This window comes from Lysinibacillus sp. RU7 (genome assembly GCF_057837305.1).
Genome location: NZ_JBYQFK010000028.1, coordinates 1 through 57671 on the forward strand (window position 1 = coordinate 1; position 57671 = coordinate 57671).

Genomic DNA, 57671 nt, shown 5'->3' on the forward strand with positions numbered 1-57671 from the left:
GCCGCGCCTGTTTTAGCTCCTGTGTAGGCTGTGGCAAAGCGCGGAGGCTATGATACATACCTTTCACTATTTAACTGGTATTTTTAGGATGTATTTTTGCTCATTACGAGTTTAAAAACTAGTTATTGTTCGCTTCGCTTTTGTCCTAAGCGATTAAAGCCTTGTTTATCATAACCATCGCGGTCAAACCCAAATACATCGAATCCATGTTGATTAAATCCATTTCGGTCATACCCTTGTGGATTCAATCCGTCTTTGTTAAAGCCATGGCGATCATATCCTTGCGCATTGAATCCGTCTTTATTAAAGCCTGATTGATCAAAGCCGTTTCGATCATACCCTTGTATATTAAATCCATCTCTATTGAATCCGTCTTTATTAAACCCTTCCCGATTAAAGCCATGCTTATCAAAGCCGTTTCGATCATACCCTTGTGCGTCCATTCCGTTTTTGTTAAAGCCATCGCGATCGAATCCTTCTGCATTAAAGCCAAATGCGTTATAGCCATCGCGATCGAACCCCTTTTTATTAAATCCTTTTCGATTAAAGCCGTCACGGTCGAATCCTTGTTTATTGAACCCTTCTATATCGAATCCATCTCGGTTAAATCCATCTTTATGAAACCCGCCGCGGTTAAAGCCGTCACGGTCCAGCCCCTCCCGATTAAAGCCATCCAGTGCAAAGCCTTTTTTGTCAAAAAGAGTGCCGTTTTTATGGAAGCCCTCCCGATTAAACCCGTACTTATTCCACCCGTCACGGTCAAACCCATCTTGGTCGAACCCCTCTTTATTAAAGCCGTCTTTATAAAATCCTTCCCGATTCCAGCCGTCTTTATTAAACCCGAGTGCATCATAGCCAAAGCAATCATAGCCTCCGATATATTTTTTCCCTGTTTGATGAATGCCTTTCGCGTCAAACCCATTCTCATCATAGTAACGTCTATTTCTCGTTTTGCCGTTTTTATTAAAGCCGCGAATATCAAATCCTTGCTCATCATACTTTGTGCCATTTTTATGTATACCATAAACATTGAATCCTTTTTCATCATAGCGACTTTCGACAGGTATTTCTTTGCTTGCAAATAATCTTTTGAAGAAGCCAGCCATCTAAAATCCATCCTTTAATTATTGTTATAGTTATTGTGAAGTTATAACAAATAAATGTCAATTCTAAATGAAAAATGACATATTAAAATATAGTAGAGATTATGTTCTTTTCCTTATTTAGCAATATGAAAATGATTATTTTACATGCATTAGGATGCAATGGATAATATAGGTTATTTAGACTATGTGATGCGTTTTGCTAACTTAGTTTTCTGAATTGTTTAACTTATTACAAGAACTAAGCGTTTTTGACTGTTTTTTCTTTACTTTTGTATAGCCGTTTTGTATAGTAGTAACATAAATGGTCAGACCACTTTTGGTGGAATTGCGAGGTGAGTAGTAATGGAACAAAAGCCAGCGAAGAAAATGTTTTTACAAATCGTTAAACAGCTACGAGAGCTTATCGTGGATCAGCGAATTCAACCGGGTGATAAATTACCGTCTGAACGTGTGTTATGTGAAAAACTAAATGTATCCAGATCGTCAGTTCGTGAGGCACTCCGTAGCTTAGAACTGCTCGGACTGATTGAAACAAAACATGGTGGCGGAACGTTTTTAGCTGATGTTGGTGGTCATCAACTTATTGAAATTTTATCATCCTTTATTTTACAAGGAGAAAAGTCACAGCTAGATGTTCATGCTACACGTGAAATGCACGAACGCGAAGCAATCCGTGTCATATGTCAAGATGTACAACTGAGAAATTTACCGATTTGGGATAGTTTATTTATACAATTAGAACTTCAGCAGGAGCTAAAACGAGATGCTATTTTAAGAGAATGTATAGTTGCTGCTGGAAATCGTCTTAGCTTAAAAATATGGATGCAACTCACAGCATATAGTATGACATCATTGAAAGAGCTAGTAACAGAAAAAGAGAAGCGAGTGTTACAAGTGCTCATCAAATCTATGCAAATGGGTTATGTAGAAGAAGCAATTGAAGCGTATAACGACTGGATGAAACAGCTTTAAGGGAGGAATATATATATGTCAATTCGCGATTTATTTTCAAAATCAAAAAAGCGTGGTGTCACGATACAAGCTGGAAATGAAAAGACTTTTCCAGAAGGGCTCATGATGAAGTGTCCGGCATGTCGAAAAATTCATCTATCAAAAGAGATCGAGCAAAACTTAAAAGTATGTCCAAGCTGTCAGCATCATTTAAAAATGACAGCACAAGAACGAATTGCTAGCTTTCTAGATGAAGGCACTTTTGAAAGTTTTGATGATCATTTACAAACAACGAATCCGTTGAACTTCCCAGCGTATGTTGATAAAGTACAAGTCGATATGAAAAAAACGGGTTTGAACGAAGCCGTATTAACAGGCGAAGGAAAGCTAAAAGGAGAAAATGTAATTGTCGCTGTTATGGACTCACATTTCCGTATGGGATCGATGGGTTCTGTAGTAGGTGAGAAAATTACGCGTGCCATTGAGCGTGCAACAGAGCTCCGTGTACCGTTTATTATTTTCACAGCGAGTGGAGGCGCCCGCATGCAGGAAGGTGTCTTGTCATTAATGCAAATGGCTAAAACAAGTGTGGCACTAAAGCGACACAGTGAAGCAGGACTCCTGTATATTTCGATTTTGACACACCCAACAACAGGTGGTGTATCAGCAAGTTTTGCATCAATCGGTGACTATAATATTGCAGAGCCACAAGCGTTAATCGGTTTTGCGGGTCGTCGTGTCATTGAACAAACTGTACGAGAAAAATTACCAGAGGATTTTCAAACAGCAGAGTTTTTACTTGAACACGGCCAACTAGATGCAATTTTTAAACGAAGTGACATGCGTGATAAAATCGCCACACTTGTCAAGTTACATGTAAAAGGAGGGGCTGCACATGTCTAAAACAATGACGTTTGAAGAACCTGTTATAAAGTTGCGAGAGAAGATTGAAGAGCTCAAGCAAATTGCTGAAATTGCAGATGTTGATATGAACGGAGAAATTGAAAAGCTAGAAGCGCGTTTAATGCAACTAGAACAAAGTTTATATAGTAATATGGAACCGTGGGATCGTGTGCAAGTAGCTAGACATCCTGAACGTCCAACAACACTTGATTATATTGAAAAGATGTTTACCGATTTTATCGAATTACACGGGGACCGCGTTTACGGAGATGATGCAGCGATTGTTGGTGGAGTGGCTTTGTTTAACGGCCAGCCAGTAACGGTAATAGGGCATCAGCGAGGGAAGTCAACAAAAGAAAATATTCGTCGTAATTTTGGTATGCCACATCCTGAAGGTTATCGAAAAGCGCTACGCCTTATGTATCAGGCAGAGAAATTTGGGCGTCCAATTATTTGTTTTATTGATACAAAAGGTGCGTATCCAGGAAAGGCGGCAGAAGAGCGAGGACAGAGCGAAGCGATTGCCCGGAACTTGTTTGAGATGGCAGGTTTACGCGTACCAATTATTAGTATTGTCATTGGTGAAGGCGGTAGTGGTGGTGCACTAGCACTAGGTGTTGCGAATAAGATTCTTATGTTAGAGAATTCGACATATTCTGTTATTTCTCCAGAAGGTGCCGCATCGATTTTATGGAAGGATGCCACATTAGCAAAACAAGCGGCAGAAGCGATGAAAATAACAGCGCTTGATCTGAAAGAAATGGGGATTATCGATGCCATTATTCCAGAAATAGCAGGTGGTGCCCATAAAAATATCGAGAAGCAAGTGCTTACGATGCAAGAAAGTTTAACAAGCGTGTTGGCAGAGCTAAATGCATTATCAGCTGAACAACTTGTTGATGCACGTTACGAAAAGTTTAAATGTATTGGGCAGTTCGATGAATAAATAACCGAAAATAGTTGAAGAATGTATATATATTTCGCATTTGAAGCTTACAAGTAGCTCGCTCTATTTTGGAGCGAGCTCTACGTCTTTCTCATTTTGTAAAAGTATTGTACTTTGTTAGTAGTAGTACTTACATAGATTGTGTATTCGTGTTAATGTTTTATTAGCCAATCATTCTAAATGGAGGAATACAGTACATGAAGAAAATTGCTGTTTTGACAAGTGGCGGCGATGCACCGGGAATGAATGCTGCTATTCGTGCTGTTGTGCGTAAGGCGCGATATCATGGGGTAGACGTAGTAGGCGTATACTATGGTTACGAAGGTTTGTATAAGGGGGACTTTGAATTACTAGACTTAGGCTCAGTTGGTGGCATTATTCAGCGAGGGGGAACAAAATTATTCTCAGCACGGTTCCCGCAATTTAAAGAAGATGAATATCAACAAAAAGCCATTGAGAATATGCGTGCGCAAGGTATTGAAGGGTTAGTAGTTATTGGTGGAGATGGTTCGTACCGCGGTGCGATGCAATTAACGGAAAAAGGATTCCCTTGTGTGGGCATACCTGGAACAATCGATAATGATGTACCCGGAACGGAATATACGATTGGATTTGATACGGCATTAAATACAGTGGTGGAATCAATCGATAAAATTCGTGATACAGCAACAAGTCATGAAAATACGTTTGTCATAGAAGTAATGGGACGTGATGCGGGAGATCTCGCATTATGGGCTGGACTTGCAGCAGGTGCAGAGTCTATTTTAATTCCGGAAGAGGAATATGATTTAGATGAAATTATCTCGCGCTTAGAGCGAGGTGCTGCACGTGGCAAGCGCCATAGTATTATCATCGTAGCAGAAGGCGTAATGCCAGGGCATGAATTAGCCAGCATGTTAGAAGAGAAAACAGGTGTAAAAATTCGTGCTTCTGTACTTGGACATATGCAACGTGGCGGCTCACCGACAGCTAGAGACCGTGTACTTGCAGGTCGTATGGGCGCAAAAGCGGTAGAAGTATTATTAGAGGGCCGCGGAGGACGAGCAGTTGGTATTAAAAATCATATAATCGTCGATTATGATTTAAGAGAAGCGTATGAAAATCATCATAAGGCAGACGTAAGTTTATATACACTTTCAAAAGAATTGTCTATTTAAGACGAAAATGGAGAGAAAAATATGAGAAAAACAAAGATAGTTTGTACGATAGGACCAGCAAGTGAATCACCAGAAATGCTACAGCAACTCATTAAAGCAGGTATGAATGTTGCGCGTTTAAACTTTTCACATGGAACACATGAAGAACACGCAATTCGTATTGCAGCGATTCGTGATGCGGCAGAAAAAGTAGGGAAACCAGTCGGGATTTTATTGGATACAAAAGGTCCTGAAATTCGTACACATACGATGGAAAATGGCGAATTACATTTAGCGACTGGGCAAGTAATTGATATTTCCATGACAGAAGTGGTTGGAAATGAAAACGTCTTTTCGGTAACGTACGATCAATTAATCGATGATGTGGATCAAAATGACATTATTCTTTTAGATGATGGCTTAATCGAACTGCGTGTATTAGCAAAAGATAAAGAGCGTGGCTTAATTCATACGATTGTTGAAAATGCGGGCATCTTAAAAAATAAAAAAGGCGTAAATGTACCAGGCGTCTCGATTAAATTGCCAGGTATTACAGAAAAAGATGCACAAGACATTTTATTTGGTATTGAGCAAGGTGTAGACTTTATTGCGGCATCATTTGTTCGTACAGCAAAGGATGTACTTGAAATCCGTGAACTACTTGAACAAAATGAAGGCTCCCATATTCAAATCATTCCTAAAATTGAAAACCAAGAGGGCGTTGATCATATCGATGCGATCATTGAGATTTCAGATGGTTTAATGGTTGCGCGTGGTGACCTAGGTGTTGAAATTCCTGCTGAAGAAGTACCACTTGTACAAAAATCATTAATACAAAAATGCAATCAAGTAGGGAAACCTGTTATTACAGCGACACAAATGCTCGATTCCATGCAGCGTAACCCACGTCCGACACGTGCTGAAGCTTCTGACGTAGCGAATGCCATTATTGATGGTACGGATGCGATTATGCTGTCAGGTGAAACAGCAGCGGGTCTTTACCCATTAGAATCTGTTCAAACGATGAATAAAATTGCAGAGCGTACAGAGCAATCTTTAGATTACCGTGGAATTGTTTCGCAACGCAGTCGTGAAAAAGGCGCGAATATGACAGAATCAATTTCGCAAGCGGTAGCACATACATCGATTAACTTAAATGTAAAAGCGATATTAGCTCCAACGGAAAGTGGCAATACTGCAAAAATGATTGCGAAGTATCGTGCAGGTGTTCCGATTGTGGCGGTTACTGGCTCTGTTAATACAGCTCAAATGTTGACACTTGTTTGGGGCGTTCAGCCAATTGTTTGTCAACGTGTACAAACAACAGATGAAATTTTAGAGCTTGCAGTAGATGAAGCGTTAAAGCATAGCTTTGTTGACCATGGTGATGTAGTTGTCATTACAGCAGGTGTACCAGTTGGCGAAGCGGGCACAACAAACTTAATGAAAGTGCATATTATCGGTGATTTATTAGCACGTGGACAAGGTGTTGGGAAAGCTTCTGTTGTAGGAAAGGCAGTCGTTGCCAAAAATGCAGGGGAAGCATTAGCTTATGATACAGAAGGATGTATTATTGTGACGGTAGGATCTGATCGTGAAATGATGCCAGCGATTGAAAACTGCGCAGGCATTATCGCAGAAGAGGGTGGCTTAACTTCCCACGCGGCGGTTGTTGGATTAAGCTTAGGTATTCCCGTAATCGTTGGTGTAAAAGAAGCGACAACATTAATTCGCCACGGTCAAGAAATTACGATGGATGCAGAAACAGGCGTAATTTATAAAGGACATGCAAGCGTTCTTTAAAATTTGAATTGATGTTAACGGGGGATGTCCAAAAGTGAAAACTTGCTGGACATCCCCTTCTTTATAAATATTTACTAAGAAATAGCCTCGTCCTAAGACCCATCTCAAAATGTCTTTTTGAAACTTTTTCGCGTGTTATTCGTATATAGTAGAGGGTGAATTTTATGAGAAACTTTTTATTCGCATTGATCGCTTTCATGTTTGCAGAAATTGCAACATTTATCGTAGTAGGGAAATGGCTTGGGGTATTTCCGACATTAATGTTAATTGTGTTAACAGGTGCCCTTGGTGTGTATATGTTAAAAAAACAAGGAACAAAATCATTCCAAAGTATTCAAACTGCGATTGCACAAGGACAAGCGCCGGGTGTTGCGTTAGTAGAAGCATTTATGATGTTTGTTGGTGCGGTATTATTAGTACTACCAGGTTTTTTATCCGATATTATGGGGCTAATGATGTTCACGTCCTTCACACGCGGTCTCTTTAAACCTATTATTTTCTTGTGGTTGCGTAGAAGCATGAGAAATAGCCGAACGATTATCGTCCAAAGATAGATTTTTCTCTCAGTTTGACGGCGATCAGTAAGAAGAAAGGGCTTAATAAAATACCATAAAAACCGAATAGCAATACAGAGGCAGCGCTGATGAAAAACGAGTGGACGGTCCGCACATGAAATGTGGATGCCCATAAAAATGATTCAGTTAGCTGCCTTGTTGTTTGTATAAAGATATATAAAATAACAACGGCGATACATAAAATCACTTCTTCCACTATATAAAAATAAATCGCTAATGGTACGAGTACAAAGCCAATACCAAAAAACGGCAAGCAGTCCGCTAATGCGATGAAAAATGCTTTCGGCAACGGATATGAAAAGCCGAGTAGCCAAAAACCGAGTGCTAGCAGTAAGAAAGTTAAGGCAATTAACCGAACTTCAACATATAAAAACGTTGTGAAAATGCTCATGGCACTTTTAAAATAGCTTTTCCAAGTTTCGCGCACAGAGGCAGGCGTGTACACAAAAAACCAGTAGCGATCACGCTTACTTTCAAATAAAGCAAAGTAAAAGGCCATAATAAAAATAATCATTTCAAATAAATAACTGAAAATTTCCCTCGTTGCATTAATACTGATCGTAGCAATTTGGTCAATTGCAGATAATCCTGATTCTAAAAGAGCTTTTAAAATTGGGTGGGAAAAAATATCACTCGAAACCATATCTTGAAGTTGAGGGAATATGAGCATAAAACTATCGATCATGAATCGAATTAGCCAATAAAGCCCGTAAAAAAATGAAATCGTTGTGACTAATACGACAATAACGTAAGGAATTTTAAGCTTTTTATAAAAAAATAAAAGGAATGGGTAAAAAAGTGTAGCGCAAAATATGCCAAGTGTAATAGGAGATAGGAAAATTAATAGTGCTAAGTATAGTAATAATAATAAAAATTTCTTAGTGCTTTCGTATGAAAAAGCAAAAAAGTTATTCATCAAAAAATAGCTCACCTCTGTTTTATGTGATGTATATCTCGTTATAAACATTTTTTTCTCTTTGGGGAGGTTTTTTTATCCGTAATGCAAGAAATTCTTGAATTATTCTGTTTTCATTCACAAAGCCGTCAAAATTTATTATAATGTTCCATGTAAGCGATTTACTTATAGGTTCATTGAGCAGAACTTAAGTGTCTTTTCAACTAAAAAGAAAGCACTTACAAAAAAATTATAATCATGAAGGAGCGAATTATTATGTCAACAACTAAAGGCTTAGAAGGCATTGTTGCTGCAGAGTCAAAAATCAGTTCAATTATCGATGACACACTTACATATGTAGGTTATAACATCGATGATTTAACGAACAATGCATCGTTTGAAGAAATTATCTACTTATTATGGCATACTCGTTTACCAAAAGCAGACGAGCTTGCTGAGTTAAAACAACAATTAGCAGATAACATGGACATTCCAGCTGCTATTTACGACTTATTCAAATCTATGCCACTTGACACAGTTCATCCAATGGCTGCATTACGTACAGCAGTTTCTATGCTTGGTACATTCGACGCAGAAGCTGATGTTATGGACCCAGAAGCAAACTACCGCAAAGCAATTCGCTTACAAGCAAAAATTGCTGCAGTAGTAACTGCATTCTCTCGTATCCGTAAAGGATTAGAGCCAATTGCTCCAAAACCAGAACTTGGCTATGCAGCTAACTTCTTATATATGCTTTCTGGTGAAGAGCCAGAAGGAATTGCAATCGAAGCGTTCGATAAAGCGTTAATTTTACACGCTGACCACGAGTTAAACGCTTCAACATTCACAGCTCGCGTATGTGTAGCGACATTATCTGATGTATACTCTGGTGTAACTGCTGCAATCGGCGCATTAAAAGGTCCATTACATGGCGGTGCGAACGAGCAAGTTATGAAGATGTTATCAGAAATCGGTTCAATCGATAATGTTGAGTCTTACGTTCAAGGTAAACTTGACAATAAAGAGAAAATCATGGGCTTCGGTCACCGCGTATACCGCAAAGGCGACCCACGTGCACCACACTTACGTGAAATGTCTCAGAAGTTAACTGCTTTAACTGGTAAACCAGAACTTTACGAAATGTCAGTGAAAATCCACGACATGATCGTAGAACAAAAAGGTCTTCCAGCAAACGTAGACTTCTTCTCAGCATCAGTTTATGATTCTTTAGGTATTGAACATGACTTATTCACACCAATCTTTGCAGTATCTCGTACATCAGGTTGGGTAGCACACATCCTTGAGCAATATGCTAATAACCGCTTAATTCGTCCACGTGCAGAATATGTTGGACCAGGAATGCAAAAATACGTTCCAATCAACGAGCGCTAATTTAGAAAATATGCTAAACTTATCTAGGACTGTGTGATTTACACAGTCCTAGATTTACGAATATAGGAGGCAAAATATTCATGACGAACAAAATTGTAGTAGAAAATGGCGTGTTAAACGTGCCAAACAACCCAGTTATTCCTTTCATCGAGGGTGACGGCATTGGTCCAGATATCTGGGCAGCAGCTTCTCGCGTAATCGACGCAGCTGTAGAAAAAGCTTACAATGGCGAAAAGAAAATCGAGTGGTTAGAAGTACTTGCTGGTGAAAAAGCATTTAACCAAACGGGTGAATGGTTACCACAAGAAACTTTAGATAAAATCGACGAATACTTAATTGCTATTAAAGGTCCTTTAACAACTCCAATCGGTGGCGGTATCCGTTCCCTAAACGTAGCATTACGTCAAGAATTAGACTTATACGTATGTTTACGTCCAGTACGTCACTTTGATGGTGTTCCTTCTCCAGTTAAACGTCCAGAAGACGTTGACATGGTAATTTTCCGTGAAAACACAGAAGATATCTATGCAGGTATCGAGTACAAAGCTGGTTCAGACGAGCAAAAGAAATTATTAAACTTCTTACAAACTGAACTAGGCGTTAACAAAATCCGCTTCCCAGAAACTTCTGGTTTAGGTATCAAACCTGTTTCTCAAGAAGGTACGGAGCGTTTAGTTCGCGCTGCAATCGAGTATGCAATCAAGCACAACAAACCAAGTGTTACTTTAGTACACAAAGGTAACATCATGAAGTTCACTGAAGGTGGCTTCAAACAATGGGGTTACGATCTAGCTGAGAAAGAATTCGCGGATAAAGTATTCACTTGGAACCAATACGATGCAATCAAAGCTGAGCAAGGTGAAGCTGCTGCTAACGAAGCACAAGCTAAAGCGACTGCTGAAGGCAAAATCATCGTAAAAGATTCTATTGCTGATATCTTCTTACAACAAATTTTAACTCGTCCAACTGAGTTCGATGTAGTAGCTACAATGAACTTAAACGGTGACTACATTTCTGATGCATTAGCTGCACAAGTTGGTGGTATCGGGATCGCTCCAGGTGCGAACATTAACTACGTAACTGGACACGCAATCTTCGAAGCTACTCACGGTACAGCACCAAAATATGCTGGCTTAGATAAAGTAAATCCATCTTCAGTGTTACTTTCAGGTGTATTAATGCTTGAACACCTTGGATGGCAAGAAGCTGCTGACCTAGTTACTAAATCTGTAGAGAAAACAATCTCTTCTAAAGTTGTAACTTACGACTTCGCTCGTTTAATGGAAGGCGCTACAGAAGTAAAATGTTCAGAGTTTGCTAACGAATTAATTAAAAATCTTTAATTTGTAGCTTTCGCGTGTCAGTATATGTGAAAAAGTACACAAATTGTTTTGTGTATAATAATTTTCCATATAAAATAAATGATTTTTCATACAATTAATTGACGATACTTATATAAAGTATGACAATGAAGTTGTTAAAAGTAGGGAAGAGACTTGTCTCCTCCCTATTCTTGTATAAAAAATACCTAAATTCAAAGGGGCGTATTCAAATGTCTTTGAAACGTAAAAAAATCTCTGTAATCGGCGGCGGCTTCACGGGTGCTACAGCGGCTTTCTTAGCAGCACAAAAAGAACTTGGTGATGTAGTATTAGTTGACATTCCAGCAGCGGAAAATCCAACTAAAGGTAAAGCATTAGATATGTGGGAAGCTGCTCCAATTCAAGGTTTTGATTCTTATGTAAAAGGTACTTCTGATTATGCAGACACGGCAGATTCGGACTTAGTGATTATTACTGCTGGTGTTGCTCGTAAACCAGGTATGAGTCGCGATGATTTAGTGCAAATCAACCAAAAAGTAATGATTTCTGTATCTGAACAAATCGCTAAACATTCCCCAAATGCGGTCATTTTAGTACTAACGAACCCAGTTGATGCAATGACTTACACGGTTTACAAAACTACGGGATTCCCGAAAAATCGTGTCATTGGTCAATCGGGTGTCCTAGACACAGCCCGCTTCCGCGCGTTTATAGCGGAAGAGTTAAATATTTCTGTAAAAGACATCACTGGTTTTGTATTAGGTGGTCACGGGGATACAATGGTACCACTTACTCGCTACTCATTTGCTGGTGGAATCCCACTAGAAACGTTAATTCCAGCTGACCGTTTAGAAGAAATTGTAGACCGTACGCGTAACGGTGGGGCTGAAATTGTAAACCTTTTAGGGAATGGTTCTGCATACTACGCTCCAGCTGCAGGCTTAGTCGAAATGGCTGAAGCAATTTTAAAAGATCAAAAACGCGTTTTACCATCTATTGCTTACTTAGAAGGCGAATATGGCTATAACGACTTATACTTAGGTGTACCAACATTACTTGGTGCTAATGGTATTGAAAAAATCTTTGAGCTTGAGTTAACAGAGAAAGAAAAAGCAGCATTAGACGTATCTGCAGAAGCAGTTCGTAATGTAATGAGAATTTTAGGTTAATTTTATATGGAGGCTGTCCTGTAAGCTTATGGCTTATGTGGGCAGTCTTTTTTTGCGAAAATTTAATTCGATATATAAGGTTCAATACGAAAATATGTTCTTGGTTAGAAAAGGTAGGAATCTAAAAGCACATGGAGTGAAGGGCGGCGACTCCAGCGGGAAAAGCGAGAAAGTCGAGACCCCGCAGGAAATTTATTTGCGACGAAAGCGCAGCGACAGGAGCAGTGAAGCATGAGCGACGAGGAGGCTTGATCTCGCCCGTGGAAAGCGAGTGCCGGAGCGGAAAGTAACGGTTACCCGAATGGTAATATACATTTCAGGATTTGCTCATTATGAGTTCAATGTATAAGGTTGTATCATTCTTCTTCTGATTTAGGAGAATGATTGTGCTTTTTCCTAAAAATTGATACTATAAAATTATTGAAAGTGTAAAGGGGTTGTGTAATATTTGTTACAAAAAAAGAGTAAACCTGGAAAAAGGATTAGTGAGATCCATGTCGGTGAAAAATTACATTTAACAGAAACAATGGAAGACAAAGATTTACTTTTGTATTTAGGTTTAACAAACGATAGTAATCCATTATATATTCAACACGATTATGCGTCCAGTACGCCGTTTAAAGCACCAATCGTACCGACAATTATGTTAAATGGCATCATTACATCAGCAATTTCAAAGTATATGCCTGGACCAGGTTCGCATATTCGTGAACAAATGATTACATTTTTAAACCCAGTTTATCATTACGAAACAATTGATTTTACACTGCAAGTGGATCATATCGACTATGATAGGCATTTAGTCGATGTCAGTATAAGAGCGTTTAATGAAAAGAAAGCCCCTATTATTGAAGGGGTTGTTAAGGTGAATCCTCCATATTAAAAGATTTGGAATTGGGGGTTTCAGATCACTTTTGGAGGAACAGTTATGTCAAAAACAATCTTAGTCGTAGAAGATGAAGTATCAATTGCAACGTTATTAAAGTACAACTTAGAACAAGCGGGGTTTAATGTCCTCCTTTCGCACGATGGAAAAGATGGTTTGCAAATAGCGCTTAAAGAGTCGCCGGATATTATGATCCTTGATTTAATGCTACCGACTTTAGATGGGATGGAAGTATGTAAAGAACTTCGAAGCCAGAAGAAAAATATTCCGATTATTATGCTAACGGCGCGTGACGATGAATTTGATAAAGTATTAGGGCTAGAGCTTGGCGCAGATGATTATATGACAAAGCCATTTAGTCCACGTGAAGTAATAGCGCGTGTAAAAGCGGTCCTTCGTCGTTTTACACCTACACCTGTTGTAGAGGAGATAGAAAGATCGGAAGTATCTTATGAATACGGTGATTTAAAAGTTTTCCCGGACCGTTTTGAGGCGTTTTTAGGAGAGCAATCGCTTGAATTTACACCAAAGGAATTTGAGTTACTTGTTTACTTGCTGGAAAATAAAAATCGTGTATTAACACGTGATCAGTTACTAAGTGCTGTGTGGAATTATGACTTTGTAGGTGATACCCGAATTGTCGATGTACACATTAGTCATCTTCGTGAGAAAATTGAAGAAAATAGCCGTAAACCTGTGTTTATTAAAACGATTCGTGGTCTAGGATATAAATTTGAGGAGCCAAAAAAATGAAAAAATCGATGAGCAATAGCTTGTTTTTTTCATTTGTTTGTTTAGTAGGAATTATTTTAGCTGTCCTAGGCTTTGTAATAGGTCAGCTTTTTCCTTTTTACGCAAATTCGTATATCCAAGAAGATACGATACAATCGCAACAGCAAATGCTTCAAGTGATTGAAGAGTCTGGTATTGTATTAAATGATTCAGCAGAACAAGCTTTACTAGCAACGCATGAACTACAATTAGAAGAAGATTTCATCAATGAAATGAAAACGAGACTGGCGCTTGTTTTATTATTTTTATTAGTTATTTCCTTTTTGTTAATTAGTATCGTGACCAAAAAAATGATTCAAAAATTTGTAGAGCCGATTGAAAATGTTACGCGAACGGCACAAGAACTGGCTGTCGGTAATTACCGTGCACGTGCATTTGCCAATGGCCCACCAACAGTCATTGAACTGCGAAATTCAATCAATATTTTAGCGCGTAATTTACAAGATATGACGAAAACACGGGAAATCGAAGAAGAACGTTTAAAAACATTAATTGAAAATATGGGCAGTGAATTGTTAATGATTGATCGGGGTGGCCACGTATCAATCGTCAACAAAGTGTTTTTACAGCGATTTGACTATAAATATGAAGAAGTACAAGAGAAGAGCTTTTTATCGCTGCAGTTGCCAAAGGAACTAGAGTTGTTTATAGATCATGTGTTTTTAACAGAGAAACCTTATCGAAAGCAGCTGGAGATGGAAGTGCAACAAGAAATTACGTATAAACTAGCATACGGTGCTCCTGTTGTGGGAGAACACGGACGTTGGCTAGGGGTTGTAGTTGTTATGCATGATGTATCTGAACTGGTACGTCTCGAGCAAATTCGTAAAGACTTTGTCGCGAATGTATCACATGAATTGCGTACACCGATTACATCTATTAAAGGCTTTTCGGAAACGCTACTTGACGGAGCGTATAAAGACGAACGGATGGCATTATCCTTTTTAGAAATTATCCATCAAGAAAGTAATCGATTACAAATGCTTATTCAGGATTTATTGGAGCTTTCTAAAATCGAACAACATGGCTTTTCAGTCGATATCGTGCCGACAAGTTTACAAGAAGTACTCGTACGTGCAGCCGATTTAACAAGCCAACGTTTAGACGAAAAAAATATGCAATTTAACGTTGATTTTAAAGAAGAGGTCATTATTCAAGGTGATGCGAATCGTCTTATACAAATTTTTACAAATCTTATTTACAATGCCATCATGTATTCACCAGAAGAGACGACAATCTCTATACGTATCTTTAAAAAAGATACATGGGGTGTCGTTGAAATTGAAGACGAGGGCATGGGGATTCAGAAGAGCGAAATTCCACGTGTATTTGAGCGCTTTTATCGAGTCGATCGAGCACGTAGTAGAAATTCAGGTGGTACGGGTCTAGGGCTAGCGATCGTTAAGCATTTAGTGGAGGCACACCAGGGGAAAATTCAAGTGGAAAGTGAAGTAGGAAAAGGCACGACAATGCGTATATTACTCCCACTTCATACGTCTTAACATGAAATTTACAATTCTGACATAGTAAATTAAACTTAATGGGGTAAAGTAAGCAATAGAAACCCCCAAGTTTCAAATTACTAGAAAAAGGGAAGTCCTGAAAACTGTTAGATTTTCCTTTTTCAATAAGCTAATAAAGTAGGTTCACCACCATTTTAGCGCCCTAATTTTTCGAAAAGTCTATCGTTTTAGGTTGAATATCTAAAGCGGTAGATTTTTTTGTGAATAAAAAACTCTAAATGAGTAAAAATACACCCTAAAAATACCAGTTAAATAGTAAAAGGCATGTATCATAGCCTCCGCGCTTTGCCACAGCCTACACAGGAGCTAAAACAGGCGCGGCCTGTTTGGATCTCCTGTTCCTGCTCCTGACGTTGCACTTTCGTCGCAAAGAAAATCTTGGCTCCTGTGGCTATGGCGCGCTACGGCAAAGGTGAATACTTCTCGAGATGTTAGAAAAATATTTTTCTTCTCTAAAAGAAATCACTCTCTTTCTATTTTCAAGTATAATTTCCCAGCTTCTACCGTAATGAATGAGAATCTTCCATTATTTTTAGGCAACCGTTTTTTTATGAAACAATAGTTGCTTGTAGCGCAGGCGCGAGAGTGTAGCTGACGGCATACGCCTTTCGCTACAGAGCAATGTTTTTCTGCACCGGAAGTGAAACGGCAGGTGCAAAGCTTCCTTCCTACGGGAAAAGCGAGACAATCAAGACCCCGCAGGCGCGAAGGATGAGCGACGAGGAGGCTTGATCTCGCCCGTGGAAAGCGAGTGCCGGAGCGGAAAGCAACGGTTACTTAAATGGTAATATGTGTTTTTAAATTTGCTCGTTATGAGTATATAAGAAAAGAAATCAGCTCGTGTTATTAACGCAAGCGGATCACTTTTCCAATTTTTTCGAAACTTTCTCTAGGTACAGACCGTATATGTACTATACATAAAAGAGGGGGTTTCAACATGAGTGTAAAAAGAGCGTTGATGTGGATCGGGCTTGGGTTGTTCGGTATTGTGGCCTTACTAGCTGTCACGACATCGTGGTATACAGTGGATGAATCAGAACAAGCTGTCGTGATTACATTTGGTGAGGCAAAGGACTTTATTACAACACCTGGTCTTCATTTTAAAATGCCTTGGCCTATCCAAAAAGTAGAGACAGTATCACGTGAAACATATAGCTTAACATTTGGTTATCAACAAAAGGGAGATGGTTCTTCCGATACCGTATCCAATGATGCCAAGATGATTACAGGTGATGAAAAGATTGTGTTAACGGATTTAGTTGTACAATGGCGTATTGTTGATCCGAAAAAATATTTATTCAATTCAACTGATCCAGAAGAAATTTTACATAGTGCGACGTCAAGTGCTATTCGTTCTGTAATTGGAAGCTCGAAAATTGATGAAGCATTAACAGATGGAAAAGCAGAAATTGAAGCAAATACACGTGATTTACTTGTAGCATTACTTGAAAAATATGATATTGGAATTAGTGTACTAGGTGTTAAGCTACAGGATGTTGAATTGCCGAATAAAGAAGTGCGTGCAGCATTTACAGCTGTAACGGATGCGCGTGAAACAAAAAATACAAAAATAAATGAAGCAAAAAAATATGCAAATCAAAAGATTAGTGAAGCAGAAGGGGAAAAAGATGCCATTATTTCTCGTGCAGAAGGAGAGAAGTTTGCCCGTATTGAGCAGGCAAATGGAGATGTAGCTGTATTTAATAAGCTATATGAGCAGTATGCAGGGAATAAAGCCATTACACGAGAGCGTTTAATGATTGAAACGCTAGAAGAAGTGTTACCGAATGCGCAAATTTATATTATGAATGATGACGGGGAGACACTCAAATATTTACCGATTCAACCTGCCCAAACGCAACAACCGAAAACAGAAGAAGGGAGCGGTAACTGATGACTAACAACAAAGACTTAGACGAGTTCGTACGTAACCTTTTCGGTGGAGATAAAAAGAAACGAAAGGATATTACGCCGAATGAGGGTTCTTCAGATGCTCCTATCAATGAGGAAGTTGCAAATAAGCCAAAAAAGCAAACGGTGCTCCCTAAAAATAAAAAGCCGATTGATATGAGACAGTGGACAAAAGGCGTTGTTGTAATAGGTGTGGTTTTAGCAGCACTAGTCATTGCAATCGCTAATGTATACATTGTAAAGGAAAATGAATATCGAATTGTTCGTCAATTTGGTGAAGTGGTGAAGTTTGAAAGTGACCCGGGCATTTATATGAAAATCCCGTTTATCCAAAGTATTGAAACGTTACCGAAAAACTTACAAACGTATGACATGACAGAAGAAGAAATCAATACGTTCGATAAAAAACGCATTATTATTGATAATTATGCTGTTTGGCGTGTAACAGATCCGAAAGCGCTGATTTCAAACGCACGTAGTTTAACGAATGCTGAGGCGCGTATGGAAGAGTTTATTTACTCTGTGTTGCGTACAGAGTTAGGAAAGTTAAAATATGAAGAAATTATTAATGATGAAAACTCTTCGCGTGGCTCTATTAACGATAATGTGACAGAGCAAGTGAATAAACTATTAAAGGCCGATAATTACGGAATAGAAGTAGTAGACGTACGCATTCGCCGTACAGATTTACCGACTGAAAACGAGCAATCTGTTTATACACAGATGATTTCGGAGCGTGAATCGATTGCGCAGCAGTATTTATCTGAAGGGGATGCTGAGAAAAACCGCATTATGGCACAAACTGATAAACAGGTACAAGAAATGCTTGCAACAGCCAAAAAAGAAGCAGCGCTCATTGCAGCTGAAGGTGAATCACAGGCTGCGAAAATTTATAATGAATCATTCTCGAAAGATCCAGAATTCTATTCACTATATAGGACGTTAGAATCTTATAAGAAAACAATTAATGAGGATACCGTTATTATTCTTCCATCTGACTCACCTTATGCTAAAATTTTATCAGGTTACATCGATTAAAGTAGAGAAAAGCCGTAAAAGATACCATTCTTTTACGGTTTTTTCGTTTTTTGTAATATTCTAAAAAGTATCTTTTTACCTGTAATTAGGTATAATGTTATTGGGCTAAAAGGCTTTATACTGTTGAAATTAATTATAGGTATTTTTGTCTGTTTAGGAGGATGATTTAGTTGATATTATTAGATACAACGTATGTATCTCCATTACTTATTGAGGTGCTATCAGCGCATGAAGAAACGATTTATGATGTGAAGCATCAACGATTTTTAAAGGCACCTTGCATTTTTCAATCAATTGAACAAAATGAGTCCATTATTGTAAATGCTGAAGTAGGGCTCAATCTACTGAACGAACTTTTACCAGAGCATCGATTAACTAGACTGGCTAATTTATTTAAAAATAAAATAGCTTTTCGAAAGTTGCTAGCATCGAAGTATCCGGACTTCTTTTACCAATCTTGTTCTTTCGAGCAATTAAAAATAATGAATGTGGATGAGCTACCATTTCCTATCGTATTAAAACCGATATTTGGATATGGCAGTGAAGGTGTTTATAAATTTAACGATGGCCAAGCAATGACATTATTTATGGATACGTACGAACAAGTGAATGAACGAGAAAAGGAACAGTTTATCATTGAGCAATATATTGATGGAAGAGAATTTGCTATTGATTTTTATTATGATGAAGACGGAGAGCCTGTCATTTTAAACATTTTTGCTCGAAAATTTAAAGACAGTAATGATGTAGGGGATCGAATTTACTATACAAGTAAGGCGGTCATTAAATCCACAATCCATATGTTTAAGCGCTATCTGAAAAATTTCGGCGAGAACTTTCAATTAAAAAGCGTACCTTTACATATTGAGCTTCGCTTAACCCCTTCACGTGAAATTATTCCAATTGAAATCAATCCGTTACGGTTTGCTGGAGAGGGAACAACAGAGTTAGGTTATTATGCTTACGGAATCAATCCATATGAGTATTATTTCTCAAAGCGCAAGCCAAATTGGGAAGAAATTATTTCTCAAATGGATGATGCTATTTATAGCTTTACATGTGCAGAAATTGATCAACACGTTGACCCATCACATATAGAGCACATTGATCATGCAGAATTAAAAAAACAGTTTAATGAGGTATTGGATTATCGTGTTTTACCGTTAGAAGGTCGAACAACTTTTGCGGTCGTCTTTTTTAAAAGTCCAACTGAAGCAGAGCATACATACATTTTAAATTTAGACTTTATGCAATTTATAACGTATAAGCAGTATCAATTACAGTAGGATGAAAGGAAATGGAAAAGTGAAGAAGTTTAAAACGATTCGAATGAAAATATTGTTAGGTATCATTATTCCTGTTGTACTAGTGAGTAGTATTTTTGGGGTGTTTTTAAACTACATTACACATTCACTGATTGACGAACATGTAGTACCTAAGTATGAAGATAGCTTAAAATTAAAACTTGAAAAATATAATTCTTTAATAGATGGAGAGTTAGTTCAACAGGCAAAACAAGATCCAACCGCGTATGAAGAACTAAAAAAGATTTCGAATGATTTTCAAAATGAATTTGGTCTAGAAAATGTTTATATTATGAGTAAAGTAGATGGTGAGGAAGTTATTTTAGTATTATCGAATGCAGATGAATACTTAACACCATTAGCGTTTACGAAAGACCAAGCGGATGCTTTACAGACAACCGATGTAATTGTGAGCGAAATTTATGAAGATGATTACGGTAATCACATTTCTACATTTTTTCAAGTGCCGAATACAGATTCTGTGCTAGGACTAGATTCTGATGCGGATTTTATTATTGATTTAGAAAAGAAAATTGCGACTTTTATTCTAGGTATATTAGCAATTGCGATGGCAATAGGAATTGGGATTGCCCTTTATGTTTCACGTAGTATCAATGTACCGCTTGGCAAATTATTAATGTATACAGAAAAAATAGCACAAGGCGATTTAACAGAAGAACTTACGTTAAATAGTGAAGATGAGCTTGGGCGATTAAGTAATAGTTTCCGAAATATGCAACTACAGTTAAAGGAAACATTGACGCATGTTGCAACGACGTCTGAGCATGTTCAACAAGGCGCAACTAACTTATCAGAAAGCCTTGAGCAACTGACGATGACATCTGGTCAAGTATCAGATAAAATTACTGAAATTGCCACATCTACAGAGCTTATTTCTGCTGGTGCCGACCAAAATCATGTGGCAATCGTCAATATTTCTGAACAAATTCATGCGATTTCGACTGCGTCAAATCATGTGTCGGAAAGTGCACATGAAGCAACAAATGCAGCCTCTATTGGGAATGACGTCATCCAACAATCCGTAAAAGGAATTAAAACGATTGATGAGTCAGCTCGTGCTTCACTTGATATTACTGAGAAAATGAATAATAAATCAATCGAAGTAAGCGAAATTACAAAAATTATTTCTAATATTGCCGATCAAATTAACTTACTGGCATTAAATGCGGCTATTGAAGCAGCTCGTGCGGGCGAATATGGAAAAGGCTTTGCCGTTGTTGCAGATGAAATTCGTTCACTTGCAGAACAATCTTCCAAGTCAGCAAGTAATATTTCGACACTGATTACGGACATGCGAAACGACTCCACAGAATCGGTTAGAGCGATTTCAGATGTAGTACAAAAAATTGAGGGCGAAAGTAAATCGATTTATTCGGCTGGTGAAACGTTTACGCAAATTGTGACAGTGATTAACAACATGAGTGACGAGATTCAATCCATTACTGCAACTGTTGAAGAGATTGCGGCAAGCTCAAGTGAAGTAATGAATACGACAAATACGACGGTATCGTTACTTCAAAATTCTTCCGAACATGCACAAGGCATTGTGGCATCAGTAGAAGAGCAAACAGCTTCAACAGAAGAAATGTATAGTATCGCAACCCAATTAAATGACATGGTCAATGCACTAAACGAACAAATGACGAAATTTAAACTATAGAACAGCTTGTTTACGTATATACTTTCATAGTTACCCAATTATCTAACAGAGTATAGGAAATTTTCCTATACTCTTAACTATTCCCTCTTATAAATAATCAAAAATCTATTAAAAAATAACAAGAATCTTGTTATACTAGATAGGAAGTTAGAATGGGGGAATAGACGTTGAACAGAATTATTCAAAATGTGTTGTTGTCCTTTGCTATGGCTGCTTCAGTTAGTGCTTGGTATAGTCAAGCAGACTTTAGCATCATGAATATAAAATTATTAACTGTGCCGGTGTTTTTCCTAATTGTTTATGCATTATGTTTAGTTGTTGCAGAAGATGTACGCAATGCGTTTAAAAAAGTACTATGGTTTAATAAGCGAGAAGATAAGCGACCAATTTGGCAGGTCGGTATCGGGATGATTTTCTTCTTTGCACAAATTGGATTTGTCGAAACATTTGCGCGTAGTCTTATGCAATTTAATTTAGCTGGTATGCCATTATATATTATTTTCTCATTTATGAATGCGTTTTTATTGACGGTAATCTATGAAGAAGTTTTTTATGTAGAAGAGAAGGTTGCTAAAGAATATAAGTTCAAAAAGTTAAAGTAAGATGCGAGCGAATAGCTTAGCATCTTTTTTTGTTTTTAAAATACGTACATATGTTTTACAATAGAGAAGACTTGAATTGACGGAGGATGATACGATGACAAAGGAGAAAGTGCTACTTTTAGATGGAAATAGTTTAGCATACAGGGCATTTTTCGCGTTGCCCCTTTTAACGAACGACCAAGGTATTCATACGAATGCAACATATGGCTTTACGATGATGCTACAAAAGATTGTAGAGGAGGAACAGCCGACAAAAATGCTTGTGGCATTTGATGCAGGAAAAACGACATTCCGACATGAATCTTATGGCGAGTATAAAGGAGGTCGTCAAAAAACACCACCTGAACTGTCAGAGCAGTTTCCGTATATTCGAAAATTAATCGATGCATACAATATTAAACGCTATGAATTGCCGATGTACGAAGCAGATGACATTATCGGAACACTTGCTAAACAAGCGACAGGCGAAGAGATGGAAGTCGTAATCGTATCCGGAGATAAAGATTTAACGCAATTAGCAAATGATCATGTGACGGTTTATGTGACACGTAAAGGGATTACGGATATTGAAAAATATACACCTGCCCATATCGAAGAAAAGTACGGTTTAGCGCCACATCAAATTATCGATATGAAAGGACTAATGGGCGATGCTTCAGATAACATTCCAGGTGTTCCTGGGGTTGGTGAAAAAACAGCGATTAAATTATTAAAAGAGTATGGCTCCGTTGAATCACTTTATGTGGCAATGGATACGATGAAAGCGTCAAAAATGAAAGAAAAGCTTGTTGCGAATGAAGCGCAAGCACACCTGTCTAAAAAGTTGGCGACGATTTATACAGAAGCACCCGTTGAGATAGGCTTAGCTGAACTAGATTATCCTGGACCAAATGAGGAAGAATTGCTAACTGTTTGGAAAGAGCTTGGTTTTAAATCGTTAATTGAAAAAAGCGATTTCCAAGGGGAACAAGTGGAACAAGCGGAAATTACAGTTGAAATCGTGAACGATGTAACAGCAACTATGTTAGCTAATCGAATGGCGATACATGTGGAGCTTGAAAATGAGCATTATCATGGTTGTAAAGTGTTTGGCATGAGCTTAACAGATGGGCAGCATACATTATATGTGCCAATTTACGACACGATTACAAATGAAGCATTAATAGCTTGGTTGAAAGATGAAACGAAAGAAAAATATATAGCTGATAGTAAAGCGACACAGGCCATTTTACAGCGAATGGGTATTGAATTGCGCGGTGTCACATTTGATTTACTATTAGCGAGTTATATTGTCAATCCAGCGATTTCAGGTGACGATGTACAAGCATTGGCAAAAGAGTTTGGCTATACAAACGTCCAGTCAAATGAAACGGTATATGGAAAGGGCGCTAAATGGACACGTCCAGAAGAACAAGTTCTTGCAGAGCATGTAGCACGAAAAGCGTTAGCGATATGGCATTTGCAACCAGCACTGGAGAAAAGGTTAAAAGAAAATGAGCAGTTTGCGCTCTATAAAAACTTAGAATTACCACTTGCCTCTATTCTTGGTAAAATGGAATCACGCGGGATTACTGTACGTGTTGATACACTTCAGCAAATGGGAGAAGACTTAGCGGAAAAACTAGATGAAATTGAAGCAAAAATTTACGAGCTAGCAGGTGAAACCTTTAATATTAATTCACCGAAACAATTAGGGGTCATTTTATTTGATAAGCTAGGTTTACCGGTCATTAAGAAAACGAAGACAGGGTACTCTACAGCCGCAGATGTATTGGAAAAATTAAAAGCTGAGCACGATGTCGTAAAATACATTTTAGATTATCGTCAGCTAGCGAAATTACAATCCACATATATTGAAGGGCTTATGAAAGTTGTCGGTAATGATGCGAAAGTACACACACGCTTCCAACAAGCGTTAACAGCAACCGGTCGTTTGAGTTCAACGGATCCGAATTTACAAAACATCCCGATTCGACTGGAAGAGGGACGTAAAATTCGTCAAGCATTTGTACCATCTAAGCCAGGATGGGTGCTTTTTGCAGCGGACTATTCGCAAATCGAGTTGCGTGTATTAGCGCATATGTGCGAAGATCCGACCCTAGTAGAAGCGTTCCGTGAAGGGATGGATATTCATACGCGTACAGCGATGGATGTATTTGGTGTGAAAAAGCCTGAAGAGGTGACATCGAATATGCGTCGTGCGGCAAAAGCTGTAAACTTCGGAATTATTTACGGTATTAGTGATTACGGTTTATCACAAAATTTAGATATTACACGTAAGGAAGCGGCGACATTTATTGACAACTACTTAGCGAGTTTCCCAGGTGTAAAAGGCTATATGGACTCGATCGTGTCAGAAGCGAAGAAAAACGGTTATGTTACAACGATATTAAATCGTCGACGTTACTTACCAGAAATCAATAGTTCAAACTTTAATTTACGTAGTTTTGCAGAGCGCACAGCAATGAATACACCGATTCAAGGAAGTGCGGCAGATATTATTAAAAAGGCGATGATTGATATGGATGCTCGTCTTCAAGCGGAAGGTTTGCAAGCAAAGCTGTTACTCCAAGTACATGACGAATTAATTTTTGAAGTACCACAAGAGGAAATTGAAATGTTAGAGCGTATCGTACCAGAAGTAATGGAAAATGCCATTGAGCTAAAGGTGCCGTTAAAGGTTGATTTTTCTTACGGTCCAACATGGTATGACGCGAAGTAAGGAGGAATTATGCCAGAATTACCAGAAGTAGAAGGCGTTGTCCGTGATTTGAAGCCCCTAATTGAAGGAAAAACGATTAAGCGCGTTATGTTTTCTGAAGTTGTATATAACGCAGCCGCGCAAGGGAAACAATGTATTGTGAAAAATGCCCATCCTACCGATTTTGAACTTGTCGTTTCCGAGTTGAAGATTGAGCGGGTCATGCGTCGTTCAAAGTATATTTTCCTTTATGTATCAAAGGGCGGAGAGTCGTTTTTGCTCATTAGTCATTTAGGAATGTCAGGCGCTTGGTTTGTCGTCAATCATTTAGATGAAATCGCTGAACCGAAGTTTCGGAAACATGTACATGCAGTGTTTACATTAAATACAGGTGAACTGCTTGTATATGCAGATATTCGCCGTTTTGGTGAGTTGCGTTTTGTGAAGGAAATTGCAGATCATCCCCCGCTGACGTTAATGGCACCAGAACCGTTTGACCAAGATGCGTGTGATTATTTTTTAGCCAAATGTGAAAAGCCGAAATATGCCAATAAGCCAATAAAAGAGGTCATTATGGACGGACAAGTGATTTCAGGTTGTGGTAATATTTATGCGACGGAAAGCTTATTTGCTGTAAAAATTCTGCCAACACGTAAAACGAGTCAAATTAGTAAGGAACACAAAGTGGAGTTGTTTGAAGCCATTTGTGCCGTACTCCGCGAAAGTATTGAAAATGGTGGGTCAACGATTTCAGATTATCGCAGTGTGAATGGTGGGGCAGGAAACATGCAAGACCGTTTAAAAATGTACAGTAAAAAAGTGTGCTTAGTATGTCACAATGAGACAGAGGCCGTTGTGATTGCAGGGCGCACATCAACGTATTGTCCAAGCTGTCAAAAGTAGGGGTGTCAGTAGATGATTATTGGGTTAACAGGAAGTATTGCAAGTGGAAAAAGTACAGTCGCTAACATGCTAGCAGGTTATCAATTACCAATTATTGATGCAGATTTAGTAGCACGACAAGTTGTTGAGCCAGGCACAGAAACGCTTGCTCAAATTGCACAAGCATTTGGTTCAGACGTAATTCAAGAAGATGGGACGATGGATCGCGAAAAGGTTGGAGCCATTATTTTTCATGAGCCAGCGAAGCGAAAAATATTAAATGAGATTATTCACCCAGCCATTCGAACAGAAATGATTCGTCAACGTGATGAATATGTAGCGAAGGGCGAACAACATATTGTGATGGATATCCCTCTTTTGTTTGAGAGTAAATTACAGCATTTTGTCGATAAAATTTTAGTCGTTTCTGTAAAAGAAGATATTCAACTGCAACGTTTAATGGAACGAAATAATTTATCGGAAGACGAGGCGCGTGCACGCATTGCCTCGCAACTACCTATGTCAGTCAAAGAGCAAGGGGCAGATGTAGTCATTTATAATAATCGCAGTATTGAATCAACCGCACAGCAATTAGAAGCTGTTTTAAAGGAATGGGATATTATTCAATAATGAATTCGGGGATGTTTGGGAAATGGAAAATTCCTAAACATCCTCTTTTACGTATCACCGATATGGACTAAAATGCTTACATTTTGTGTGATGAATCAGCCTGTTTATTTTCAGAAAATAAGAACTTTAAAATATTTAACGAATAATGTTCATCTTTTTGAAGAATGTGTTATACTAATCACCGTATATAATAAATAAAATGATAACCTAATTTACAGGAGGCTTTTTATAATATGACAGTTTCTATTGCGATTAATGGATTTGGCCGAATTGGTCGTATGGTATTCCGCCAAGCTATCGTTCAAGATGATTTAAATGTAGTGGCAATCAATGCTAGCTACCCAGCTGAAACATTAGCACACTTAATTAAGTATGACACAAATCATGGTACATTTGATGGTACTGTTGAAACAGAAGAAAATGCGTTAATTGTGAATGGTAAACGTGTGGTGCTTGTTTCTGAACGTGATCCAAAATTATTACCATGGAAAGACATGGGCGTAGAGTTAGTAATCGAAGCAACTGGTAAATTCAACGACCGTGAAAAGGCAGCGATGCACTTAGAAGCTGGTGCGAAAAAAGTCATTTTAACTGCTCCAGGTAAAAATGAAGACATTACAGTTGTACTTGGCGTAAATGATAATTTATTAGACATTACAAAACATGATGTGATTTCAAATGCATCTTGTACAACAAACTGTTTAGCTCCTGTAGCGAAGGTATTAAATGATACATTTGGTATTGAGAACGGTTTAATGACAACTGTTCACGCTTATACAAACGATCAAAACAATATTGACAATCCGCACAAAGACTTACGTCGTGCACGTAACTGTGCTTCTTCTATCATTCCAACTTCAACAGGTGCTGCAAAAGCATTAGCTTTAGTATTACCTGAGTTAAAAGGAAAATTACACGGTATGGCACTTCGTGTACCAACACCAAACGTTTCTTTAGTTGACTTAGTAGTTGACTTGCAGAAAGATGTAACAGTAGAAGAAGTAAATGCTGCATTCGTGGCGGCTGCTGAAGGTCCAATGAAAGGGATTTTAAACTTCTCAATGGAGCCATTAGTATCATCTGACTACAATACAACAACTTACTCATCCACAATTGATGGTTTAACAACAATGGTGATGGGCAATCGTAAAGTAAAAGTATTAGCTTGGTACGACAACGAGTGGGGTTATTCAGCTCGTGTAGTAGACTTAGCGAGAAAAGTAGTAAATGAATTAGCTAAGGTAAAAGCATAATTGATTTAAAAAAGCACAGCTCGACTGAAATTTGGTTGAGCTGATGTTTTTTTTGATATGTATATTGAATTGTTACTTTTTCATCGGCTACAATAGAGGCTATCCGCTTTATGCGATAGCCTCTTTTTCGTAGAGAAGTATAAGCTTTCGTTGAGAAGAAAGCTTTTAAAATAACAAAAGGGATGTCTGTTTTTCATCCGAGAATATTTGTTATAATAGTTGTAATAAATCGAAATGAATCAGGAGAAATGTTTATATGAGATGTCCATCTTGTCAATACAATGGTACGCGCGTTGTTGATTCAAGACCGGTAGATGATAATAAGGAGATTCGACGTCGACGTGAATGCGAGTCATGTAGCTTTCGTTTTACGACGTTTGAAAAACTTGAAGAGACACCATTAATAGTTGTTAAAAAGGAAGGATCACGCGAAGAATTTAGTCGTGAAAAAGTATTGCGTGGACTGATTCGTGCATGTGAAAAACGACCAGTAGCACTTGAAGTGTTGGAAGACTTAGTGTTTTCCATTGAAAAGGATTTACGTCGTATCGGCAATCCAGAAGTGCGTTCAGAAGACGTTGGTGAAATGGTCATGGATCGCTTATCCCAAATCGATGAGGTAGCCTATGTTCGCTTTGCTTCCGTCTATCGCCAATTTAAGGACATTAATGTTTTTATTGATGAACTAAAAGATATATTACAAAAGCAAACGAATGAAAAATAATGAAGTGAGGAGTGAAGCAAGTGGTTCATATGTATAAGGAATTGCTCGCGACGGATCATTTTGAAATTACGCTCCCTCAAGCTTTATCAACAAATGAACGACAGTTACTAACGTTGTTTTATCAACCGTTAACAGGACCCGACCCCATTAGTTTATATTTAACGCTTTGGGCTGAAGGAGAAGATCATGCAACAGGTACGATGACGCATTATTATTTAATGAATGTGCTCGGTATGCCTGTTCGTGCTATTTTTGAGGCACGTATCGCACTTGAAGCAATCGGTTTACTACGTACATGGAGAAAGGATGAGCAGGATAGTCGCGCATTTATTTACGAATTGGTACGGCCATTAGAAGCGCGTGATTTTTTTGTAGATCCATTACTCTCCATGTTTTTATTTAGTAAAATTGGTGAGCAGGCTTATCGCAAGCTACGAAACCGTTTTTGTAAGCAAGTTGATAAGAGGGGATATAGCGAAGTGACCCGTACCTTTACAGATGTCTATAAACCTGTGCATACGAATGTGCCACAAGATATTCTAGACGAACGTGATATCGAGCAAGGTTATCCGTTTTATTATGAGCAATTTGATTTTGAGTTGTTACGTGCGGGACTGTCAGAGCAACTCGTACCTTTAAGTGCGCTGACGGCTGAAGCTCGTCTGCTCATTGCGAAGCTCGCTTTTTTATATAAACTATCACCACTTGAAATGCAGAAGGTCGTTGTCTTAGCGTTAGACGATACAATGAGATTGCCGGTAGAACGTTTGAAAAAGGCAGCAGCAGATTATTATAAAATTACGATTTCAAAAGATGCACCAAAATTAGCTAAAACATTTGAACAGCAATCAAAAGCAACTACTGAAGTAAAGCGCTCGAAAGAACAAGAACTGTTACATTATTTAGAAAATACACCACCGATTCAAGTGTTACGGGATATTAATAATGGGAAAGAGCCAATTCCAGCTTCTGTACAGTTAGCGGAAGACTTAGTCATGAAGCATAATATGCCAATAGGTGTAGTGAATGTATTACTTGAATACGTTATGCTAACTACGGACATGCGTTTACCAACAAAATATGTTGAAAAAATTGCCGATCACTGGATTCGGAAAAATTTAAAGACAGCTAAGGAAGCAATGGATTTAGCCCGTCAGGAACGCGATAAATATGCGAAATGGAAGGCGGAAAACGAATCAAAAGCGAATACGCCACAAAAGCAGGTTTATAAAAAGGCGAGCGGACGTGAAGAAAAAGTACCAGATTGGTTTTATAAGCGTGATGAAGGGTTGTCTCAAGCGCCAACGACAGCTGCAACAGTAGACTTTGAAGCGGAACGACAAAAAATACTCCAAAAGCTAGGACAAGATGGGCAGGTGAATTAACATCGAACCGATTAATCGAGCATTAAAAAGTATAAAAATTCCATCCTTTCAAGAGCGATATGAAGCGATGCGAAAAGAAATTTTAACCGATAAACAAGTACAAAAATTTGTGATGGAAAATGAGATTACATCAAGTGTCATCGACAGAAGCTTATCAAAATTAGATGAATTTATTTCTCAAACTGCTACATGTTGTGGTGCACAATCGACTGCCTGTTGTAGCAATATGCTAGCAGGCTTTGTACCTGAACTTTATATGCTACGTGGAAATATTGAAATTAAGTATGTGCGTTGTGAGCAAAAAATACGTGAAGATGAGCACCGTGAAACAGCGACGATGATTTCGAGTATGCATATGCCAAAAGATGTTTTAAAAGCTACATTAAAAGATTTAATGATTGATGATCAATCGCGTTTAGAGATTGCACATAAAGCAGCAGACTTTATTGCACAATATAAAACAACAGGTGAATTACCATCAAAGGGCTTTTATTTATACGGTAAATTTGGTGTAGGTAAATCCTTTGTTTTGGGAGCAATTGCAAACGAGCTAGCTGCATTAAAAGTGAAATCTGTCGTTGTGTTTGTACCAGAGTTTTTACGTGAAATGAAAAATTCTATCCAAGACCAGACGTTAAATGAAAAAATTGATTATGTCAAAAAAGCACCTGTATTAATGTTAGACGATATTGGGGCAGAGACGATGTCGGCATGGACACGTGATGAAATTTTAGGCACAATTATGCATTATCGTATGAGTGAACAATTACCGACGTTTATTACATCGAATTTTGATTATGCAGGACTGGAACATCATTTAGCGCAATCCCAGCGCGGAGATATTGAAGTTGTAAAAGCTGCTCGTATTATGGAGCGTATTAAGGCGATTACGATACCAATTAGTATGGAAGGCATTAATCGTCGGAATTCGTAACATTTTAGCAGTTGATTTTTTTGGCAACGAGGCGTATACTGTCCTAGTAATTAAACAACTCAAAATGCTTTGAAAAGGACACGGAATTTGTGCACCGACTTGTAGAGAGGGGAGCCTTGGCTGGGAGCTTCCTAGTACGACGCAAATTTTACTACCTTGGAGCTTCAGCGAGGACAATTCGCTGGCGTTATTCAGTACGTTAACTGACCTAGAGCTTCGTTCGAGAATTTTTCTCGGAAGGAAGAAGGGTGGAACCACGAGCATACGCGTCGTCCCTTTTTGGGATGGCGCTTTTTTATTTGGCTTCCCTTTTGCATGTTGCTTTGGCGGAACTTTCTTGAAAAGTGGCGAAACTTCTGTGGGTTTTGGCGAAACCAAAAACGAAATAATGTTGTGGGGAAACGGTATTAAACATTTTAGGAGGAATCATCCATGTCAGAAATGATTAAAATTACTTTTCCAGATGGAAACGTAAAAGAATTTGAAAAAGGTATTTCTACGTTAGACATTGCTGGCTCTATTAGCCCAGGTTTAAAAAAATCAGCCCTAGCTGGTAAAGTGAACGGTGCATTAGTAGACGCCAAAACACCAATCGAAGCAGATGCAGCAATCGAAATCATTACAAATAAATCACCAGAAGCGTTAGAAATCCTGCGCCACTCTACGGCTCACTTAACAGCACAAGCAGTAAAACGCGTATTCCCAGATGCAAAATTAGGGATTGGTCCAGTAATCGAATCTGGTTTCTACTATGATATTGATTCACCAACACCGATTACAGCAGAAGACTTACCTGCAATTGAAAAAGAAATGAAAAAAATCATTGCTGAAAACATTGAAATTGAGCGTAAAAACGTATCGCGTGACGAAGCGCAAAAAATTTATGAAGAAGTCGGCGATGAGTATAAATTAGAATTACTTGATGCTATTCCAGCAGGTGAACAAGTATCGATTTACTACCAAGGGGATTTCTTTGACCTTTGCCGTGGGGTACACGTACCATCAACGGGGAAATTAAAAGAGTTTAAACTATTATCATTAGCAGGTGCTTACTGGCGTGGTAACTCAGACAACAAAATGTTACAACGTATTTATGGTACGGCTTTCTTCACAAAAGAGGAGTTAAAGCATCACTTACAAATGCTTGAAGAAGCAAAAGAACGTGACCATCGTAAAATTGGTAAAGAGCTTGATTTATTCATGACGTCTCAAACAGTAGGTCAAGGTTTACCACTTTGGTTACCAAACGGTGCGACAATCCGTCGTACAATTGAGCGTTATATTGTAGATAAAGAGTTATCGCTTGGTTATAAACATGTGTACACACCGGTACTAGGTTCGAAAAAGTTATATGAAACATCTGGTCACTGGGATCATTACCAAGATGGCATGTTCCCACCAATGGAAATGGACAACGAAACATTAGTATTACGTCCGATGAACTGTCCACACCATATGATGGTATTTAAAAATGGTTTACACTCATACCGCCATTTACCAATTCGTATCGCAGAGCTTGGTACAATGCACCGTTATGAAATGAGTGGTGCTGTTTCAGGTTTACAACGTGTACGTGGGATGACGTTAAATGATGCGCACATTTTTGTTCGTCCAGACCAAATTAAAGCAGAGTTCAAAAAGGTAGTAGAGTTAATTTTAGAAGTATACAAAGACTTTGATTTAACAGATTACTCATTCCGTTTATCTTATCGTGACCCGAACAATAAAGAGAAATATTACGATGATGATGAAATGTGGGAAACAGCGCAAGCCATGTTAAAAGAAGCGATGGACGAACTTGGTTTAGAATACTTCGAAGCAGAAGACGAAGCAGCATTCTACGGTCCAAAGCTTGACGTGCAAGTAAAAACAGCGATTGGTAAGGAAGAAACATTATCAACAGCACAGCTTGATTTCTTATTACCACAACGTTTCGACCTTTCTTACATCGGTGAAGATGGCCAGCCGCAACGTCCAGTTGTTATTCACCGCGGTGTTGTATCAACTATGGAACGTTTCGTAGCCTTCTTAATCGAAGAATATAAAGGTGCATTCCCAACTTGGTTAGCACCAGTGCAAACTACAATTATCCCAGTTTCAAACGCAGTGCACTATGATTATGCGCGTGAAATTCAAGAGAAATTACAAGCAGCAGGTATTCGTGTTGAGATGGATGACCGCGAAGAGAAACTTGGTTACAAAATCCGTGAATCACAAATGAAGAAAATCCCGTACATGCTTGTGATCGGGGACAAAGAAGTAGAAGCAGGTGGCGTAAACGTTCGTCGTTACGGCTCGAAAGATTCTGAGACAATCAGCTTTGACGAGTTCCTCAGCAACATTAAAGCAGAAGTAACAAAATAATAAATAGAACGGGCTGTCAAAAGGGATAATTCCCTTTTGACAGCCGTTTCTTACATATTTGCATCGTGAGATATGAGACAGTTCTACTACTTCACGCAATAATATATCTTTTTGGAAATAAATTATTGACACCTTATTATGTCCATGATATGATTGTTTAGGTTATGAATACAAGTTTGAAGAAGAGGCTGCCCGCTTCTCACCTGAATGAACGCATCTAGCTGTTTACAGGTTGAATACGTTGAATTGTTTTACGTTATTAGTACGTATGCACATACAGTGGGCGGACACCTTTCTAAACGTCCGCTCTTTTTTTATGGACATATCGAAAGTGTACCGTTCAACTCGGGTCATTCTCAAGCCCAAACCATGTATTCGCGCACATTATGGAGGTGGATTATTATTAGCAAAGACATGTATGTAAACGAAGGCATCCGCGCACGTGAACTTCGTCTAATTGACCATAACGGTGAACAACTAGGTGTTAAATCACGAAACGAAGCGCTTGAAATTGCCGCTCGTGTTAACTTGGATCTTGTCCTTGTGGCCCCTCAAGCCAAGCCCCCGGTCGCACGTATCATGGACTATGGTAAATTTAAGTTTGAACAGCAAAAGAAAGACCGTGAAGTTCGTAAAAATCAAAAGATCATCAATATAAAAGAGGTTCGTCTGAGCCCAACAATTGATGAACATGATTTCCAAACGAAATTACGTGCTGCACAGAAGTTCCTTGAAAAGGGAGACAAAGTGAAAGCATCTATTCGTTTTAAAGGTCGTGCAATCACACACAAAGAAATTGGTCAACGTGTGTTAGATCGCTTTGCTGAAGCTTGCGCTGAAGTATCAACGGTTGAACAAAAGCCGAAGATGGATGGCCGAAGCATGTTCTTAGTTCTTAACCCTAAGAACGAAAAGTAATAATGAATTGATCAGTTTAGGAGGAAATCGACATGCCAAAAATGAAAACTCACCGTGGCGCTGCTAAGCGTTTCAAAAAAACAGGTACTGGTAAATTAAAATTTGACCGTGCTTATGGTAGCCACTTATTTGCTAACAAATCAACAAAGCAAAAGCGTCAACTGCGTAAAGCAAAAATCGCTACTTCTGGCGATTTCAAACGCATTCGTACATTATTAACTTACATGAAGTAATCTAACATTGAACATTCAGGTTCGACATATAAAATACACATTCGAGAGAATTAGCAGGAGGTAATTACTATGCCACGCGTAAAAGGCGGAACAGTAACACGCGCTCGTCGCAAAAAAGTATTAAAATTAGCTAAAGGTTACTTTGGTTCAAAACACACGTTATACAAAGTAGCTAACCAAGCAGTAATGAAGTCAGGTGTATATGCATACCGTGACCGTCGTCAAAAGAAACGTGATTTCCGTAAATTATGGATCACTCGTATCAATGCAGCTGCTCGCATGAATGGTCTTTCTTACAGCCGTTTAATGCACGGTTTAAAATTAGCTGGTATCGAAGTTAACCGTAAAATGTTAGCTGACTTAGCTGTAACTGATGCTGCAGCATTCGCACAATTAGCAGAAGCTGCAAAAACTGCACAAGCTAAATAAGAAGTAGATATTTTTCTAATACTTAAAAGCTTTCATACGAAGCTTTGCACTTTCTGTACCGAAAGCGAAGCGACAGGTACAAAAACTGCACAAGCTAAATAATTTTAATAAAAAAAGACTGATAGGATTTCCTATCAGTCTTTTTTAGTTAGATATACAGACGAAAGGTGATACTCTATGGAATTAGCAGTCTATGCATATGTTGGTGTTTTATCACTCATCTTATTAGTTTTAATGTATAACGACAAACAAAAAGCGATTAAAAATGAATGGCGTATTGCAGAGAAGACCTTATTCACCGTTGCTATTTTTGGCGGAGCAATAGGAGGTGTGCTCGGCATGTACTTATTCCGGCATAAAACAAAACATAATACTTTTTCTTTTGGGTTTCCTTTACTCGCGGCGATTCAGATTTTTATTATTGTACAATTGGTGTCAATGTAAAAGAGAAGGGACCATCTCATAAGCGATGTTTAATAAGTAATGTACTTATTGAAAACTGTTGCTCTTTGAAGATAGTTCCTTCTATTTTAAGTTTGCTCTTTCATTAACTTCTCAATCGGATTTTTCCAGTTGATTTTAGCGTTAGGGTAGTTCATTAAAATTTCCTTCTCTAAAAATAAGAACTCGTCTTTTGTAAAGCCTTGCAACTTCATCGGATCATGAACAAATACAAAAATCGAGACAACTTCAAATGCATTTTCTGTTGTACCTAAATATTTTTCGCCTTCAAAAAGTGCGCCTTTATAAGAAATAAAAAAGTTTTTGCGTACATTTTTGACATCGTCATAGAAATAATAATCCCCTTTTTCGTAGGCCTCATCTAGTTTTCGCTTTGGATCTGTCAAATAGCGAACGCCTTTGTACAATATGTATATAATAAGTGCGATAATTACAATTCGAAGAAGTAAAGCCATGAAAAATTCCCCCTTGCCACATACGTTTCCCTTCTATACGATTGTATAGGGAAAAGGTTTCAATTTTTTTAGAAAAAGAGGAGAAAAAATGAATTTTAAACAATTATTCGAGATGCAAAAAGCACTTGATACATTTATTGAAGAAACACAACATGTTACACATGATGTATTTGAAGAAAAAGGACTTGCCCTTTTAGTAGAATTAGCAGAGCTTGCAAATGAAACGCGATGCTTTAAATTTTGGAGTACAAAAGGTCCGTCTGAACGCGAAGTGATTTTAGAGGAATTTGTGGATTCTATTCACTTTATGCTTTCACTAGGGAATATGCGCGGTTTTGCATTGGATACATGGCCAGAAGTACAGGAGCAAGCCGATTTAACACCATTATTTATTGAGACAACTGTAGCGGTGACCGCATTTATTAGCTCGCCAACGAAGGAAACATATGATGATGTATGGAAGAAATACGGGAAGCTGGCATATAATTTAGGGTTTACAGTTACGGATATTTTAGATGCATATGTTGCGAAAAATGAGAAAAACTATGAGCGTCAACGTTCTGGCTATTAATTATTTTGAAATCCGAAATATTCTCGCTATAATGGGAATGACATATATTTAGGAGGGCGAAAGAATGGCGCAATTAGATCCAACATTACAAATGTTAAAAGAGTTAACGGATGCAAACGGGATTCCAGGGAACGAACAAGCACCACGGGAAGTAATGAAAAGGTATATCGCACCATTTGTAGATGAAGTCGAAACAGATAACCTCGGTAGTTTAATTGCCAAAAAAGTAGGGGACGAAAAGGGTCCTAAAATTATGATTGCGGGGCATTTAGATGAAATCGGTTTTATGGTGACACAAATTGATGACAAAGGATTCTTGAAATTCCAAACGGTTGGTGGTTGGTGGGGGCAAGTAATGCTTGCTCAGCGCGTGACTATTACAACGCGTAAAGGAGAAGAGATTATCGGTGTCATCGGTTCTAAGCCGCCGCATATTCTTTCACCAGAAGCACGTAAAAAGCCGGTAGATGTAAAAGAGATGTTTATTGACATCGGGGCAGCATCAAAAGAAGAAGCTGTTAAATGGGGGATTGCACCAGGCGATATGGTGACGCCGTACTTTGAATTTAATGTCATGAAAAACGAAAAGTACTTACTTGCTAAAGCTTGGGATAATCGTATTGGCTGTGCCATTGCGATTGATGTTATGCGTGCATTAAAAGACGAAAATCATCCAAACATCGTCTATGGTGTAGGCAATGTACAAGAAGAAGTCGGCTTGCGTGGTGCCAAAACAACAACATTTAAAATCCGGCCAGATATCGGTTTTGCAGTGGACGTCGGTATTGCAGGCGATACACCAGGTATTACAACGAAGGAGTCTACGTCTAAAATAGGTGCGGGTCCACAAATCGTGATTTACGATGCATCCATGGTATCCCATAAAGGGCTACGTGATTTCGTTGTAGACATTGCAGAGGAGCATAACATTCCGTACCAATTCGAATCGCTTGCAGGCGGCGGGACAGATGCCGGCTCGATCCATCTAACAGCAAACGGTGTTCCTTCGCTAGCGATTGGTGTAGCAACCCGCTATATTCACTCACATGCAGGAATCCTTCACCGTGATGACTACGAAAATACGGTGAAACTACTGGTAGAAATCATTAAAAAATTAGATCAAAAAACGGTAAATAAAATTATTTTTGATTAATGCTGTAGAAAGATATCGACAGACTGGCCTTCTAACAAATAGGTTAGGGGGCCTTTACCGTATTCAGAGGAACAAGTTTTAGAATGATATTACGGTCATTACTTAAATGATGGGGATTTAAAAAAATGTAAACAAATAGAAATTGATAAATCATCTCGCGTGCCTATTTTTTAATCTACATAATTTTAAAGGTGCTTGCATAATTACTTATTGGATAATTAAGTTTATTTTAAAAACAATGAAAAATTATAATAATTCACTTGATTTTATATTTATGCAAATGTATAATGGAAGTAACATAAAGGTATGCGAGGGGCGTTTAAGATGAAATTGTTAGAAGAGGTGCAGTTAAAACCAGTAGCAAGCCTTCAGGGGAAGGACCTACTGACACTGCTTGACTATACTTCACAAGAAGTGCAAGATTTAATTACACTGGCTACACAGCTAAAAAAAGTAACAAAAGAAGGCAAATGTCCAAAATTGCTAGAAGGCAAAACATTAGGGATGATTTTTGAAAAAAGCTCAACGCGTACACGTGTATCGTTTGAGGTAGGCATGCAGCAACTAGGTGGTTACGGCATGTATATGAATGCACGCGATATGCAAATTGGTCGTGGTGAGCCGATTTCAGATACAGGGAAAGTGTTATCTGGTTATTTAGATGGCATCATGATTCGTGCGAACTCACATGAAATGGTGAAAGAGCTGGCAGAATATGCATCCATTCCGGTGATCAATGGATTAACAGATATTTTCCACCCATGCCAAGCGTTAGCCGACTTAGAAACAATCGCTGAAAACAAAGGCGAATTAAAAGGCTTAAAAGTTGCATATGTTGGTGATGGCAACAATGTAGCACATTCATTAGTAATTGCTTGTGCACACGTAGGAATGGATGTAGCGGTTGCAACGCCTGTTGGTTACGAATGTGATTTAGATATTATTGCTAAGGCACGTGAAATTGCTTTAGTAAACGGTAGTGAAGTGTTTGTGACTACTGACCCTGTTGCAGCAGTAAAAGATGCAGATGCTGTTTATGCAGATGTGTGGACATCTATGGGGCAAGAAGAAGAGACACAACAACGTTTAATCGATTTTAAAGGTTATCAAATAAATGATGAGCTAGTAGCACATGCTAAACCAGATTATATGTTCTTGCACTGTTTACCAGCCCACCGTGAAGAAGAAGTGACTTCTTCTGTTATCGACGGACCAAATTCCTATATTTATGAGCAAGCCGAAAATCGATTACACGCACAAAAAGCGGTATTAGTATCGTTAATGGCTTAATTGAGTGAATAAGGATTTAATGCTTGTAGGTAACAGGCTTAAGTCTATAAATTGAATACAGTCGAAACCTTTTACAAAGCAGGAAGGGCTGCGTAAAAGGGTAGTACATTAAATGGATTAGTGGGGGACGCTGCTACCCGTTTAATACGCTACATTCGATGTGATGCTCGTTTTCTAGAAGGAAGGCCGCATCACTACATAAAACAACTTGGGAGACGCTAGGTTGTTTTTTTTGTTAGGAAAATAAAGCAGCGATTCCGTCATATAGAAATGAACGAAATCGTTGTTTATTTATGCTTTTACATATTTAGATTTTTTAGCAATGAATTCTTGTTTTAACTGCTGTAGTCGTTGAATTACTTGTTGTGAAGTATGTGTAATATCTTCTAAAAGGAGTTCTGCCTGTTTTTATTCCCTGTATTAAAAGCTCGAACGGCTTCTTTTGCTAGTGTGTAAATCTGATTGTGTAATGGTTCGATTTCAATAAATGCTTGTTGTTCTCCAAGTAATTCTCGTCCCATTCCATTGTACCACTCACTAAGGCGAGAATCTTTCGGTGAACCGATATCTTTCTCTGTCATTTGCTCAAAGCCAAGTAGCATATTGTAGATTTTCCAACGCCATAATAGATGGTCGGTAATCGTTAATTCAATTATGTCTTCTTGTGCGATAATAAAGTTTTTGGAGATGGTATTTACGCGGTATTGGTCGATTCGATTACTTAATTCATAAATTGCAGCACCCGTATTGAATGTAATGTCTTTACTGAATTTCGTGCTTTCAGCGAGCGCTGTATTTAAACGGGCAACTTCTGAAGCAACTTCTGCCTGAGAAATTGTTGTATCCGCAATATCGTTAAATTGATTGCCTTGCATTTGGAGCTGTTGATTTAACTCTTTTAGTGAACTGTTAATTTGTTGGGCACTATGCACACCGTCATGTAATTGCTGCGTTGTTTCGGCTGTGCGCGAATGGATGCGCTTCGTAATCGTGAGTAGCTCTTTCACATCTTCATGAACGTTTTGAACGGATTCTTTTGTACTGTCTGCCAGCTTACGGACTTCTTCGGCTACGACTGAAAAGCCTTTTCCTGCTTCACCAGCACGTGCTGCTTCGATGGATGCATTGAGGGCAAGTAAATTCGTTTGATCTGCAATGCCTTTAATGAGTGTCATGACATTTGCTACACTATTTACACGCTCTACTAATTGTAATACATCTTCTTCTACAGAAGATTGGCTAAAATCGATGGATTCTAATATGCTCGTTACTTGTTGCAATACATTTAAATCTTCATTTAAATCTTTTAAAGAAGCTTGCGTATTATTAGAAATGGATTTAACGGATGAAGCCACTTCTTCGATACTTGCTTCTAAATTGTGCATTGCATTATTTGTTGTAATAATATCTTGTTGTTGTATGTCCTGGAAGTCAATTAATCCTTTAAGTTGATCGAGTTCGGCGTTGTATTTAATAATTTCACCAAGGCCATTGACAATCGAGCCTGCCTGGATTTCGATATATGTTTCGACAATGATTTGTTGGTCGATCGTGACGAGACTATCGTATGCTAGTAGCAAATCGAGCAATTGTTGTGGTTTACGATTATACTTCTTTACAATTAGTGGGGTAATTAGTTGGTTAATTAACGTATAGGCTGAAATCATCCAGTTCGGTAAAACACCAATTTGTGCGTGTGTATAGGCAATTTTTCGGCGTTTAAATACATAATTAAGGTCAAGTTCATCTGTAAATAAGCTAATAAAATGGCGGTCAAATGTTTTTTTTAGACGCTCAACTGCGGAGTGTTTTTCGATAATTTCTTTAAATGTTTCAATCCGCAATAGCCGGTCATAAAAATTATTTAAGATGTAGTCGCGATTTTGTTGATAAATATCTAAGAGGCTACTAACAGACTCACGACGAATTTTAGAAAGCGATAAAAAATCAAGTTTTTCTTGGAATCGCTCGTTTGTCACGATGTCTGATGTGGAAGTTTTTGAAAAATACTCATAATTCCCTAAATCATACCTAATTATACCCATATGTATCCTCCTATTATAGTCTCAAAGGACTAATTTAGCTTATTCCCCTATAATATAACATAGCTTGATAAAAATACTAGCAGGAAATATGAACTTTATATGAAGATATGTTATTTACTAGAAATAAGCAAGTATAAAAAAAGTAGGGGGCTGTTACTTTTAGGACAGCGCCCTACTAATGTTAGTACGGTTTTATGCACGTGCTAGCATACGTTCTAGCGATAGGAGTGCTTCTTTTGTCGTTTCAGAATCGACTTGAATGATGTTTCCTTGTTCACCATTTTCGATCGTTTCAAGCGCCCATAAAAGGTGTGGTAAATCGATACGATTCATCGTCAAACATGGGCACATATTTTCATTGAGCGAAATAATATGTTTGTCTGGATATTTTGCAATGAGACGTTTTACTAAGTTCATTTCTGTGCCAATTGCCCAGCTTGAATGAGCAGGTGCATTGTCGATTACATCACAAATATATTTTGTAGAGCCATTATCATCTGATAGGGCCACGACTTCACGTGAGCATTCTGGATGCACGATGATTGTCATATTCGGATATTTTTTTCGTACTTCACGGATATTGTAGATGGTAAAGCCTTCATGTACTGAGCAATGACCTTTCCATAAAATAACCTTTACATCCTCTAAATGCCCGTCGTATTCAAGCTGCCCTTTAATGGGATCCCAAACAGCCATCTGTTCAAGCGGTACGCCTAAGTCGAATGCTGTATTACGACCTAGATGTTGGTCGGGTAAAAATAATAGGCGTTGTTTTTGTGTAAAGGCCCACTTCACCATTGACTTTGCGTTGGAGCTTGTTACGCAAGCGCCACCATTACGCCCTGTAAAAGCTTTAATCGCTGCTGTTGAGTTGACATATGTTAACGGGATGATTGTATCGCCAAATAGTTTTTGTAGTTCGACCCAAGCCTCTTCTGTTTGATAAATGTTCGCCATATCGGCCATTGAGCAACCTGCGCGCATATCTGGCAAATAGACAACCTGATGTTCGTCTGTTAACATATCCGCTGTTTCTGCCATAAAGTGTACACCACAGAAGACGATATGCTTTGCTTTTTTATTCGCTGCTGCAACTTGTGCAAGTTGTAACGAGTCACCTGTTGTATCGGCGAATTGAATCACCTCATCACGTTGATAGTGGTGCCCTGGAATGAATAATTCGTCTCCCAGCTTCTGCTTAATTTCCCGAATGCGTGCTTCCATTTCTTCATGGGTCATTGATTTGTATTTTTCTGGGAGCATCGAGCGATCCATAAATTTAGTAAGTACCATTTGTTACGACTCCTTTCGGTTGAACTAATGCACTGATGTCAAACGCTTGGACAGAATGAGTTAATGCACCGAGTGAAATCCATTGAATGCCAGATTCGGCATAGCTACGTAGGTTTTCAAGTGTGATTCCCCCTGAAGCTTCTGTTGCGATATGAGCCGGGACAAGTGCTAACCATTCGCGAATTTCCTCTGGTGTACGATTGTCGAACATAATAATGTCCGCACCCGCATTTACTGCTTCGATTAATTGCTCTTTTGTTTCGATTTCGACTTCAATTTTTATGGTATGCCCGATTTTTGAGCGTGCAGATGCAACCGCTTGTGTAATGCTACCAGCAAATGCAATATGATTATCCTTTAACATGATGGCATCATACAGCCCGCTACGGTGATTAAAGGCACCGCCTGCCCGCACAGCATATTTATCTAACATGCGAAGTCCTGGAATTGTTTTACGTGTATCGCAGACATGTGCATTTGTATCTTTCGTTAGTTGGACTGCCTCATATGCCTGTGTAGCAATGCCACTCATACGTTGAATTAAATTTAAGATGACACGTTCACCTGTCAGCAAGCTACGAAGTGAACCTTCAATAACAGCAATTTGTTCTCCTTCTTCAATCCATTCCCCGTCTTCTTTGAATACGTGAACTTGTAAGCTATTATCTAGTAAAGGAAACCCGATTTTAATCACCTGTTTGCCGCAAAAAATCCCTGATTGTTTTGCGTAAAAGGTAAACGAGCCTTGTTCGGAAGGGGTGAAAATCGTTTCACTGGATAAATCACCGTCTCCGATATCTTCATTGAAAAATTGCTGGAGCATATGTTTTAGCTTGATTGTGTTCATATAAACGATTCCTCACATTCATTGTTCCTTGCTGGAAAACAATCCACTGTTTTTCCCAGCGTTGATCTTTATGTTCCATTTCCACGCGAATATGTGCCCCTCTTGATTCCGTTCGCGTTAAGGCTGCGTTTGTAATCAAGGCTGCTGTTATATGCATAAAGAGTAACTCTATTTCTTCACGTGACTGATTCATTACATTAGGTTGTACGTGCAGGGCTGGCAGTTTCTTTAGTAATGTTTCTAGCCCTTTTTGTGAACGGACAATCCCTACATTAGCAAGCATCTCTCGCTGTAAATCTTCTTTTCTCATAAGCGACGGAAGAGAATTTTTTGGCTGGGGTTGTGCTAGCACGAAGTTTGACTGTGCCGTGCCATATTTTAATAGATTTTCTGCCATTAGTTCCCCAAAGGCCATTCCTTCTAGTAAGGAGTTGCTTGCCAGTCGGTTCGCACCATGCACCCCTGTACAAGCTACTTCACCAACTGCAAGTAAGCGCGGAATGGTTGTTTCACCAACGGTATTGGCAATCACACCGCCCATTAAAAAGTGACTACCTGGAGCAACTGGGATTTTCCCGTGTGCTAAATTGACGCCATTATCATGACAAAGCTTTGTAATGGTAGGGAACTTTTGTTCAAAATGCTCGATATTTGTGATGTCAATATAGACGGGCTTACCTTGAGCGTGCATTTTGTACATTTCGTATGCTGTAACATGACGAGGCGCTAAATCACCAAGTGGGTGTTTTCCGTCCATGATGGCCTGTCCGTGTTCGTCTACAAATCGTCCACCAGCTCCTCTGACCGCTTCTGATACGAGACCCCGTGCACCGTTTACATAAAGTAAACTCGGATGGAACTGGACAAATTCCATGTCGGTGACAGCTGCGCCAGCTAAATAGGCTAGTGCGATGCCGTCGCCGTAGCTATTAGCACAATTGGATGTACACTCGTATAGTGCACCAGCGCCCCCTGTTGCCAAAATAATATAAGAGGCGAAATATGTTTTTTCACCCTGGGCTGTTTTCACACGGACACCGCAACATTCCTGTGCGCTATTTAAAATGAGTTCATAGGCGAATTCATGTGTGTGCAAATGTATTTTTTTAGGTAAACTATTTAAATAGTAGTATATCATATTTTTTCCAGTAGCATCACCGCCAGCATGAATAATACGAGAACTACTATGTGCACCTTCAAGGCCGAGTGAAATGTTGCCATCTGACGTACGGTCAGCAGGAAATTCACTTTGCAGAAGTGTTTTAACAACTGTGGCGCCGTGTTCAACAAGCACTTTCACATTGTCTTCATGGTGATGAAATTCGCCAGCTACAAGCGTGTCTTGCACATGTAGCATCGTGCTATCATGATCAGCAACGACGGCTGCAATGCCGCCTTGTGCTTTATATGAACTACTTATCGTTATATCCGATTTCGTAATAATATGGACTTCAAAACGAGTGCTTAATTTGCGAGCAGCTTGTAATGCTGCAATCCCACCACCAAGTATAATGATGTCCGTTTGAATATTCATATTCATACCTTCTTTACAGTTGTCTTGACACATATCTTTACATAAAATAATGAAATAAACAAGTATTTATTATTATGATAAAAGTGAGGGGAAACCTATGACATATTTGGATTATGCAGCATCTTCACCAATGAATAAACGAGCCGCTGTTGCCTATAGTGAAGTGGCTAGTCATATGTACGGAAATCCATCCAGTTTACACGATGCAGGTGGACAAGCAGCAAGCGCAGTAGCATGGGCAAGAAAGGTCATTGCACAAAAATTAGACGTCCATTCTGATGGGGTTATTTTTACAGGAAGCGGTACGGAAGGGAATATTTTAGCAATCTTGTCACTTGCTCGCTCAGAAAAGCGTGGACGTCATATTATTACGTCAATGGCTGAGCATACATCTGTCCATGCAGCGATGAACACATTGGAACGTGAAGGGTTTGAAATTACACGTATACCGTTTACTGAAAATGGTGTAGTAGATTTGGCATTCCTTGAAGCGGCGATTCGTCCCGATACAACGCTCATTTCCATTCAACATGTTAATTCGGAGATTGGGACGATTCAACCTGTAGAAGAGATTGCTAAACTCGCAAAATCATTTGGTATTTCATATCACGTTGATTGTGTACAGTCGTTTTGTAAGTTAGATGTGGCTAGCTTTGCAAAGGAAGTAGATGCGATCACGATTTCAGCACATAAAATTGGTGGACCTAAAGGTTGCGGCGCTATTTATGTAAATCCTTTTGTACGGGTAGTGCCTGTTTTTCCAGGGGTAACACATGAACGTGGCCTTCGGGGCGGAACACTCGATACACCGAGTATTGTCGCAATGGCCGTTGCTATAGAAGATTATCAATATGATTTACAGTATCAATGGCAACTTCGCGAAAAGCTGTTAAAATCATTACATCATGAAAGATTTCAAGTAATAGAAGGAATGTGGACCCAACAATTACCGAATATTTGTGGTATTTGTATGAAAGGGGTAGAAGGGCAGTTCGTTATGTTGAAATTGAATGAACAACATATATATATTTCAACAGGCAGTGCTTGTGATATAAATAGCGCCTCTGGAACGAAAGCCATTTTAGCAATGGGCAAATCATACCAAGAAGCGCGCCAATTTTTCCGTATTTCATTTGGTGCACAGACAACGATAAATGATATTGCTACATGTGCGCGCGTGTTATCAAAGTTATAGTTTTACGAGACGAAATGCTTTTCGAGTTTGGATGTGAAAGCATTTCGTTCGTTTTCAGATGCATCTTTCCACCAAGCTTCTAAAAATACACCTAATCCAGGTAGTAAGTGCTCTTCCCCACGGGCAATTGCATCATTAATCGTTTCATTAAACGAAGCAGCTGAATCTCCTGTCACATTGGTCGTGATAGCTTCTCGAATTTGAAAACTCATATTAACACTCCTTTCTCCTTGCTAGTATTTCACAGACAAAATAAAATATACGTGGACAAAACTGGATGGGAAATAGTTAGTGCTCTTATGGTAGGGAATTTCTGCTTTTTATGTTATAATGCGTGGTTGAAACTAGATTAAAGGACGGATACGATGAAACGAATTGAATCGACACAAAATGCGCTTGTGAAGCACTGGAAAAAGCTTGTCACATTGCGTAAGGAACGTGAAAAATCAGGGGAATTTCTTATTGAAGGCTTCCATTTATTAGAGGAAGCATTGAAAAATAAAGAACAAATTATGCAACTGATTGTGCGAGATGGGGTAGATTTACCATTACTTTGGGCAACGGATGATGTACAAATCGTACACGTGAATGAAGCTGTTGCAAAAGAAATTGCGGAAACGGAAAAATCGCAAGGTGTATTTGCGCATTGTAAAGTAAAGGAGCCAAGTGAAATCGAAATGGCGGCTTGGCGTAAAATGCTACTTGTCGATGCAGTACAAGATCCAGGAAATATAGGGACAATGATTCGTACGGCGGATGCCGCTGGAATTGATGCGGTCATCTTAGGGAAGGGCTGTGCGGATGCATACAATCCGAAAGTGATGCGCTCAGCACAAGGTTCTCACTTCCATATTCCTGTTGTACGCGGGGATTTAGATGAATGGGTGGACCGACTACAAGATGATGGTGTGAAAGTATTCGGCACGTCTTTAGAAGAAGCGATTTCCTATCGTGATATTGAAGTAACAAATAGCTTTGCGTTAATTGTCGGGAATGAAGGGAGTGGCATTAGCCCTCAATTACTGGCGAAAACAGATCAAAATGTTATTATCCCGATTTTAGGTGGAGCAGAATCACTGAATGTCGCTGTAGCAACGGGGATTTTATTGTACGCTTTTGTGAAATAACTTGAAGTAACTTGCATAATCTTGTACTATTGTATACGTATAAATGGAAATGCAACGACCGAGAAGAGTAGTTGTGAAACACATGGACTAGGGAATGGTAGCCGTAGACTGGAAGCTACTAGCATGATGACACGATGAAGTTCACCTCGCGAGCAGCACAGCAGAAAAGCTGTGCCGGTGACAAGCCGTTATTTGAATTGAGTGATTGCTTTTAGGCAATAACTAGGGTGGTACCGCGACTGATTCCTCGTCCCTTTTTTGGGGCGGGGATTTTTTTGTTTTGCCATAAGTGCGCATTTGACTGATCAAATAACACTACCAAAACGAAACAAACTACAAGGAGGTTTTTATACATGGAACAACAATTAAAACAGCTTGAGCAAGAAGCTCTGGCAAAAATTGAAGCGTCATCGAATGTAAAAGAATTAAATGATGTTCGTGTGGCGTATTTAGGGAAAAAAGGACCAATCACAGACCTACTAAAAGGAATGGGGAAATTATCTGCGGAAGAGCGCCCAAAAATGGGAGCACTTGTGAATACAGTTCGTGAACATGTAACAGCTCAACTAGAGGCGAAGGCAACCGTACTAGAAGAGCAAGCGATTCAAGAGCAATTAGAAAAGGAATCAATCGATGTCACATTACCAGGTGCTACGATTAAATCTGGAAATCGCCACCCATTAACACGTGTAATTGAAGAAATCGAAGACTTATTCGTTGGAATGGGCTATGAAATCGTAGAAGGTCCAGAAGTAGAAAAAGATTACTATAACTTTGAAGCGATGAATTTACCTAAAGGTCACCCAGCTCGTGATATGCAGGATTCATTCTACATTTCAGAAGAAATCTTACTACGTACACATACATCACCAGTACAGGCACGTACGATGGAAGCGAAAAAAGGGGAGCCAATTCGCGTTATTTGTCCAGGTAAAGTGTTCCGTCGTGATACAGATGACGCAACACACTCTCATCAATTCATGCAAATCGAGGGGCTTGTTATTGGAGAAAACATTCGCATGAGTGATCTAAAAGGAACTCTTGATGCACTAGCAAAGAAAATGTTCGGTGCGGAGCGTGAAATTCGTCTACGTCCATCATTCTTCCCGTTTACTGAGCCATCAGTGGAAGTCGATGTATCTTGTCATAAATGTGGCGGCGCAGGCTGTAACGTATGTAAGCAAACAGGCTGGATTGAAATTTTAGGTGCGGGTATGGTTCATCCAAACGTGCTTGAAATGGCTGGCTATGATTCAAAAAAAGTATCAGGCTTTGCGTTCGGTATCGGTGCTGAACGTATCGCGATGTTAAAATACGGGGTGGATGATATCCGTCACTTCTATACGAATGACGTACGCTTCTTATCACAATTCCACCGAAGTGAAGGGTAAGGAGGATTATTTATGTTAGTATCATTAAAATGGTTAGCACAATATGTAGATATTTCAGGCATTGCGCCACAAGAATTAGCAGAAAAAATTACACGTTCAGGTATTGAGGTAGATGCTGTCATCGATCGCTCTGCTGGCATGACAAATGTCGTAGTAGGTCATGTCGTATCAAAAGAAAAGCATCCTGAGGCAGATAAATTAAATGTGTGTCAAGTCGATGTTGGGGAAGCAGAATACCAACAAATCGTATGTGGTGCACCAAATGTAGAGGCAGGCCAAAAAGTAATTGTTGCGCGTCCAGGTGCGCATTTACCAGGTGGCATCAAAATTAAAAAGGCAAAACTTCGCGGTCAAGAATCGAACGGCATGATCTGTTCATTACAAGAGCTAGGTGTTGAAGGGCGCCTTGTCCCAAAAGCATATGCAGAAGGAATTTATGTGTTACCAGCAGATGCAGTACCAGGTTCAGATGCGTTAGAACTTTTAGGGCTTCGCGATACAGTTTTAGAGCTTGGTTTAACACCAAACCGTTCAGATGCGTTATCAATGCTTGGTGTAGCGTATGAAGTAGCAGCGATTCTTTCACAAGAGGTGAAGCTTCCTGAAATTAGCTACACAACATCAACTGAAAAAGCAACAGATAAATTAAAACTACGTGTAGAAGACACATCAGTGAACCCATTATACGCGGCAAAAGTAGTGAAAAATGTAAAAGTAGCAGAGTCGCCACTTTGGTTACAACATTATTTAATGGCGTCTGGCGTACGTCCACACAATAACGTAGTAGACATTACGAACTATATTTTAATGGAGTATGGCCAACCACTGCATGCATTCGATTACGACAAGCTAGCAACAGGTGAAATCGTGACACGTCATGCAACAGAAGGCGAAAAAGTGACAACGTTAGATGACCAAGAGCGCACATTAGTAGCACATAACTATGTCATTACAAATGGCAAAGAGCCAGTTGCGGTAGCTGGTGTAATGGGTGGAGCAAACTCAGAAGTATCAGAATCAACAACAACGGTTGTCATTGAGTCGGCATACTTTGCAGGTTCTTCTGTTCGTCGTACATCAAAAGATTTAGGTTTACGTTCTGATTCATCTGCTCGTTTTGAAAAAGGCGTAGACACAAACCGTGTACTTCCTGCTGCTGAACGCGCAGCACAGTTACTTGCAGAACTTGCAGGTGGTGAAGTGCTAGAAGGAACAGTACTTGTAGATGAATTAGATAAAACACCAGCTCGCGTTGTTGTATCACCTGATTTCGTGAATGCACGTCTTGGGATGAAGATTTCGCTGGAAGATATGCTATCGATTTTACATCGTCTAAAATTCGATGTAGAAGCGGCAAATGGCATGCTTATTATTGACGTACCAACACGTCGCGGAGATATTAAAATTGAAGAAGATATCGTAGAAGAAATCGCACGTATGTATGGGTACGATGAAATCCCAATCACATTACCAGCATCTGATGTGGTCGGCGGTTTAACAGCATATCAAGCAAAACGTCGTATTGTGCGTAGTGTAATGGAAGGTGCTGGTTTATACCAAGCGGTGACATATTCCCTTACTTCTGCGGAAGCGTCACAAAAATTTGCGTTAAAAGCAGAAGAAACAACAAAGTTATTAATGCCAATTTCCGAAGAGCGTTCTACATTACGCCAAAGCTTAATCCCACACTTAGTGGAAGCGGCTGCATACAATGTAGCACGTCAAATTGATTCGGTTGCATTATATGAAATCGGTTCTGTATTCCTTGGTCAAACAGCGGATGAATTACCACTTGAAGAAGAACATTTAGCGCTTGTTTTAACAGGTAAATGGACGGATCATGCATGGCAAGGTGAAAAGAAAAATGTTGATTTCTTTGTGGCGAAAGGAATCATTGAAGCAGTAGTGACAAAGCTTGGCTTAACAGATCGTATTTCTTACGTAAAAACTACTATTGATGGCTTACATCCAGGACGTACAGCACATGTGCTACTTGATGGAGAAGTAATCGGTTTAATCGGTCAGTTACACCCAGCAGAACAGAAAAAAGCAGGTGTGAAAGAAACATATGTAGCGGAACTAAACTTACTAGCTATTTTAAGTGCCGCAACAGGAGAATTAGTGTACACACCTGTTCCACGTTTCCCAGCGATGACACGTGATATTGCATTAGAGCTTGACCGTACAATGCCAGCTGGCGAAATCGTATCGATTATTAAAGGTGCAGGTACAAAACTGTTAAAAGATGTGAAAGTGTTCGACGTTTACGAAGGGGAGAAAATGGCAGCAGGCAAAAAATCAGTTGCTTTCTCCTTAACTTATTTCGATCCAGAACGTACGTTAACAGATGAAGAAGTAGTAGCAGCACATAACAAAGTGTTAAAAGCATTAGCTACAGCAGGCGCAGAAGTACGCTAAGACAGAATATACAGTATTAGGCATGCTCTTTTATAGGGCATGCCTTTTCATTTACGATTTTGTGCAGATAGGGAAACATCACTCAAATGAGGTTGTTATTCTTAAATGAATATATTATCATAAAGACAAATGAATAGTACCCACAGGAGGGGCCGAGGTAGTCGGCTGAGATTGTGCACACAACTGCACTGACTCTTTGAACCTGTAAGTTAGTACTTGCGTAGGAATGTGGATAGAAACCGACTTCAAAGCGATGTCAGGCTCTGTCCTGATATCGTTTTTTTTTTCACTCGCGTTGATTTAGTGGGAAGTATCGGTGAATGTTAATGTGATCAAAAAACCTAATATGAAAGTGAGATTAAACAATATGAGTTTACAACAGATTCGTGTTAAACAGCCACTTGTATTATGTATGACAAATACAGTAGCAGCTAATTTTACAGCGAATGGTTTATTAGCAGTAGGAGCTTCGCCGCTTATGTCTGAGGCGGTGCAAGATGCGGAGCAATTAGTTGGAATCGCTAATGCGGTACTCCTTAATATTGGGACAGTACATGATGCTTCATTTCAAGCGATGTTAGCAGCGGGTAAGGCAGCAAATGACAAGGGAATTCCTGTTGTATTAGATCCAGTGGGTGTTGGCGCATCAGAGTATCGCCAGCGTGCCGTAGAAAAGATTTTAGAAGATGTAAAAGTGGCATGCATTCGCTGTAATGTAGGTGAACTAGCGGCACTTGCTGGCGTGCACTGGGAAACAAGAGGTGTTGATAGCGGCGAAGGAGAAATGGATGTGATCGAAGTTGCTCGTTTAACGGCAAAAGCGTACAATACAATTGTTTTTGTGACAGGCTATACAGATGTTTTGACAGATGGGGTTCATGTAGTCGAAGTGACAGGTGGACATGAAAAAATTACAAATGTCACAGCGACAGGGTGTTTACTGAGTGCATTAACAGCAGCAGTTTGTTCATTGGAGGGAGATCGTCTACAGCAGTTACAGGCGTTAGCAGCTGATTACCAACAAGTAGCTGAGCAAGCTTGCCAATACGGAATTGGTACAGTACAAGTAGAAATACTAAACGCACTCGAACGATTATCAATGGAGGCGAAATCATGAATATTGTCATGACCATTGCCGGCTCAGATTCAGGTGGCGGGGCAGGCATTCAGGCAGATTTAAAAACGTTTCAGGAATTAGGCGTTTTTGGTACGACGGCTATTACCGCACTTACCGCGCAAAATACGCTAGGGGTACAAGGCATTTCACCTGTAGAGCCGGATTTCGTAGTACAACAAATACTGGCTGTTTTTCGTGATATGCCAGTGAAAGCGATTAAAACGGGTATGTTATTTTCAGCTGAAATTATTTCGGCCGTTGCCGACGTACTGAGTGAAAAGGATGTACAGCTTGTCATTGATCCGGTCATGATTGCTAAAGGTGGCGCAACACTTTTACAGCAAGCGGCCATTGAAGCAATGAAAACAAAATTATTGCCACTTGCAACAGTCGTGACACCGAATATTCCAGAAGCGGAAGTGTTAAGTAGCGTGACAATTGAAACGTCGGAGGATATTGAAAAAGCAGCACAAGTCATATTAGGCTATGGCGTACAATGTGTTGTCATGAAAGGTGGCCATTTAGCTGGTGACACTGCCGAGGATACGATTTATTTTGCAGATGGGTCATCATTTGTCATGCAAAGTGAGCGTATTCAAACGAACCAGACACATGGGACAGGCTGTACATTTTCAGCTGCATTAACCGCCTTTTTAGGGCAGGGATATGACATGAAAACAGCCATTATCGAAGCAAAGAAATTTGTCCAACTGGCGATTCAAAATCCACTGAATATTGGTCACGGACACGGACCGACGAATCATTTTGCGTATAAACAGCAACAGGGGCAAGTCGAGGTGAGAGTCATTGAAGCGTGAACAACTAAGCGTGTATTTTATTATGGGGACACAAAATGTCAAACATAGACAACCTTTACGTGTATTAGAAGAAGCATTGCAAGCAGGTGTGACGATGTTTCAGTTTCGTGAAAAGGGTGACGGGGCATTAACTGGTGAGGCATACGAACAATTTGCTAAAGATTGTCAAGCGCTTTGTCAACAATACAACGTACCATTTATCGTGAATGATGACGTGGAACTAGCATTGAAACTACAAGCAGATGGTGTACACGTAGGGCAGGAAGATGAAGCAGTAATGACAGTGAAAGAACGGATAGGCGATATGATTTTCGGTGTCTCTGTGCATACGATGGAAGAGCTAGAAGTAGCACTAGCAAATGGTGCAACATATGTCGGCATTGGGCCCATCTTTGCGACGAAATCAAAAGATGATGCTAAAACACCTGCTGGAACCCATTTTTTGCGACAGGTTACAGAAACGTATCCACATTTATGGACAGTTGCAATCGGTGGTATTACAGAACAAAATGCTTGGGAGCCCCTTCAGGCAGGCACAGATGGTGTAGCGGTTATTTCTACCATTTGTGAAAGTGAATGCATTGCTAAAACGGTTCAAAACTTAAAAATTAAGAAATAAATGACGAAAAAGCGACACAATTGTCGCTTTTTCTTGTTCTATTTATAGACGAGGATGTTTTCCCTCCTATACAATTAAACTGTGAGTCTTATTTATATGAAGGGAGGCATCGTTTTGGCGTTTCATCCAATTAAACTATTACGTATAACAGGCATTTTAGATGGAATCTCGCTTTTAGTTCTATTATGTATTGCGATGCCATTAAAATATTTCGCAGATTTTCCACTCGCTGTGACCATTACAGGTGCACTACATGGTGGCATTTTTATAGCATATGTTATAGCAATTGCTTATGCGCAATTACGCGTTCAATGGAATATAGGATGGTCGCTCTTGGCGCTCGTTGTAGCATTTATTCCAACAGGAAATTTTCTATTTGATTTTTATGTGAAAAAAAGACAAAACCTATATACACTCAAGCCGTTTCGTAAGTCATGGCTTGTGTATCTCATTGTGTTCTTTACGTTTATTGATTTATTCACACAGCTACCGGTTATGAGTACCTTTGCGACATCAGTTGGCGCAAGTGCGATGGTAGCGGGCTTTGTCGTCGGTATGTATTCACTCACAAATACATTTGGTAATATTTTATCAGGTATATTTACAGATCGGTACGGTGCGTTTCGTCTGCTAGTGATTGGTTTACTGACAACAAGTTTTTCATTAGCCCTATATAATCTAGTCGATAATTCGACAACACTCATTTTAGTACGCGTGATTCATGGATTTTTAGGGGGATTAATTGTACCGGCAGCTTTTACATTACTAGCGAATATGACGAAGGAAGAAAAGCAAGGTAGTCAAAGTGCCATTACAGGTTCGTTTGTCGGCATTGCAGCCATTATTGGACCGGCATATAGCGGGATTATGGCAAGCCGAACTTCGGTACCATTTGTATTTACAACAGTAGCGATTGCCGGTGTTGTTTTAGCGGTGTTAACATTTATGTTCTTAAAAATGTCGCCATCTACAAAGAAGGCGCAAAAAACAAAAGCGCCATTCCACTTTAATAAAGGCGTTGTACAGGCATATGCAGGTGCATTTCTCCTGATGTTTTCACAAGGGGCACTTGCGTATTTATTGCCATTACATGTGGAGAGTTTAGGCTATAGCTCTCGCTTAAGTGGGACACTGATGAGCATGTTTGGTATCGTGGCGGTGCTTATTTTTGTGTTACCAACGAATCGTTTATTTGATAAAATCTCCCCTGTGTATAGTTTAGTATTTGGGCTTTTATGTATGGGTGGAAGCCAAATTTTAATTGGTCAATTATCAACGCAAGGCACACTTTACGGTGGACTTGCTTTATACGGTTGTGGTTTTGCGTTTTTATTCCCGGCAATTAATACATTGCTCGTACATGCCACAGCACCTGAAATGCGCGGGAAAGCATACGGTTATTTCTATGCCTTCTTTTCCCTCGGAGTTGTAGTAGGCTCATCTGGTTTAGGTGTATTACCATTTACAATTACGGGGAATTTTATCGTCACAGGTGTATTGCTCATTTCATTCTCAGCAATTGTGTTGATGACGGTGCTTTTCGCGAGAAACAGTTCAAAAACAGTACATGTGTAAAAGGCGGGCTATATGCTCGCCTTTTTCTTATGTAAAACAAATATTAATGCTCGCTATTTTCAACTTGTTTTACTCGTTTGAATATGCCATATAGCGCACCTATGATAGCTGTTAATGTATGAATAGCAGCAAATGTATAAAAATTAAGATAGATTTTATTCGTATACTCATTCAGCTTTGGGAAGCCGTAAATGGAAGAATAACTTTCTTTTTCTGTCCCACCAAGTGAGGTATAAATATTATTTTTATAATCAATAGCGAAATAAGTAAACGCAATCAAGAGTGCAATCCCGCCAATAATAAAGCAATTTCGTAAAATCCGGTCCTGAGCGTGACGAGAAATTTCTGTGAAATATCGAAGTGTTGTCAACAAACTAAGTACAATAAATGGGGTAACGAGTGTAATACCGACAGCTCCTAAATTACCGCTAGTTGTACTAATATCATTTGCCTTTAACGTGAAAAAATGCTCAATAACGAGAACACCGACCAATGAAATCCCGATACTAATGAGCCAACTTAAACGTAACATACAAATTCCTCCTTACTTGTACCACTATACATGGCTCCGAATGAATGCACAATGTACTAGTTTAATGTGGAATAAACATTGTAAATATAAGGAAAAGTAATTATAATAATATTGAAATATTTAACTTATGATAAGTAGATTCACAAACGGATATTACTATTTCAATAATCGTTGCTTTTCGCTTTTCCTGTAGAAGTCTTGTGTTCTCGTTACAAGCAATTATTGTTAAAGAAATAGAAAGGGGTACTTGTAATTTATTCATTTCAAAGTAGAGCGAGGTGAAATGTTTAATTAGGATACTAAACACCTGGTTAAACGTAGCTAATGGATCAATCGAAGAAAAAGCGTAGAAAAACATCAATTAATATGAAGCTTGGTTTTGCATTATTAATTGCTTTATTAATTCCTACTTTGTTAATTGCATTGACATCGTATAATTCAGCGAAATCAGAAATTGAAAACCAAATTCAAGCGAGTGCATTTCAAAGTGTATCCACAGTAGATGCTTTCATTAATAAGCATGTGGAACCGATTGTTAATGATGTCGATTATTTTGCTGGACGCATGAATCAGGGAGCTTGGCAAGCAGAGGATTGGACACCGATTTTAACCGATTTAGCTCAATATTTTGAAACAAGTGAGGGGATTGTTTCATCTTTTATTGGAACAGTGGATGGGGATATGATTCAACAGCCAGACTTAGGCTTAATGAATAATCCCGATTTTGATCCGCGTACACGTCCCTGGTATCAAAATGCAGAAGCGAATCCTGGTCAAGTGATTGTGTCAGATCCACACCAATCTGCTTCTACAGGAGATTGGGTTGTAACCATTTCCAAGCAGTTAGCGGATGGAAGTGGTGTATTTGCAGCGAATTTAGGGATGGATGAATTATATACACTCATTAGTACAATTAAAGTTGGTGAGACTGGTTATCCGTTTTTAATGACAGAGGGGAAGGTCATGATTGCCCACCCAGCGATTGAGGGTGGTACAGATGTTTCTGAAGAACCTTGGGCGGAAAAAACGGTGACAACGAACGACGATACATTTGATTATGAGTTTGAAGGCACGGATAAACAAATGTTTGTACATACGAATGCATTAACAGGTTGGAAAATTGGCGGAACGATGTTTAAGCGTGAAATTACAGAAGCGACAAGTCCAATTTTAAAAACAACAGCACTTGTTGTTGTAGTAGCGCTTGCGATTTTAGGTGTTTTCATCATAGTGATTATTCGTTCGATTACAAAGCCATTAAAAGAAATAACAGATGCAGCAGCTGTTATGAGTTCTGGTGATTTGCGAACAAAGTTATCGATCAATAAGCGTGATGAAATCGGTGTACTGAGTAAGTCATTTCAAAAAATGGCTGACATGCTATCTTCGATCATTTCACATATCCATAATAAATCAGCTGTAATTTCATCATCTTCTGAAGAGTTAACAGCAACTTTAATGGAAAGCAGTCGTGCAACAGAACAAATTTCAGCAGCGATGAACGATGTACAGGAAGGCTTAGCAAATCAAACAATGAAACTAAGCCAAAGTTTTGAGTCGCTAAAAAATGTATCGGATGATATTCATGAGATTTCTGAAAATACAACACAGGTGACATTAAAGGCACAGCAAGCTGAAAAAACAGCGGATATTGGTCATGATATTGTCATTTCCACTCAAAATCAAATGGCAACAATTGAAGGAACATTTAATGCGCTATCTAGTGATATTGAGACAGTTAATAACTATGCAAATGAAATTAACGAGATTGTCAATGTAATTACATCGATTTCAGATCAAACGAATTTATTAGCATTAAATGCGGCGATTGAAGCTGCTCGTGCTGGCGAAGCAGGGAAAGGCTTTGCAGTTGTAGCGGATGAAGTGCGTAAATTAGCTGAGCAAACAAACAACTCATCCATTCAAGTAAAAGAAATTATTACATCCATTCAACGCGAATCTTCAAAATCAGTTGAATCGATGAATACGAGCTTAAATGAGGTTAAAAAAGGTTTAGAAATGTTTGCACAAACAGAGACAAACTTTTTAGAAGTGAAATCATTTATCGAGGAAATTACCGATCAGCTTGAAGCAGTCCAAATACGTGCCCAAAAAATTGCTACGAATAGTGAGCAAGTTGTTTCAGATATGCAAGTAGTTGAACGTATTTCAACTGAATCCAAATCACAGCTTGAAACAGTATCGGTAGCAGCAGAGGAACAATTATGCTCGATGGAAGAAATTTCAGCAACAGCAGAAGCACTTGAATCCATCGTTGAAGATTTACTAGAAGAAGTGCGTTTATTTAAAGTGAATTAATCTTTTGTTCAAAGTGTAAATGTGCTCTTGATGAGAGTCTTATTATTTGGTGTGTATCAGTAGTCAATGCACTATACAGTCTGCATAAAAAGTATGGATATTTGTAAAGATGGGACATCAGCTTGCTTTATTTTGAAGCAAGCTGATGTTTTTTTATTCATTTTCGCATGATAATTTTTTGAATTCACAAAATAATAGTTAAAACACATAATAATCACCTTTGGAATACGATGTATTAATGGTTCATCATAGAAAATTTATAAGGCTAGAGGTAAAGTATATGAAAAAAATGGTTATTACATTGCTGTTCGTTGCTACGGTGCTGACAGGTTGTTATAAACAGTCGATAATAGAAAAAGAAGTGGAACAGCAAGTGGTGGAACGTGAAGAGCAGGTCGAACAACACGTTTCCTATATTACCGAGCAAGTCGAGGAAACAAAGCCACCAACCATTAACTTGATTGATCCTAACACATCGAAAGTGATACAAACCTTATCACCACTTGAATTAGGCTATGAAAT

51 protein-coding genes, 1 riboswitch and 1 other annotated feature (1 of these 53 running past the window's edge) are annotated in these 57671 nt (G+C 39.0%); of the genes, 42 read left to right on the forward strand and 9 right to left on the reverse strand.

Features of this window, described 5'->3' with window-relative positions:
- Positions 1–122: 122 nt before the first annotated feature.
- Positions 123–1106 (reverse strand): hypothetical protein, encoded by a 984-nt coding sequence (locus AC3II9_RS17475; protein WP_489157502.1) that lies wholly within the window; start codon positions 1104–1106, stop codon positions 123–125.
- Positions 1107–1448: 342 nt separating this feature from the next.
- Here AC3II9_RS17475 and AC3II9_RS17480 point away from each other — a divergent pair, with 342 nt between their 5' ends.
- From AC3II9_RS17480 to AC3II9_RS17505, 6 genes are all read left to right on the forward strand, one after another.
- Positions 1449–2078 carry a FadR/GntR family transcriptional regulator gene (locus AC3II9_RS17480; protein ID WP_489157503.1) on the forward strand — a complete coding sequence of 210 codons (630 nt, stop codon included), beginning with the start codon at positions 1449–1451 and terminating at the stop codon, positions 2076–2078.
- A gap of 15 nt (positions 2079–2093) precedes the next feature.
- The gene (gene accD, locus AC3II9_RS17485; protein WP_489157504.1) at positions 2094–2960 is read left to right on the forward strand and encodes an acetyl-CoA carboxylase, carboxyltransferase subunit beta; all 867 of its coding nucleotides are present in this window, start codon (positions 2094–2096) and stop codon (positions 2958–2960) included.
- Positions 2953–3906 (forward strand): acetyl-CoA carboxylase carboxyltransferase subunit alpha, encoded by a 954-nt coding sequence (locus AC3II9_RS17490; RefSeq protein ID WP_489157505.1) that lies wholly within the window; start codon positions 2953–2955, stop codon positions 3904–3906. The genes accD and AC3II9_RS17490 overlap by 8 nt, the downstream gene beginning before the upstream one ends.
- Positions 3907–4103: 197 nt before the next feature.
- Positions 4104–5063, forward strand: a complete 960-nt coding sequence (pfkA, locus tag AC3II9_RS17495) for a 6-phosphofructokinase (RefSeq protein ID WP_489157506.1) — start codon at positions 4104–4106, stop codon at positions 5061–5063.
- Between the two features lie 21 nt (positions 5064–5084).
- On the forward strand, positions 5085–6845 hold the full coding sequence (gene pyk, locus AC3II9_RS17500) for a pyruvate kinase (RefSeq protein WP_391368847.1): 1761 nt from the start codon (positions 5085–5087) through the stop codon (positions 6843–6845).
- Positions 6846–7009: 164 nt separating this feature from the next.
- Positions 7010–7399: an FxsA family protein gene (locus tag AC3II9_RS17505; protein ID WP_489157507.1), complete on the forward strand. Its 390-nt coding sequence runs from the start codon at positions 7010–7012 to the stop codon at positions 7397–7399.
- Here the strand turns inward: AC3II9_RS17505 and AC3II9_RS17510 are convergent.
- Complete coding sequence (locus AC3II9_RS17510; RefSeq protein WP_489157568.1) at positions 7383–8336, reverse strand: AI-2E family transporter; 954 nt, start codon at positions 8334–8336, stop codon at positions 7383–7385. The two genes, AC3II9_RS17505 and AC3II9_RS17510, sit on opposite strands and share 17 nt — an antisense overlap.
- A 255-nt stretch (positions 8337–8591) precedes the next feature.
- Between AC3II9_RS17510 and citZ the strand changes: the two genes are divergently transcribed.
- The 23 genes from citZ to AC3II9_RS17625 all read left to right on the forward strand — a co-directional run bounded on the left by citZ (position 8592) and on the right by AC3II9_RS17625 (position 34832).
- Entirely contained in the window at positions 8592–9707 is a 1116-nt protein-coding gene (citZ, locus tag AC3II9_RS17515; protein WP_489157508.1) for a citrate synthase, read from the forward strand.
- 80 nt (positions 9708–9787) lie between these two features.
- Positions 9788–11050, forward strand: a complete 1263-nt coding sequence (icd, locus tag AC3II9_RS17520) for an NADP-dependent isocitrate dehydrogenase (RefSeq protein WP_391368855.1) — start codon at positions 9788–9790, stop codon at positions 11048–11050.
- A 209-nt stretch (positions 11051–11259) separates the two neighbouring features.
- Positions 11260–12198: a malate dehydrogenase gene (mdh, locus tag AC3II9_RS17525; RefSeq protein WP_489157509.1), complete on the forward strand. Its 939-nt coding sequence runs from the start codon at positions 11260–11262 to the stop codon at positions 12196–12198.
- A 448-nt stretch (positions 12199–12646) separates the two neighbouring features.
- Complete coding sequence (locus AC3II9_RS17530) at positions 12647–13081, forward strand: MaoC/PaaZ C-terminal domain-containing protein (protein WP_489157510.1); 435 nt, start codon at positions 12647–12649, stop codon at positions 13079–13081.
- A 45-nt stretch (positions 13082–13126) separates the two neighbouring features.
- Complete coding sequence (locus AC3II9_RS17535) at positions 13127–13837, forward strand: response regulator transcription factor (RefSeq protein ID WP_391368864.1); 711 nt, start codon at positions 13127–13129, stop codon at positions 13835–13837.
- Positions 13834–15378 carry a two-component system histidine kinase PnpS gene (pnpS, locus tag AC3II9_RS17540; protein ID WP_489157512.1) on the forward strand — a complete coding sequence of 515 codons (1545 nt, stop codon included), beginning with the start codon at positions 13834–13836 and terminating at the stop codon, positions 15376–15378. Before AC3II9_RS17535 ends, pnpS begins: the two co-directional genes overlap by 4 nt.
- Positions 15379–16336: 958 nt before the next feature.
- A complete protein-coding gene (gene hflK / locus AC3II9_RS17545) occupies positions 16337–17293 on the forward strand; it encodes an FtsH protease activity modulator HflK (RefSeq protein ID WP_489157514.1) in 957 nt (318 codons plus the stop codon).
- The gene (hflC, locus tag AC3II9_RS17550) at positions 17293–18348 is read left to right on the forward strand and encodes a protease modulator HflC (protein WP_489157516.1); all 1056 of its coding nucleotides are present in this window, start codon (positions 17293–17295) and stop codon (positions 18346–18348) included. The genes hflK and hflC overlap by 1 nt, the downstream gene beginning before the upstream one ends.
- A gap of 170 nt (positions 18349–18518) precedes the next feature.
- Complete coding sequence (locus tag AC3II9_RS17555; protein WP_489157518.1) at positions 18519–19634, forward strand: ATP-grasp domain-containing protein; 1116 nt, start codon at positions 18519–18521, stop codon at positions 19632–19634.
- A 19-nt stretch (positions 19635–19653) separates the two neighbouring features.
- Positions 19654–21333, forward strand: coding sequence for a methyl-accepting chemotaxis protein (locus AC3II9_RS17560; RefSeq protein WP_489157519.1), 1680 nt, complete (start codon positions 19654–19656; stop codon positions 21331–21333).
- Between the two features lie 167 nt (positions 21334–21500).
- Entirely contained in the window at positions 21501–21935 is a 435-nt protein-coding gene (locus AC3II9_RS17565) for a DNA polymerase I (protein ID WP_489157521.1), read from the forward strand.
- A gap of 94 nt (positions 21936–22029) precedes the next feature.
- Positions 22030–24657, forward strand: a complete 2628-nt coding sequence (polA, locus tag AC3II9_RS17570) for a DNA polymerase I (RefSeq protein WP_489157522.1) — start codon at positions 22030–22032, stop codon at positions 24655–24657.
- Positions 24658–24666: 9 nt separating this feature from the next.
- On the forward strand, positions 24667–25539 hold the full coding sequence (gene mutM / locus AC3II9_RS17575) for a bifunctional DNA-formamidopyrimidine glycosylase/DNA-(apurinic or apyrimidinic site) lyase (protein WP_489157524.1): 873 nt from the start codon (positions 24667–24669) through the stop codon (positions 25537–25539).
- A 12-nt stretch (positions 25540–25551) separates the two neighbouring features.
- A complete protein-coding gene (coaE, locus tag AC3II9_RS17580; protein ID WP_489157525.1) occupies positions 25552–26148 on the forward strand; it encodes a dephospho-CoA kinase in 597 nt (198 codons plus the stop codon).
- A gap of 233 nt (positions 26149–26381) precedes the next feature.
- Positions 26382–27401, forward strand: a complete 1020-nt coding sequence (locus AC3II9_RS17585; protein ID WP_489157526.1) for a glyceraldehyde-3-phosphate dehydrogenase — start codon at positions 26382–26384, stop codon at positions 27399–27401.
- 256 nt (positions 27402–27657) lie between these two features.
- The gene (gene nrdR, locus AC3II9_RS17590; RefSeq protein WP_489157528.1) at positions 27658–28125 is read left to right on the forward strand and encodes a transcriptional regulator NrdR; all 468 of its coding nucleotides are present in this window, start codon (positions 27658–27660) and stop codon (positions 28123–28125) included.
- A gap of 29 nt (positions 28126–28154) precedes the next feature.
- Positions 28155–29510 carry a replication initiation and membrane attachment family protein gene (locus tag AC3II9_RS17595; RefSeq protein WP_489157570.1) on the forward strand — a complete coding sequence of 452 codons (1356 nt, stop codon included), beginning with the start codon at positions 28155–28157 and terminating at the stop codon, positions 29508–29510.
- 10 nt (positions 29511–29520) lie between these two features.
- On the forward strand, positions 29521–30444 hold the full coding sequence (gene dnaI / locus AC3II9_RS17600) for a primosomal protein DnaI (protein WP_489157571.1): 924 nt from the start codon (positions 29521–29523) through the stop codon (positions 30442–30444).
- Positions 30445–30876: 432 nt separating this feature from the next.
- Positions 30877–32808: a threonine--tRNA ligase gene (gene thrS, locus AC3II9_RS17605; protein WP_489157530.1), complete on the forward strand. Its 1932-nt coding sequence runs from the start codon at positions 30877–30879 to the stop codon at positions 32806–32808.
- A gap of 414 nt (positions 32809–33222) precedes the next feature.
- The gene (infC, locus tag AC3II9_RS17610) at positions 33223–33726 is read left to right on the forward strand and encodes a translation initiation factor IF-3 (protein WP_391369342.1); all 504 of its coding nucleotides are present in this window, start codon (positions 33223–33225) and stop codon (positions 33724–33726) included.
- A 32-nt stretch (positions 33727–33758) separates the two neighbouring features.
- On the forward strand, positions 33759–33959 hold the full coding sequence (gene rpmI / locus AC3II9_RS17615) for a 50S ribosomal protein L35 (protein ID WP_332649953.1): 201 nt from the start codon (positions 33759–33761) through the stop codon (positions 33957–33959).
- A 69-nt stretch (positions 33960–34028) separates the two neighbouring features.
- Complete coding sequence (gene rplT / locus AC3II9_RS17620) at positions 34029–34388, forward strand: 50S ribosomal protein L20 (protein WP_431027485.1); 360 nt, start codon at positions 34029–34031, stop codon at positions 34386–34388.
- Between the two features lie 177 nt (positions 34389–34565).
- Positions 34566–34832 carry a DUF1294 domain-containing protein gene (locus tag AC3II9_RS17625; protein ID WP_489157531.1) on the forward strand — a complete coding sequence of 89 codons (267 nt, stop codon included), beginning with the start codon at positions 34566–34568 and terminating at the stop codon, positions 34830–34832.
- A gap of 86 nt (positions 34833–34918) precedes the next feature.
- On the opposite strand, the gene AC3II9_RS17630 is transcribed toward AC3II9_RS17625, so the two are convergent.
- Complete coding sequence (locus AC3II9_RS17630) at positions 34919–35305, reverse strand: sigma-w pathway protein ysdB (RefSeq protein ID WP_489157533.1); 387 nt, start codon at positions 35303–35305, stop codon at positions 34919–34921.
- Between the two features lie 88 nt (positions 35306–35393).
- Between AC3II9_RS17630 and AC3II9_RS17635 the strand changes: the two genes are divergently transcribed.
- The 3 genes from AC3II9_RS17635 (at position 35394) to argF (ending at position 38319) form a co-directional block, all read left to right on the forward strand.
- The gene (locus AC3II9_RS17635) at positions 35394–35876 is read left to right on the forward strand and encodes a dUTP diphosphatase (protein ID WP_489157535.1); all 483 of its coding nucleotides are present in this window, start codon (positions 35394–35396) and stop codon (positions 35874–35876) included.
- 64 nt (positions 35877–35940) lie between these two features.
- The gene (locus AC3II9_RS17640; protein WP_489157537.1) at positions 35941–37029 is read left to right on the forward strand and encodes a M42 family metallopeptidase; all 1089 of its coding nucleotides are present in this window, start codon (positions 35941–35943) and stop codon (positions 37027–37029) included.
- A gap of 324 nt (positions 37030–37353) precedes the next feature.
- Entirely contained in the window at positions 37354–38319 is a 966-nt protein-coding gene (gene argF, locus AC3II9_RS17645; RefSeq protein WP_391368923.1) for an ornithine carbamoyltransferase, read from the forward strand.
- Positions 38320–38705: 386 nt separating this feature from the next.
- Here the strand turns inward: argF and AC3II9_RS17650 are convergent, their stop codons facing one another.
- The 4 genes from AC3II9_RS17650 to nadB all read right to left on the reverse strand — a co-directional run bounded on the left by AC3II9_RS17650 (position 38706) and on the right by nadB (position 44038).
- Positions 38706–40364, reverse strand: a complete 1659-nt coding sequence (locus AC3II9_RS17650) for a methyl-accepting chemotaxis protein (RefSeq protein ID WP_489157539.1) — start codon at positions 40362–40364, stop codon at positions 38706–38708.
- Between the two features lie 192 nt (positions 40365–40556).
- A complete protein-coding gene (nadA, locus tag AC3II9_RS17655; RefSeq protein ID WP_391368928.1) occupies positions 40557–41657 on the reverse strand; it encodes a quinolinate synthase NadA in 1101 nt (366 codons plus the stop codon).
- Entirely contained in the window at positions 41644–42504 is an 861-nt protein-coding gene (nadC, locus tag AC3II9_RS17660; protein ID WP_489157541.1) for a carboxylating nicotinate-nucleotide diphosphorylase, read from the reverse strand. The genes nadA and nadC overlap by 14 nt, the downstream gene beginning before the upstream one ends.
- Positions 42458–44038 (reverse strand): L-aspartate oxidase, encoded by a 1581-nt coding sequence (gene nadB / locus AC3II9_RS17665; RefSeq protein WP_489157543.1) that lies wholly within the window; start codon positions 44036–44038, stop codon positions 42458–42460. The genes nadC and nadB overlap by 47 nt, the downstream gene beginning before the upstream one ends.
- Before the next feature lie 97 nt (positions 44039–44135).
- On the opposite strand from nadB, the gene AC3II9_RS17670 reads away from it, so the two are divergent.
- On the forward strand, positions 44136–45233 hold the full coding sequence (locus tag AC3II9_RS17670) for a cysteine desulfurase family protein (protein ID WP_489157545.1): 1098 nt from the start codon (positions 44136–44138) through the stop codon (positions 45231–45233).
- Between the two features lie 2 nt (positions 45234–45235).
- On the opposite strand, the gene sspI is transcribed toward AC3II9_RS17670, so the two are convergent.
- A complete protein-coding gene (gene sspI, locus AC3II9_RS17675) occupies positions 45236–45445 on the reverse strand; it encodes a small acid-soluble spore protein SspI (RefSeq protein WP_489157547.1) in 210 nt (69 codons plus the stop codon).
- 153 nt (positions 45446–45598) lie between these two features.
- Between sspI and AC3II9_RS17680 the strand changes: the two genes are divergently transcribed.
- The 7 genes from AC3II9_RS17680 to AC3II9_RS17710 all read left to right on the forward strand — a co-directional run bounded on the left by AC3II9_RS17680 (position 45599) and on the right by AC3II9_RS17710 (position 54298).
- On the forward strand, positions 45599–46360 hold the full coding sequence (locus AC3II9_RS17680) for a TrmH family RNA methyltransferase (RefSeq protein WP_489157549.1): 762 nt from the start codon (positions 45599–45601) through the stop codon (positions 46358–46360).
- A 45-nt stretch (positions 46361–46405) separates the two neighbouring features.
- Positions 46406–46618 (forward strand) — a binding site (T-box leader).
- Between the two features lie 95 nt (positions 46619–46713).
- On the forward strand, positions 46714–47751 hold the full coding sequence (gene pheS, locus AC3II9_RS17685; RefSeq protein ID WP_489157551.1) for a phenylalanine--tRNA ligase subunit alpha: 1038 nt from the start codon (positions 46714–46716) through the stop codon (positions 47749–47751).
- A 12-nt stretch (positions 47752–47763) separates the two neighbouring features.
- Positions 47764–50169: a phenylalanine--tRNA ligase subunit beta gene (gene pheT, locus AC3II9_RS17690; RefSeq protein ID WP_489157553.1), complete on the forward strand. Its 2406-nt coding sequence runs from the start codon at positions 47764–47766 to the stop codon at positions 50167–50169.
- A 135-nt stretch (positions 50170–50304) separates the two neighbouring features.
- A riboswitch (TPP riboswitch) is annotated at positions 50305–50413 on the forward strand.
- A gap of 123 nt (positions 50414–50536) precedes the next feature.
- Positions 50537–51286, forward strand: coding sequence for a hydroxyethylthiazole kinase (gene thiM, locus AC3II9_RS17695; protein ID WP_489157555.1), 750 nt, complete (start codon positions 50537–50539; stop codon positions 51284–51286).
- Positions 51283–52104: a bifunctional hydroxymethylpyrimidine kinase/phosphomethylpyrimidine kinase gene (gene thiD, locus AC3II9_RS17700; protein WP_489157556.1), complete on the forward strand. Its 822-nt coding sequence runs from the start codon at positions 51283–51285 to the stop codon at positions 52102–52104. The genes thiM and thiD overlap by 4 nt, the downstream gene beginning before the upstream one ends.
- Positions 52094–52723 carry a thiamine phosphate synthase gene (gene thiE / locus AC3II9_RS17705; protein ID WP_489157558.1) on the forward strand — a complete coding sequence of 210 codons (630 nt, stop codon included), beginning with the start codon at positions 52094–52096 and terminating at the stop codon, positions 52721–52723. The genes thiD and thiE overlap by 11 nt, the downstream gene beginning before the upstream one ends.
- A 114-nt stretch (positions 52724–52837) precedes the next feature.
- Positions 52838–54298 (forward strand): MFS transporter, encoded by a 1461-nt coding sequence (locus tag AC3II9_RS17710; protein ID WP_489157560.1) that lies wholly within the window; start codon positions 52838–52840, stop codon positions 54296–54298.
- A gap of 43 nt (positions 54299–54341) precedes the next feature.
- On the opposite strand, the gene AC3II9_RS17715 is transcribed toward AC3II9_RS17710, so the two are convergent.
- Positions 54342–54830 (reverse strand): nucleoside-diphosphate sugar epimerase, encoded by a 489-nt coding sequence (locus AC3II9_RS17715; protein WP_489157562.1) that lies wholly within the window; start codon positions 54828–54830, stop codon positions 54342–54344.
- Between the two features lie 324 nt (positions 54831–55154).
- On the opposite strand from AC3II9_RS17715, the gene AC3II9_RS17720 reads away from it, so the two are divergent.
- Together AC3II9_RS17720 and AC3II9_RS17725 are read left to right on the forward strand one after the other, a co-directional pair.
- On the forward strand, positions 55155–57149 hold the full coding sequence (locus tag AC3II9_RS17720) for a methyl-accepting chemotaxis protein (RefSeq protein ID WP_489157564.1): 1995 nt from the start codon (positions 55155–55157) through the stop codon (positions 57147–57149).
- A gap of 280 nt (positions 57150–57429) precedes the next feature.
- Positions 57430–57671 carry the start of a VanW family protein gene (locus AC3II9_RS17725; RefSeq protein WP_489157566.1) on the forward strand. The gene runs 745 nt beyond the window's last position, so only the first 242 of its 987 coding nucleotides appear in the window; its start codon is at positions 57430–57432; its stop codon lies beyond the right edge, outside the window.

Coding starts and splice junctions, on each gene's coding strand:
- nrdR (WP_489157528.1), top strand. CDS start 27,658: ATGAGATGTCCATCTTGTCAATACAATGGTACGCGCGTTGTTGATTCA.
- AC3II9_RS17650 (WP_489157539.1), bottom strand. CDS start 40,364: ATGGGTATAATTAGGTATGATTTAGGGAATTATGAGTATTTTTCAAAA.
- AC3II9_RS17475 (WP_489157502.1), bottom strand. CDS start 1,106: ATGGCTGGCTTCTTCAAAAGATTATTTGCAAGCAAAGAAATACCTGTC.
- accD (WP_489157504.1), top strand. CDS start 2,094: ATGTCAATTCGCGATTTATTTTCAAAATCAAAAAAGCGTGGTGTCACG.
- AC3II9_RS17720 (WP_489157564.1), top strand. CDS start 55,155: ATGGATCAATCGAAGAAAAAGCGTAGAAAAACATCAATTAATATGAAG.
- pheT (WP_489157553.1), top strand. CDS start 47,764: ATGTTAGTATCATTAAAATGGTTAGCACAATATGTAGATATTTCAGGC.
- AC3II9_RS17510 (WP_489157568.1), bottom strand. CDS start 8,336: ATGAATAACTTTTTTGCTTTTTCATACGAAAGCACTAAGAAATTTTTA.
- hflC (WP_489157516.1), top strand. CDS start 17,293: ATGACTAACAACAAAGACTTAGACGAGTTCGTACGTAACCTTTTCGGT.
- AC3II9_RS17480 (WP_489157503.1), top strand. CDS start 1,449: ATGGAACAAAAGCCAGCGAAGAAAATGTTTTTACAAATCGTTAAACAG.
- polA (WP_489157522.1), top strand. CDS start 22,030: ATGACAAAGGAGAAAGTGCTACTTTTAGATGGAAATAGTTTAGCATAC.
- argF (WP_391368923.1), top strand. CDS start 37,354: ATGAAATTGTTAGAAGAGGTGCAGTTAAAACCAGTAGCAAGCCTTCAG.
- mdh (WP_489157509.1), top strand. CDS start 11,260: ATGTCTTTGAAACGTAAAAAAATCTCTGTAATCGGCGGCGGCTTCACG.
- nadC (WP_489157541.1), bottom strand. CDS start 42,504: ATGAACACAATCAAGCTAAAACATATGCTCCAGCAATTTTTCAATGAA.
- AC3II9_RS17595 (WP_489157570.1), top strand. CDS start 28,155: ATGTATAAGGAATTGCTCGCGACGGATCATTTTGAAATTACGCTCCCT.
- sspI (WP_489157547.1), bottom strand. CDS start 45,445: ATGAGTTTTCAAATTCGAGAAGCTATCACGACCAATGTGACAGGAGAT.
- thiM (WP_489157555.1), top strand. CDS start 50,537: ATGAGTTTACAACAGATTCGTGTTAAACAGCCACTTGTATTATGTATG.
- mutM (WP_489157524.1), top strand. CDS start 24,667: ATGCCAGAATTACCAGAAGTAGAAGGCGTTGTCCGTGATTTGAAGCCC.
- coaE (WP_489157525.1), top strand. CDS start 25,552: ATGATTATTGGGTTAACAGGAAGTATTGCAAGTGGAAAAAGTACAGTC.
- nadA (WP_391368928.1), bottom strand. CDS start 41,657: ATGGTACTTACTAAATTTATGGATCGCTCGATGCTCCCAGAAAAATAC.
- AC3II9_RS17490 (WP_489157505.1), top strand. CDS start 2,953: ATGTCTAAAACAATGACGTTTGAAGAACCTGTTATAAAGTTGCGAGAG.
- pheS (WP_489157551.1), top strand. CDS start 46,714: ATGGAACAACAATTAAAACAGCTTGAGCAAGAAGCTCTGGCAAAAATT.
- AC3II9_RS17505 (WP_489157507.1), top strand. CDS start 7,010: ATGAGAAACTTTTTATTCGCATTGATCGCTTTCATGTTTGCAGAAATT.
- thrS (WP_489157530.1), top strand. CDS start 30,877: ATGTCAGAAATGATTAAAATTACTTTTCCAGATGGAAACGTAAAAGAA.
- rplT (WP_431027485.1), top strand. CDS start 34,029: ATGCCACGCGTAAAAGGCGGAACAGTAACACGCGCTCGTCGCAAAAAA.
- hflK (WP_489157514.1), top strand. CDS start 16,337: ATGAGTGTAAAAAGAGCGTTGATGTGGATCGGGCTTGGGTTGTTCGGT.
- AC3II9_RS17535 (WP_391368864.1), top strand. CDS start 13,127: ATGTCAAAAACAATCTTAGTCGTAGAAGATGAAGTATCAATTGCAACG.
- AC3II9_RS17640 (WP_489157537.1), top strand. CDS start 35,941: ATGGCGCAATTAGATCCAACATTACAAATGTTAAAAGAGTTAACGGAT.
- AC3II9_RS17670 (WP_489157545.1), top strand. CDS start 44,136: ATGACATATTTGGATTATGCAGCATCTTCACCAATGAATAAACGAGCC.
- pyk (WP_391368847.1), top strand. CDS start 5,085: ATGAGAAAAACAAAGATAGTTTGTACGATAGGACCAGCAAGTGAATCA.
- pfkA (WP_489157506.1), top strand. CDS start 4,104: ATGAAGAAAATTGCTGTTTTGACAAGTGGCGGCGATGCACCGGGAATG.
- infC (WP_391369342.1), top strand. CDS start 33,223: ATGTATGTAAACGAAGGCATCCGCGCACGTGAACTTCGTCTAATTGAC.
- AC3II9_RS17585 (WP_489157526.1), top strand. CDS start 26,382: ATGACAGTTTCTATTGCGATTAATGGATTTGGCCGAATTGGTCGTATG.
- rpmI (WP_332649953.1), top strand. CDS start 33,759: ATGCCAAAAATGAAAACTCACCGTGGCGCTGCTAAGCGTTTCAAAAAA.
- pnpS (WP_489157512.1), top strand. CDS start 13,834: ATGAAAAAATCGATGAGCAATAGCTTGTTTTTTTCATTTGTTTGTTTA.
- citZ (WP_489157508.1), top strand. CDS start 8,592: ATGTCAACAACTAAAGGCTTAGAAGGCATTGTTGCTGCAGAGTCAAAA.
- AC3II9_RS17625 (WP_489157531.1), top strand. CDS start 34,566: ATGGAATTAGCAGTCTATGCATATGTTGGTGTTTTATCACTCATCTTA.
- icd (WP_391368855.1), top strand. CDS start 9,788: ATGACGAACAAAATTGTAGTAGAAAATGGCGTGTTAAACGTGCCAAAC.
- nadB (WP_489157543.1), bottom strand. CDS start 44,038: ATGAATATTCAAACGGACATCATTATACTTGGTGGTGGGATTGCAGCA.
- thiD (WP_489157556.1), top strand. CDS start 51,283: ATGAATATTGTCATGACCATTGCCGGCTCAGATTCAGGTGGCGGGGCA.
- AC3II9_RS17630 (WP_489157533.1), bottom strand. CDS start 35,305: ATGGCTTTACTTCTTCGAATTGTAATTATCGCACTTATTATATACATA.
- AC3II9_RS17715 (WP_489157562.1), bottom strand. CDS start 54,830: ATGTTACGTTTAAGTTGGCTCATTAGTATCGGGATTTCATTGGTCGGT.
- AC3II9_RS17680 (WP_489157549.1), top strand. CDS start 45,599: ATGAAACGAATTGAATCGACACAAAATGCGCTTGTGAAGCACTGGAAA.
- AC3II9_RS17635 (WP_489157535.1), top strand. CDS start 35,394: ATGAATTTTAAACAATTATTCGAGATGCAAAAAGCACTTGATACATTT.